The sequence below is a fragment of the Streptococcus sanguinis genome, from assembly GCF_900475275.1.
Lineage (GTDB): Bacteria > Bacillota > Bacilli > Lactobacillales > Streptococcaceae > Streptococcus > Streptococcus sanguinis_N.
The window spans coordinates 1,845,147-1,902,004 of the sequence record NZ_LS483364.1 but is presented as its reverse complement, the minus strand read 5'-3'; the positions used below and the strand labels follow the sequence as shown (position 1 = coordinate 1,902,004).

Annotated in this window: 58 protein-coding genes (2 of these 58 cut by a window edge); 53 read left to right on the top strand and 5 right to left on the bottom strand. The window is 47.0% G+C overall.

The annotated features are described in order from the left end of the window. Positions 1-47 carry the start of a urocanate hydratase gene (locus DQM55_RS09500; protein ID WP_111676438.1) on the bottom strand. 1,984 nt of this gene lie to the left of the window's left edge, so 47 of the gene's 2,031 nt are visible here — the first part of the coding sequence; the start codon lies at positions 45-47; the stop codon falls past the left edge of the window. A gap of 199 nt (positions 48-246) precedes the next feature. On the opposite strand from DQM55_RS09500, the gene hutI reads away from it, so the two are divergent. The 8 genes from hutI to DQM55_RS09460 all read left to right on the top strand — a co-directional run bounded on the left by hutI (position 247) and on the right by DQM55_RS09460 (position 6,073). After that, a complete protein-coding gene (hutI, locus tag DQM55_RS09495; protein ID WP_002896498.1) occupies positions 247-1,512 on the top strand; it encodes an imidazolonepropionase in 1,266 nt (421 codons plus the stop codon). Between the two features lie 178 nt (positions 1,513-1,690). Continuing rightward, complete coding sequence (gene rpsF, locus DQM55_RS09490) at positions 1,691-1,981, top strand: 30S ribosomal protein S6 (RefSeq protein ID WP_002896497.1); 291 nt, start codon at positions 1,691-1,693, stop codon at positions 1,979-1,981. Positions 1,982-1,992: 11 nt separating this feature from the next. After that, positions 1,993-2,487, top strand: a complete 495-nt coding sequence (locus tag DQM55_RS09485; protein ID WP_111676436.1) for a single-stranded DNA-binding protein — start codon at positions 1,993-1,995, stop codon at positions 2,485-2,487. 36 nt (positions 2,488-2,523) lie between these two features. After that, complete coding sequence (gene rpsR / locus DQM55_RS09480) at positions 2,524-2,763, top strand: 30S ribosomal protein S18 (protein ID WP_000068664.1); 240 nt, start codon at positions 2,524-2,526, stop codon at positions 2,761-2,763. 53 nt (positions 2,764-2,816) lie between these two features. Further along, positions 2,817-3,473 (top strand): TetR/AcrR family transcriptional regulator, encoded by a 657-nt coding sequence (locus DQM55_RS09475; protein WP_172454763.1) that lies wholly within the window; start codon positions 2,817-2,819, stop codon positions 3,471-3,473. A gap of 140 nt (positions 3,474-3,613) precedes the next feature. Continuing rightward, positions 3,614-4,327 carry an ABC transporter ATP-binding protein gene (locus DQM55_RS09470; protein WP_111676432.1) on the top strand — a complete coding sequence of 238 codons (714 nt, stop codon included), beginning with the start codon at positions 3,614-3,616 and terminating at the stop codon, positions 4,325-4,327. Beyond that, on the top strand, positions 4,254-5,864 hold the full coding sequence (locus DQM55_RS09465; protein WP_111676430.1) for an ABC transporter permease: 1,611 nt from the start codon (positions 4,254-4,256) through the stop codon (positions 5,862-5,864). Before DQM55_RS09470 ends, DQM55_RS09465 begins: the two co-directional genes overlap by 74 nt. Next, positions 5,864-6,073, top strand: coding sequence for a DUF1648 domain-containing protein (locus DQM55_RS09460; RefSeq protein ID WP_002898286.1), 210 nt, complete (start codon positions 5,864-5,866; stop codon positions 6,071-6,073). Before DQM55_RS09465 ends, DQM55_RS09460 begins: the two co-directional genes overlap by 1 nt. Before the next feature lie 17 nt (positions 6,074-6,090). Here the strand turns inward: DQM55_RS09460 and DQM55_RS09455 are convergent, their stop codons facing one another. After that, a complete protein-coding gene (locus DQM55_RS09455) occupies positions 6,091-6,765 on the bottom strand; it encodes a DUF1129 domain-containing protein (RefSeq protein WP_101771750.1) in 675 nt (224 codons plus the stop codon). Between the two features lie 18 nt (positions 6,766-6,783). Continuing rightward, positions 6,784-7,728 (bottom strand): magnesium transporter CorA family protein, encoded by a 945-nt coding sequence (locus DQM55_RS09450; RefSeq protein ID WP_032912532.1) that lies wholly within the window; start codon positions 7,726-7,728, stop codon positions 6,784-6,786. A gap of 127 nt (positions 7,729-7,855) precedes the next feature. On the opposite strand from DQM55_RS09450, the gene uvrA reads away from it, so the two are divergent. The 6 genes from uvrA (at position 7,856) to DQM55_RS09420 (ending at position 17,279) form a co-directional block, all read left to right on the top strand. Then, positions 7,856-10,687: an excinuclease ABC subunit UvrA gene (gene uvrA / locus DQM55_RS09445; protein WP_111676428.1), complete on the top strand. Its 2,832-nt coding sequence runs from the start codon at positions 7,856-7,858 to the stop codon at positions 10,685-10,687. 151 nt (positions 10,688-10,838) lie between these two features. Further along, the gene (locus tag DQM55_RS09440; protein ID WP_111676426.1) at positions 10,839-11,900 is read left to right on the top strand and encodes a M24 family metallopeptidase; all 1,062 of its coding nucleotides are present in this window, start codon (positions 10,839-10,841) and stop codon (positions 11,898-11,900) included. A gap of 61 nt (positions 11,901-11,961) precedes the next feature. Continuing rightward, on the top strand, positions 11,962-12,522 hold the full coding sequence (gene efp, locus DQM55_RS09435) for an elongation factor P (RefSeq protein WP_002910568.1): 561 nt from the start codon (positions 11,962-11,964) through the stop codon (positions 12,520-12,522). Positions 12,523-12,541: 19 nt separating this feature from the next. Continuing rightward, positions 12,542-12,931: an Asp23/Gls24 family envelope stress response protein gene (locus DQM55_RS09430; RefSeq protein ID WP_002896484.1), complete on the top strand. Its 390-nt coding sequence runs from the start codon at positions 12,542-12,544 to the stop codon at positions 12,929-12,931. Then, positions 12,924-13,355 carry a transcription antitermination factor NusB gene (nusB, locus tag DQM55_RS09425; RefSeq protein ID WP_172454762.1) on the top strand — a complete coding sequence of 144 codons (432 nt, stop codon included), beginning with the start codon at positions 12,924-12,926 and terminating at the stop codon, positions 13,353-13,355. The genes DQM55_RS09430 and nusB overlap by 8 nt, the downstream gene beginning before the upstream one ends. 225 nt (positions 13,356-13,580) lie before the next feature. Further along, positions 13,581-17,279, top strand: coding sequence for a pullulanase (locus DQM55_RS09420; protein ID WP_111676422.1), 3,699 nt, complete (start codon positions 13,581-13,583; stop codon positions 17,277-17,279). A gap of 94 nt (positions 17,280-17,373) precedes the next feature. Here the strand turns inward: DQM55_RS09420 and DQM55_RS09415 are convergent, their stop codons facing one another. Both DQM55_RS09415 and DQM55_RS09410 read right to left on the bottom strand, forming a co-directional pair. Beyond that, complete coding sequence (locus tag DQM55_RS09415; protein WP_111676420.1) at positions 17,374-18,339, bottom strand: LacI family DNA-binding transcriptional regulator; 966 nt, start codon at positions 18,337-18,339, stop codon at positions 17,374-17,376. Further along, positions 18,320-19,774, bottom strand: a complete 1,455-nt coding sequence (locus DQM55_RS09410) for a sucrose-6-phosphate hydrolase (RefSeq protein WP_111676418.1) — start codon at positions 19,772-19,774, stop codon at positions 18,320-18,322. The genes DQM55_RS09415 and DQM55_RS09410 overlap by 20 nt, the downstream gene beginning before the upstream one ends. A gap of 195 nt (positions 19,775-19,969) precedes the next feature. Between DQM55_RS09410 and DQM55_RS09400 the strand changes: the two genes are divergently transcribed. The 39 genes from DQM55_RS09400 to DQM55_RS09210 form a co-directional block, all read left to right on the top strand. Next, positions 19,970-21,934 carry a sucrose-specific PTS transporter subunit IIBC gene (locus DQM55_RS09400; protein ID WP_111676414.1) on the top strand — a complete coding sequence of 655 codons (1,965 nt, stop codon included), beginning with the start codon at positions 19,970-19,972 and terminating at the stop codon, positions 21,932-21,934. 159 nt (positions 21,935-22,093) lie between these two features. Next, positions 22,094-22,993 (top strand): fructokinase ScrK, encoded by a 900-nt coding sequence (gene scrK, locus DQM55_RS09395; protein WP_002925822.1) that lies wholly within the window; start codon positions 22,094-22,096, stop codon positions 22,991-22,993. A 46-nt stretch (positions 22,994-23,039) separates the two neighbouring features. Then, positions 23,040-23,450: a peptide deformylase gene (locus DQM55_RS09390; RefSeq protein ID WP_111676412.1), complete on the top strand. Its 411-nt coding sequence runs from the start codon at positions 23,040-23,042 to the stop codon at positions 23,448-23,450. A gap of 153 nt (positions 23,451-23,603) precedes the next feature. Beyond that, positions 23,604-24,062, top strand: a complete 459-nt coding sequence (locus tag DQM55_RS09385; protein WP_111676410.1) for a MarR family winged helix-turn-helix transcriptional regulator — start codon at positions 23,604-23,606, stop codon at positions 24,060-24,062. Then, on the top strand, positions 24,055-25,821 hold the full coding sequence (locus tag DQM55_RS09380; protein WP_032908920.1) for an ABC transporter ATP-binding protein: 1,767 nt from the start codon (positions 24,055-24,057) through the stop codon (positions 25,819-25,821). The genes DQM55_RS09385 and DQM55_RS09380 overlap by 8 nt, the downstream gene beginning before the upstream one ends. Beyond that, positions 25,811-27,568 (top strand): ABC transporter ATP-binding protein, encoded by a 1,758-nt coding sequence (locus tag DQM55_RS09375; RefSeq protein ID WP_111676408.1) that lies wholly within the window; start codon positions 25,811-25,813, stop codon positions 27,566-27,568. Before DQM55_RS09380 ends, DQM55_RS09375 begins: the two co-directional genes overlap by 11 nt. 298 nt (positions 27,569-27,866) lie before the next feature. Then, a complete protein-coding gene (locus DQM55_RS09370) occupies positions 27,867-29,225 on the top strand; it encodes a cobyrinate a,c-diamide synthase (protein ID WP_111676407.1) in 1,359 nt (452 codons plus the stop codon). A gap of 1 nt (position 29,226) precedes the next feature. Further along, positions 29,227-30,177, top strand: a complete 951-nt coding sequence (gene cbiB, locus DQM55_RS09365) for an adenosylcobinamide-phosphate synthase CbiB (protein ID WP_111676405.1) — start codon at positions 29,227-29,229, stop codon at positions 30,175-30,177. 9 nt (positions 30,178-30,186) lie between these two features. Continuing rightward, positions 30,187-30,885, top strand: a complete 699-nt coding sequence (locus DQM55_RS09360) for a cobalt-precorrin-8 methylmutase (RefSeq protein ID WP_002901147.1) — start codon at positions 30,187-30,189, stop codon at positions 30,883-30,885. Further along, entirely contained in the window at positions 30,886-31,590 is a 705-nt protein-coding gene (locus tag DQM55_RS09355) for a cobalt-precorrin-8 methylmutase (protein ID WP_111676403.1), read from the top strand. It begins immediately after the preceding gene. After that, positions 31,590-32,717, top strand: coding sequence for a cobalt-precorrin-5B (C(1))-methyltransferase CbiD (cbiD, locus tag DQM55_RS09350; protein WP_061595246.1), 1,128 nt, complete (start codon positions 31,590-31,592; stop codon positions 32,715-32,717). The genes DQM55_RS09355 and cbiD overlap by 1 nt, the downstream gene beginning before the upstream one ends. Then, positions 32,708-33,340, top strand: coding sequence for a cobalt-precorrin-7 (C(5))-methyltransferase (locus tag DQM55_RS09345; protein WP_002896465.1), 633 nt, complete (start codon positions 32,708-32,710; stop codon positions 33,338-33,340). Before cbiD ends, DQM55_RS09345 begins: the two co-directional genes overlap by 10 nt. Beyond that, positions 33,312-33,881: a decarboxylating cobalt-precorrin-6B (C(15))-methyltransferase gene (locus DQM55_RS09340; RefSeq protein ID WP_002896464.1), complete on the top strand. Its 570-nt coding sequence runs from the start codon at positions 33,312-33,314 to the stop codon at positions 33,879-33,881. The genes DQM55_RS09345 and DQM55_RS09340 overlap by 29 nt, the downstream gene beginning before the upstream one ends. Continuing rightward, positions 33,881-34,654: a cobalt-precorrin-4 methyltransferase gene (locus DQM55_RS09335; protein WP_002896463.1), complete on the top strand. Its 774-nt coding sequence runs from the start codon at positions 33,881-33,883 to the stop codon at positions 34,652-34,654. Before DQM55_RS09340 ends, DQM55_RS09335 begins: the two co-directional genes overlap by 1 nt. Continuing rightward, entirely contained in the window at positions 34,644-35,705 is a 1,062-nt protein-coding gene (cbiG, locus tag DQM55_RS09330; protein WP_172454761.1) for a cobalt-precorrin 5A hydrolase, read from the top strand. The genes DQM55_RS09335 and cbiG overlap by 11 nt, the downstream gene beginning before the upstream one ends. 79 nt (positions 35,706-35,784) lie before the next feature. Then, entirely contained in the window at positions 35,785-36,510 is a 726-nt protein-coding gene (gene cobJ / locus DQM55_RS09325) for a precorrin-3B C(17)-methyltransferase (protein ID WP_111676399.1), read from the top strand. After that, a complete protein-coding gene (gene cobK, locus DQM55_RS09320) occupies positions 36,507-37,256 on the top strand; it encodes a precorrin-6A reductase (protein WP_111676397.1) in 750 nt (249 codons plus the stop codon). Before cobJ ends, cobK begins: the two co-directional genes overlap by 4 nt. A gap of 18 nt (positions 37,257-37,274) precedes the next feature. Beyond that, positions 37,275-38,714 carry a uroporphyrinogen-III C-methyltransferase gene (gene cobA / locus DQM55_RS09315; RefSeq protein WP_111676395.1) on the top strand — a complete coding sequence of 480 codons (1,440 nt, stop codon included), beginning with the start codon at positions 37,275-37,277 and terminating at the stop codon, positions 38,712-38,714. Positions 38,715-38,727: 13 nt separating this feature from the next. Further along, the gene (locus tag DQM55_RS09310; protein ID WP_111676393.1) at positions 38,728-39,495 is read left to right on the top strand and encodes a sirohydrochlorin cobaltochelatase; all 768 of its coding nucleotides are present in this window, start codon (positions 38,728-38,730) and stop codon (positions 39,493-39,495) included. 9 nt (positions 39,496-39,504) lie between these two features. Then, entirely contained in the window at positions 39,505-40,206 is a 702-nt protein-coding gene (locus tag DQM55_RS09305; RefSeq protein WP_111676391.1) for a cobalt-factor II C(20)-methyltransferase, read from the top strand. Between the two features lie 69 nt (positions 40,207-40,275). Further along, on the top strand, positions 40,276-41,010 hold the full coding sequence (locus DQM55_RS09300) for an energy-coupling factor ABC transporter permease (protein ID WP_172454760.1): 735 nt from the start codon (positions 40,276-40,278) through the stop codon (positions 41,008-41,010). Then, a complete protein-coding gene (locus DQM55_RS09295; RefSeq protein ID WP_002896451.1) occupies positions 41,007-41,312 on the top strand; it encodes an energy-coupling factor ABC transporter substrate-binding protein in 306 nt (101 codons plus the stop codon). The genes DQM55_RS09300 and DQM55_RS09295 overlap by 4 nt, the downstream gene beginning before the upstream one ends. A 117-nt stretch (positions 41,313-41,429) precedes the next feature. Beyond that, positions 41,430-42,104: a CbiQ family ECF transporter T component gene (locus DQM55_RS09290; RefSeq protein ID WP_002932250.1), complete on the top strand. Its 675-nt coding sequence runs from the start codon at positions 41,430-41,432 to the stop codon at positions 42,102-42,104. A 62-nt stretch (positions 42,105-42,166) separates the two neighbouring features. Further along, positions 42,167-42,982: an energy-coupling factor ABC transporter ATP-binding protein gene (locus DQM55_RS09285; RefSeq protein WP_002896446.1), complete on the top strand. Its 816-nt coding sequence runs from the start codon at positions 42,167-42,169 to the stop codon at positions 42,980-42,982. Next, on the top strand, positions 42,967-44,466 hold the full coding sequence (locus DQM55_RS09280) for a cobyric acid synthase (RefSeq protein ID WP_111676387.1): 1,500 nt from the start codon (positions 42,967-42,969) through the stop codon (positions 44,464-44,466). The genes DQM55_RS09285 and DQM55_RS09280 overlap by 16 nt, the downstream gene beginning before the upstream one ends. After that, the gene (locus DQM55_RS09275; protein WP_111676385.1) at positions 44,463-45,038 is read left to right on the top strand and encodes a cob(I)yrinic acid a,c-diamide adenosyltransferase; all 576 of its coding nucleotides are present in this window, start codon (positions 44,463-44,465) and stop codon (positions 45,036-45,038) included. Before DQM55_RS09280 ends, DQM55_RS09275 begins: the two co-directional genes overlap by 4 nt. A gap of 11 nt (positions 45,039-45,049) precedes the next feature. Further along, the gene (locus DQM55_RS09270) at positions 45,050-45,481 is read left to right on the top strand and encodes a precorrin-2 dehydrogenase/sirohydrochlorin ferrochelatase family protein (protein WP_002896443.1); all 432 of its coding nucleotides are present in this window, start codon (positions 45,050-45,052) and stop codon (positions 45,479-45,481) included. A gap of 15 nt (positions 45,482-45,496) precedes the next feature. Further along, entirely contained in the window at positions 45,497-46,750 is a 1,254-nt protein-coding gene (hemA, locus tag DQM55_RS09265) for a glutamyl-tRNA reductase (protein ID WP_111676383.1), read from the top strand. Beyond that, complete coding sequence (hemC, locus tag DQM55_RS09260) at positions 46,737-47,657, top strand: hydroxymethylbilane synthase (protein ID WP_111676381.1); 921 nt, start codon at positions 46,737-46,739, stop codon at positions 47,655-47,657. The genes hemA and hemC overlap by 14 nt, the downstream gene beginning before the upstream one ends. Beyond that, the gene (locus DQM55_RS09255; RefSeq protein ID WP_111676379.1) at positions 47,642-48,367 is read left to right on the top strand and encodes a uroporphyrinogen-III synthase; all 726 of its coding nucleotides are present in this window, start codon (positions 47,642-47,644) and stop codon (positions 48,365-48,367) included. The genes hemC and DQM55_RS09255 overlap by 16 nt, the downstream gene beginning before the upstream one ends. Next, entirely contained in the window at positions 48,354-49,325 is a 972-nt protein-coding gene (hemB, locus tag DQM55_RS09250; protein ID WP_111676377.1) for a porphobilinogen synthase, read from the top strand. Before DQM55_RS09255 ends, hemB begins: the two co-directional genes overlap by 14 nt. 42 nt (positions 49,326-49,367) lie before the next feature. Beyond that, entirely contained in the window at positions 49,368-50,666 is a 1,299-nt protein-coding gene (gene hemL, locus DQM55_RS09245; protein ID WP_111676375.1) for a glutamate-1-semialdehyde 2,1-aminomutase, read from the top strand. Further along, positions 50,659-51,243, top strand: a complete 585-nt coding sequence (gene cobU / locus DQM55_RS09240; protein ID WP_111676373.1) for a bifunctional adenosylcobinamide kinase/adenosylcobinamide-phosphate guanylyltransferase — start codon at positions 50,659-50,661, stop codon at positions 51,241-51,243. The genes hemL and cobU overlap by 8 nt, the downstream gene beginning before the upstream one ends. Beyond that, entirely contained in the window at positions 51,240-51,968 is a 729-nt protein-coding gene (gene cobS / locus DQM55_RS09235) for an adenosylcobinamide-GDP ribazoletransferase (RefSeq protein ID WP_111676371.1), read from the top strand. Before cobU ends, cobS begins: the two co-directional genes overlap by 4 nt. Next, positions 51,965-52,537, top strand: a complete 573-nt coding sequence (locus tag DQM55_RS09230) for a histidine phosphatase family protein (RefSeq protein WP_111676369.1) — start codon at positions 51,965-51,967, stop codon at positions 52,535-52,537. Before cobS ends, DQM55_RS09230 begins: the two co-directional genes overlap by 4 nt. 55 nt (positions 52,538-52,592) lie before the next feature. Next, positions 52,593-53,696: an NADH-dependent flavin oxidoreductase gene (locus DQM55_RS09225; RefSeq protein WP_111676367.1), complete on the top strand. Its 1,104-nt coding sequence runs from the start codon at positions 52,593-52,595 to the stop codon at positions 53,694-53,696. Between the two features lie 175 nt (positions 53,697-53,871). Beyond that, positions 53,872-55,407 carry an ABC transporter substrate-binding protein gene (locus tag DQM55_RS09220; protein WP_111676365.1) on the top strand — a complete coding sequence of 512 codons (1,536 nt, stop codon included), beginning with the start codon at positions 53,872-53,874 and terminating at the stop codon, positions 55,405-55,407. 3 nt (positions 55,408-55,410) lie between these two features. Continuing rightward, the gene (locus DQM55_RS09215; protein ID WP_111676362.1) at positions 55,411-56,193 is read left to right on the top strand and encodes an ATP-binding cassette domain-containing protein; all 783 of its coding nucleotides are present in this window, start codon (positions 55,411-55,413) and stop codon (positions 56,191-56,193) included. Next, positions 56,190-56,858, top strand: the 5' portion of a protein-coding gene (locus tag DQM55_RS09210) for an ABC transporter ATP-binding protein (RefSeq protein WP_111676360.1). Its footprint extends 102 nt past the window's final position; only the first 669 of its 771 coding nucleotides appear in the window; it begins with the start codon at positions 56,190-56,192; its stop codon lies off the right edge, out of view. Before DQM55_RS09215 ends, DQM55_RS09210 begins: the two co-directional genes overlap by 4 nt.

Here is a 56,858-nt window from a genome sequence, read left to right as displayed (position 1 = left end):
TTGACGGTCATTGCTGCTGCAATTTCATTTTCACTAAAGTATGACATGAAAAATCCTCCTTTTAGTCAAGTGTAAAATATCTTTCTCCTACATTCTATAAGACTCCCGTCCATAAAGAGTCAAGAAAATGACAAAAACAGTAAAAAAAGTGGGGCTCCTATCTTTTACAAGCTTTTGACTATAATTTGACGATAGTGTATTATGATGAAAAGCAAATATGTCGGAAAATGAAATGGAGGAACAAGCATGACTGCTGATTTACTATTAACTCACTTTAATCAAGTCTTCTGTCCCAAGGACCTCGGACATCCCCTTTTTGGTGAGGAGATGAAGGAGGCTCAGGTCTTGGAGGACGGCTACATTGCAGTCAAAGACGGCAAAATCCTAGCAGTTGGCAGCGGAGAGCCGGATGCCAGTCTGGTTGGACCTGATACTAAGATTCAGTCTTATGAGGGCAAGATTGCTACACCTGGCTTGATCGACTGTCACACTCACTTGGTCTACGGCGGCAGCCGGGAGCATGAATTTGCTAAGAAATTAGCCGGTGTCCCTTATCTGGAAATTCTTGCCCAAGGCGGCGGTATTCTCAGTACGGTTCGGGCAACACGAGAAGCTTCTTTTGATACTCTCTACGATAAGTCTAAGAGACTGCTGGATTATATGCTGCTTCATGGGGTGACGACTGTCGAGGCCAAGAGTGGCTATGGTCTGGACTGGGAAACAGAGAAGCGCCAGCTGGATGTCGTTGGGGCTTTGGACCGTGACCACGAGATTGACCTCGTTTCTACCTTTATGGCTGCCCACGCCGTTCCACCAGAATACAAGGGACGTTCTCAGGAATATCTGGAGCTCATCGTCGAGGAAATGCTGCCTCGGGTAAAAGCAGAAAATCTAGCTGAATTCTGTGATATTTTCTGTGAAAAAGGCGTCTTTACAGCTGACGAGTCACGCTACTTACTTTCTAAGGCTAAAGAAATGGGCTTCAAGCTCCGTATCCATGCTGACGAAATCGAATCTATCGGTGGAGTAGATGTAGCAGCTGAACTGGGAGCAACTAGTGCAGAGCACTTGATGGTAGCGACCGATGAGGGCATTCGCAAGATGGCAGAAGCCAAGGTTATCGGCAATCTCCTGCCAGCGACTACCTTCAGTCTGATGGAAGATACCTATGCACCAGCCCGCAAGATGCTGGAAGCTGGCATGGCCATTACCCTGACCACCGACAGCAATCCAGGCTCTTGTCCAACAGCTAACCTGCAGTTCGTTATGCAACTAGGCTGCTTTATGATGCGTCTGACGCCAGTAGAAGTTCTCAACGCTGTAACCATTAATGCGGCCTACTCAGTTAACCGTCAAGATAAGATTGGCAGCTTTGATACTGGCAAGCAGGCTGACATTACCATCCTAGACGCTAAGAATATCGACTATCCACTTTATTTCTTTGCGACTAACCTGACCCATCAGGTTTACAAGGCTGGAAAGCTGGTCGTCGATCAAGGAAGAATCGTCTAGCCTCTCTAAAAACGAATCGTATTTTTCGGACTCTCTCTGGTGACAGGGAGAGTTTTCTTTATATCAAAACTTTCCCTTGCCATTCTGCTGGAAGTCTGCTATAATAGTTATTTGTGAGCAAACCTCACTTACCCCTTGCAAAGTCTTGGGGTCATTAGACCAAAAGGAGGAAAAATCAATGGCTAAATACGAAATTCTTTATATTATTCGTCCAAACATTGAAGAAGAAGCTAAAAACGCTTTGGTAGCACGCTTTGACTCTATCTTGACTGACAATGGTGCAACTGTTGTTGAATCAAAAGACTGGGAAAAACGTCGTCTTGCATACGAAATCCAAGATTTCCGTGAAGGACTTTACCACATCGTTAACGTTGAAGCAAACGACGATGCAGCTCTTAAAGAGTTTGACCGTCTTTCAAAAATCAACGCTGACATTCTTCGTCACATGATCGTCAAACTTGACGCTTAAGAAGGTAGACTATGATTAATAACGTTGTACTGGTGGGTCGTATGACCCGTGATGCCGAGCTTCGCTATACTCCGCAGAACCAAGCGGTCGCAACATTTACTCTGGCTGTCAATCGTAACTTTAAAAATCAAAATGGCGAGCGAGAAGCGGACTTTATTAATGTTGTCATCTGGCGCCAGCAGGCAGAAAATCTTGCAAACTGGGCTAAAAAAGGAGCCCTAATCGGAATTACAGGCCGTATTCAAACGCGTAACTACGAGAATCAGCAAGGCCAGCGTGTCTATGTCACAGAAGTTGTTGCGGACAATTTCCAACTCTTGGAAAGCCGCTCTAATCGTGATGGTCAGTCATCTGGCGGTTACGGTGGGAACAGCTTCGGCGGCAGCTCTGCTCCAAGTTATGGCAGTGCGGACTCGTCTAACCAAGTACCGAACTTTTCTCGTGATGAGAGCCCATTTGGCAATTCTAACCCAATGGATATCTCAGACGACGATTTACCTTTCTAAGGACCGAATCTAACTATAATATAAAGGAGAAAACACATGGCTCAACAACGTCGTGGCGGATTCAAACGCCGTAAAAAAGTTGATTACATCGCAGCGAACAAAATTGAATATGTTGATTACAAAGATACTGAGCTTCTTAGCCGTTTCGTTTCAGAACGTGGGAAAATCCTTCCTCGTCGTGTAACAGGAACTTCAGCTAAAAACCAACGTAAAGTAACAACAGCTATCAAACGTGCTCGCGTAATGGCTTTGATGCCTTTCGTAAATGAAGACTAATTAGATTAACAGCAGGCTCTGGCTTGCTGTTTTTTTATTTTATAATTGACAAAATGTCAGTGAAGTGCTATACTGACCACAAGGAGGCAGAAACCATGCGTGATGTCAAGGAAGTAGAGGTGCGGCGGGCAGAGATTATGTCTGCAGCCTTGCAGCTCTTTGCCCAAAAGGGCTATCTAAAGACAAGAACTCAAGACATTATTGATAAGCTTGGAATTTCTCGAGGCCTGCTTTACTATCATTTTAAGGATAAGGAAGACATTCTCTATTGTCTGATTGAAAAGAACTCTGAACCCTTGCTGAGAAAGCTAGAAAAGATTAGCTATCAGCCAAATGTCGGAGCCAAGGAAAAAATCAGAGCCTTTATTGAGGCAACCCTTATCCCAGAGGAAAGCAGAACACAGGAAAATCAAGTCTTGCAGGAAACAGTCAATTTAGAAACAAATCGCTATGTTTTAGATCGCTTTTATCATAGACTCTGTGAGCGGATGATTGTTTTCTTCACTCATATCTTGGAGGAAGGACAGAAATCCGGAGATTTTCATTTAATATATCCACATGAAACGGCTTCTTTTCTCATGACTGCCTACGTCTTTGTGTCAAATGATATTAAGATGAGTAATGAAAAACCAGAGACTTTGCAGGATTATCTCACCAGCTTCCAGGCAATCCTAGAAAGAAGCTTAGGATTAGAAGAATCTATTTTTTAGAAGAATCGGCAGTTTTCTGCCTTTTATTTAGAAATAGAACTGACAAAATGTCAGTTCAAGCCTTCAATCTCTTAATCTAAATTTTAATAAATTTTACGCTAAAACTGACAAAATGTCAGTTCAAATTAAAGGAGAAATTCATGTTAAAAATAGAACATTTAACAAAAGTATATAGCAATGGTAAAAAGGCTGTGGATGATCTTAGTCTGATGGTGGAGCCTGGAGATATTTATGGCTTCATCGGCGCTAATGGAGCAGGTAAGACATCCACCATTAAGTCCATTGTGGGGATTCATGATTTTGATAAAGGAGAGATTTATATCTGCGGGCACTCTATCAGGAAGGAGCCCTTGCTTTGTAAGAAAAAGATGGCGTTTCTGCCGGATAACCCAGACCTTTATAAAAATCTGACAGCAAGGCAGTTTTTGGATTTTGTAGCAGACATTTATAGGGTTTCTATGGAAAAGAGGCAAGCAGCTATAGAAAAGCATTCTAAAATGTTTGAGCTGGATACGTCTTTGGATCAGTTGATATCGGCTTATTCACATGGAATGAAGCAACGATTGGCACTAATAGCGGCCCTCTTGCATGAGCCAGAATTGTTGATTTTAGATGAACCTTTTGTCGGTTTAGATCCGAAAGGCGCATATTATTTTAAGCAGATCATGAGAGAGCTAGCAAGTCAAGGGCATGCGATTTTCTTTTCTACTCACGTTTTAGAGGTTGCGGAAGAACTCTGCAATAAGGTAGCAATTCTGCAAAAGGGACGTTTGGTGGCTAATGGAAGGACCTCTGAAGTTAAGGGGGCATTCAGTTTGGAACAAGTATTTATGGAGTTACAGGATGATGACTAATATTCTTTTGCTTTTAAAAGTACAATTATACAGCACATTTTCGCTTAATGATTTAAGGAAAGGACGAGGGTTGGGCAAGTATTTTAAGCTTGGCCTGCTCTTCTTGCTTGTTTTGCTATTTTCAGGCTATAACCTTTTGACGGCTTTGAGTTTGGTCAAGTTGGGGCAGGCAAATTTGATTCCAGCCTATATGATTGCCTTGGTTAGTTTTATTATTTTCTTTTTCAGTCTAATGCAGTCAAATGGCATCTTGTTTGACCAAGAGGAACTTGACAGGCTCATCGTATTACCGCTCAGTATTAGGGAAATCGTCTATGAGAAATATGCTTTTCTTTATCTTTTGAACAGTGTGTTTGCCATCCTTCTCATGCTCCCAGCAGGCCTCGTTTGGTTTAGATATGGTGCGTCCTTGTTGGAGTTGCTTTTTTATCTGATTTTAATGGGATTTGTTCCTCTTTTACCTCTCTGTTTAGCCTCTTTACTTGGCTTGTGCGTTGCTTACATAGCCTCAAAGGCCCCTCATAAAAATCTAGTTGCCTTCCTTTTTTCTCTCCTCTTGCTTTTGGGGCTGGCAACAGGCAGTATGTGGGCTATGAGAGCTGGACTGTCAGCGGAAAATGTTGGTCTCTTGCTTACCAAGCAGCTGACTTCCCTCTATCCTCCGGCAAGCTTGTTTTTTAACCCTCAGCATTTTTGGTGGGCAAGTCTTCTGTTGATGTTTATATCGTTTGCGCTGACAGGACTTTTTCTAAGGTATTTAAGTAGAAATTATTTAAAAATGAATCAGATGATAACAGGGGTGAAGTCAGAAAGCAAAGTCTATAGAAGCTGGCAGAAGTCTCCCTTTATGGCTCTTTATAGGAGAGAATTTGCGAATTTTGTGAGTTCCTATCTTTATATGCTCAATAGTGGACTGGGAACTATTTTAATCATCGTTTTAGCCATCTCACTTTGTTTTATGAGCCCTGATGTCCTCTTTTCTTCGATTGGACTCAGAGATAGCCGAGAATTTTTACCCCTATTACTGGCTGGCTGTCTCAGTATTTCCAATCCTGCAGCTGTCAGTATTTCCTTGGAGGGGGAAGAGATTTGGCTGCTTCAGACACTCCCGGTTTCTATGAGGCATATAATGATGGCAAAGCTAGCCTTGACGGTGTCCTTACACTGCACAGCCTTGCTGCTGGGCTTGCCTGTTCTGGTTTGGCGTTTCTCGCTAGGAGGCTTGCAAGTAGTGGATTTGGTCCTTGTTTCACTGGCTTATTCTCTATTTACAGCTCTTCAGGGACTTGTGGTCAATTTTCATTATCCTAAGTTCATCTGGGACAATGAAATGATTGTTATTAAGCAAAGTTTTTCGACTATCTTGTCTGGAGGAATTGGCATCTTGGTTCTTGTGTTCCCTCTTTGCTTATCCTTACTATTTGGTATGGACTTGGAGATTTCGCTGCGAATCTCAGCTCTTGAACTTTTGCTTTTGACAGTCGTCCTTTATAGGCATTTAATAAAACAAGGATATTTTAAGGAGGTCCATGGCTAATGAAAAAGAAAGATTTATTCGTTTTGTTTTTCTTAGCAGTAATCATATTTTTGATTATCTGCCTGCTGCCAGAGCAAGTGCCCATTCATTTTAACAGCGCAGGAAAGGCGGACATTGTTGTCAATCGCTTTTGCTTGATTCTCAGTTTGCCCATTCCCTACTCTCTTTATTGGAAATATTTCCGAAGCAAATCAAAAAGAGGTCACTGACCTCTTTTTGTGTGATATTAATATCTCGTCGGTCCCATAGTCGCGCTCTTGATGTTGAAGCGTTTTTTGAGATAGAAACGAAGGGCTAGGGTAATAGCACCGACAATAGCAACTACGATATTGGACAGGCGGGGGTTTAGGAATTCAGGTAGGAGACTAGTCAGGACGATGGACATGCTCCAGAGGAGAATAGCCGCTGCCATGGTAAGGATGGACTTGAGCAGCTTAGGGCGCTGACTGCGGTCCTTATCTGGTCCGTAGAAACGGTAGATAAAGTGGTAGAGAGCATAGAAAGAAAGGCCACCGACGATGCTTCCGAGTACGAGAGTCGTCAGTCCATAGACAGATGGCTGAGAGGAAGCTAGATTGACGATTGAGGTCAGGAGGGTAAAGAAACCAAAGATAAAGAGGACAGAGTCCAGCATCATCCATTTAGGATCGTCATTTTCCTTTGGATGCTCGGCATCATAGCGCTCTTTTGCGGTCATAGAAGCTGCCCAAGTAGTTGGGGCTCCGTAGAGGCCGCGGGCAGTGATTCCCTTGGTTTGATTTTCCAAGATTTCCGGCAGAATGCCTTCTAAGATAGTCTGGATTTCCTGATCGGATTTGCCGTCTTGTAAGAGCTGGTTAGTCGCGATATGGATAAATTCTTTGTTTTTTTTGCTGAGTTTGTCGAGGGATACTTGTGACATAGGCGTTCTTTCTAAAGGTTAAAATAGTTTTTTGTGCATGAGATAGGCCATGACCGAAGCACTCATGGCAAAGGCGATGAACATGATAATCCAGAAAGCATGTGGTTCGCCGTTGAGAGGCAGTTCGTTATTTTTGAAGTTCATCCCATAGGCCGAGAAAATCATGGTCGGGATAGACATAACAATGGTCACCAGAGCCAAGGCTTTCATGATATTGTTCTGGTTATTAGAAATGATAGAGGCGAAGGTCTCTGTCATACTGTGGAGGATGTTGCCGTAGATATCAGCCATCTCAATGGCCTGCTGGGTCTCAATCAAGGTGTCTTCCAGCAAGTCCTCGTCTTCCAGGTATTTCTTGATATTGCTGGTGGAGCTTGTCAGCTTCTTAATCACACGCTCATTTGTTTTGAGAGAGGCCTTGAAATAGACGATGGTCTTTTCCAACTCCATGAGCTCAATCAGTTCTTCATTTCGCGTGGACTTGTGCAGTTGACTTTCAATCTGCTCACTCTTGCGGTCAATGGAGCGCAGGGCTGTCAGATACAGCTCGGCATTGTGGTAGAGAATCTGAAAGATGAAACGTGACTTCATAAAAGTATAGAAGTTGCGCAGGCGCCTGTGAATGAAGATGTCCAGCAGAGGTAATTTTTCCAAACAAGTGGTAATAATAGCCTCTTCCGTGATGATAATGCCAAGGGGGATCGTGACATAGTAAGTCTGGTTATTCCGCTCCTCAGTGATGGGCACGTCAACGATGATCAGTGTATACTCATCCTCGATCGTAAGTCGGGACATTTCTTCTGCATCGAGCGGTGCTCGCAGGTCTGCGATGTCAATACCAAAGGCGTTGGCGATTTCGATTGATTCACTCTGGGAAGGGTTGACAAGATTGATCCAAGTGCCTGATTCGAGCGAATCAATCTCTTTGAATTCTGTCGTAGTTGATAAAAAGACTTGCTTCATAATCATTTTCCTTTCCAGAGTTTTTTTGCATACCGTACTATTATACTACAAATTCGGGTTTTTGGGGCAAAAGTTTGCAGAAAAATTTGTTATAATGGAGAAGGTTTATAAGTGAAACGAGGTCAAGATGCAAGATAAAATTGTGATTCATGGAGCGCGAGCTCATAATTTAAAAAATATTGATGTAGAAATTCCCAGAGACAAGCTGGTCGTGGTGACGGGGCTGTCCGGTTCGGGCAAGTCCAGTCTGGCTTTTGACACCCTTTATGCAGAAGGGCAGCGCCGCTATGTGGAGAGTCTGTCGGCCTATGCCCGGCAGTTTTTGGGCAATATGGAAAAGCCGGATGTGGACTCGATTGATGGTCTCAGCCCGGCTATTTCCATCGACCAGAAGACGACTAGCAAAAATCCCCGCTCAACAGTGGGAACAGCTACCGAAATCAATGACTACCTGCGTCTGCTCTATGCTCGTGTTGGGACGCCATACTGTATCAACGGTCATGGAGCTATTACGGCTTCGTCTGTCGAGCAGATTGTTGACAAGGTCTTGGAATTGCCAGAGCGTCAGCGGTTGCAGATTTTAGCGCCGGTCATTCGCAAGAAAAAGGGTCAGCATAAGACCGTTTTTGATAAGATTCAGAAGGACGGTTATGTCCGTGTGCGGGTGGATGGAGATATTTACGATGTGACGGAAGTGCCAGAGCTGTCAAAGAGCAAGCAACATGATATTGAGGTCGTAGTAGACAGAATTGTCATCAAGGAAGGGGTGCGTAGCCGTCTCTTTGACTCGGTCGAAGCTGCTCTGCGGATTGCTGAGGGCTATGTGGTGATTGACACTATGGATGGTCAAGAGCTACTCTTTTCTGAACACTATGCCTGCCCTGTTTGTGGCTTTACAGTGCCAGAGCTAGAGCCACGTCTCTTCTCTTTCAATGCGCCTTTTGGCTCCTGTCCGGACTGTGATGGTCTGGGGGTTAAGCTGGAGGTGGATCTAGATGTGGTTGTGCCAGAAGCTGGCAAGACCTTACGCGAAGGAGCACTAGCACCTTGGAATCCCATATCCTCCAACTACTATCCGCAGATGCTAGAGCAGGCCATGGCTGCCTTTGGCATTGATATGGACAAGCCTTTTGAGGAACTGACGGAGGAAGAAAAACAGCTGATTTTCTTTGGATCAGATGGGCGGGAGTTCCATTTCCACTATGAAAATGAATTTGGTGGTGTGCGCGATATTGACATTCCTTTTGAGGGGGTTGTCACCAATATCAACCGTCGCTACCATGAGACCAATAGTGATTTTACTCGGACACAGATGCGGGCTTATATGAATGAGCTGACTTGTGCGGCTTGTCATGGTTATCGACTCAGCCCTCAGGCCTTGTCTGTCAAGGTTGGCTGCGAAGACGGCTTGCATATCGGTGAGATTTCAGACTTGTCCATTGCAGATCATCTGGTCCAGTTGGACAAGCTTAGCTTGACTGACAATGAAGCTACTATTGCTCGGCCTATTCTCAAAGAAATTCATGACCGTTTGACCTTCCTTAATAATGTTGGTCTTAATTACCTGACTTTGTCTCGATCGGCTGGGACTCTATCAGGAGGCGAGAGCCAGCGGATTCGTCTGGCGACCCAGATTGGTTCTAACTTGAGTGGCGTCCTCTATATCCTGGACGAGCCCTCTATCGGCTTGCACCAGCGTGACAATGACCGCCTAATTGCCAGCCTCAAGAAGATGCGTGACCTGGGCAATACCCTCATCGTGGTTGAACACGACGAGGACACCATGCGGGAGGCTGACTGGCTGATTGATGTGGGACCAGGAGCCGGTGTTTTCGGTGGTGAAATCGTCGCAGCTGGTACTCCTGCGCAAGTAGCTAAGAGCAAGAAATCCATCACAGGCCAATACCTGTCAGGTAAGCGCGAAATCCCAGTACCATTGGAACGCCGTGTAGGCAATGGTCGCTTTATCGAAGTGACTGGTGCTCAGGAAAATAACTTGCAGAATATTACGGCTAGATTCCCCTTGGGCAAATTCATCGCTGTGACGGGAGTTTCTGGATCCGGTAAGTCAACGCTGGTCAATTCTATTCTCAAAAAAGCCATCGCCCAAAAACTCAACCGCAATTCTGCCAAGCCAGGTAAGTTTAAGAAAATCAGCGGTATTGAGCATGTGGACAGACTGATTGATATCGACCAAAGTCCGATTGGCCGGACACCGCGCTCTAATCCCGCTACCTATACTGGAGTTTTTGACGATATTCGCGATCTGTTTGCCAAGACCAATGAAGCCAAGATTCGCGGCTACAAGAAGGGCCGTTTCAGCTTTAACGTCAAGGGAGGCCGCTGTGAGGCCTGCTCGGGTGATGGGATTATCAAGATTGAGATGCACTTCCTGCCTGACGTCTATGTGGCCTGTGAGGTCTGCCACGGCACCCGTTATAATAGCGAGACTCTAGAGGTTCACTACAAGGAGAAGAATATCGCTCAGGTTCTGGACATGACGGTCAATGATGCGGTAGAGTTCTTCCAGCATATTCCCAAGATTGCCCGCAAACTTCAGACTATCAAGGATGTGGGACTAGGCTATGTGACTCTAGGGCAGCCAGCCACAACCTTGTCAGGTGGTGAAGCCCAGCGGATGAAGCTGGCCAGCGAACTTCATAAGCGCTCGACTGGTAAGTCCTTCTATATCTTGGATGAGCCGACCACGGGTCTGCATTCTGAAGACATTGCCAAGCTCCTTCAAGTGCTATCACGATTTGTGGACGATGGCAATACGGTACTCGTTATCGAGCACAATCTGGATGTTATCAAGACGGCTGACCATATTATCGACTTAGGACCAGAAGGCGGTGTTGGTGGCGGTACGATTATTGCGACGGGTACACCGGAAGAAGTCGCTGCTAATCCAGCTAGCTATACCGGCCAGTACTTGAAAGGCAAGCTGCATGTGAAATAATACATCAAATCCCTGTTTGATATTAAAAACAGGGATTTTTCGTGTCGGAGAATGCTCGTCAGATTTAAGTCTTAGGCAAGGCTTATTAAAAAATGTCCTATTTGACTGGTTTTTTGATATAATAAGCTTAGTTATTTCACGGAGGTGCCTCATGTTATCAAGAGTTGAGAAGTTTGAAGCAGCATTGGCTCAGACAGAATGCGATGCTGTTTTAGTAACCAATCTGAAAAATGTTTACTATCTGACTGGCTTCAGCGGGACAGAAGCGACAGTTTTTATCAGCAAGAATCGTCGGATTTTCCTGACGGATGCGCGCTATACACTGATTGCCAAGGGAGTAGTCCAAGGTTTTGATATTGTCGAAACCCGCGACGCGATTAGAGAGATTGTCAAGATTATTGCGGATGACAAGCTGCAAAAAATCGGTTTTGACGATGAAATTTCCTATGCCTACTTCAAAATGCTGGAAAGTGTCTTCTCTGCCTACGAGCTGGTTCCTATGACGGGCTTTATTGAAAATCTGCGCATGATTAAAGATGAGCAAGAAATCGCGACTATTCGCAAGGCCTGTCAGATTTCGGACCAAGCCTTCCTGGATGTACTGGATTTTATCAAGCCTGGTGAGACGACTGAGCTGGCTGTTATGAACTTTTTAGATGCCCGTATGCGCCAGCTAGGTGCTTCAGGTGCCTCTTTTGACTTCATCATCGCTTCGGGTTACCGCTCTGCTATGCCGCATGGTGTGGCTAGTGACAAGGTCATTCAAAAAGGGGAAACCCTGACCATGGACTTTGGCTGCTACTACAATCACTATGTCAGTGATATGACGCGGACTGTTCATGTGGGGCAGGTGACGGATGAGGAGCGGGAGATTTATGATATTGTCCTGCGCAGCAATCAAGCCCTGATAAAAGCAGCCAAGGCTGGGCTTAGCCGAATTGATTTTGACCGGATTCCGCGCCAGATTATTAACGATGCTGGTTACGGTCCTTACTTTAGCCATGGGATTGGCCACGGTATCGGTCTAGACATCCATGAGATTCCTTACTTTGGCAAGTCAGAAAAGCCGATTGAGGCGGGCATGGTCCTGACTGATGAGCCGGGTATTTATCTGGACGGCAAATACGGCGTCCGCATCGAAGACGATCTCCTCATCACAGAAACAGGCTGCGAAGTCCTAACTCTTGCGCCGAAAGAGTTGATTGTTATTTGAGAATTATCAGGCTTTATGATAGAATAAGTAGAAATATAATTTTAAAAAGAGGTAATATAGAATGATTGAAGCAAGTAAGCTGAAAGCTGGAATGACCTTCGAAACAGCTGATGGAAAACTCATCCGCGTTTTGGAAGCGAGCCACCACAAGCCAGGTAAGGGAAATACGATTATGCGGATGAAACTGCGCGATGTTCGTACTGGCTCTACCTTCGATACCAGCTACCGTCCAGAAGAAAAATTTGAACAAGCCATTATTGAAACTGTTCCAGCTCAATACTTGTACAAAATGGATGACACTGCTTATTTCATGAATACTGAGACTTACGATCAATATGAAATTCCAGTAGTCAATGTAGAAGAAGAATTGAAATTCATCCTTGAAAACTCTGATGTGAAAATCCAGTTCTACGGAACAGAAGTGATTGGTGTGACAGTACCAACAACAGTTGAATTGGTCGTGACAGATACTCAGCCTTCTATCAAGGGAGCTACTGTTACCGGATCTGGTAAGCCAGCGACACTAGAGACAGGTCTTGTTGTTAACGTACCAGACTTCATCGAAGTTGGACAAAAATTAATCATCAACACTGCAGAAGGAACTTACGTTTCTCGTGCATAATATAGAAGAGGTAATAACTATGGCAGCTGAACAATTAGGTGAAATCGTCATTGCGCCACGTGTTTTGGAAAAAATCATTGCCATTGCAACGGCAAAGGTAGAAGGTGTTTATTCCTTCGCAAATAAGAGTATGTCAGACAGTCTTTCTATGCGCTCACTCGGTCGTGGAGTATCGCTCCATACAGATGAGACAGGTGATGTGACTGTAGACATCTATCTGTATTTGGAATACGGTGTCAGCGTTCCGACTGTTGCAGTAGCAATCCAGAAGGCTGTAAAAAGCGCCGTTTTTGATATGGCTGAGGTAGAGCTGTCTGCGGTCAATATCCATGTGGCAGGCATTGTTCCAGAAAAAGCACCGAAGCCAGACTTGAAAGATCTATTTGATGAGGACTTCCTCAATGACTGATATACTGTTGGAATCCAGAAGAGGTCTGCGCCAGCGGGCTTTTCAGGCCCTGATGAGCCTAGAGTATGAAGGGGATCTTGTGGAGGCATGCAGATTTGCCTATTCGTATGATAAGGAGGAAGAGGCAGACAAAGCGGCGGAAGCTGATATTCCAGCCTTCTTGCTCAATCTGGTCTCTGGTGTGGTCCAGTCCAAGGACGACTTGGACAAGAAAATTGCCCAGCACCTCAAAAAGGGCTGGACTGTGGATCGTCTGACGTTAGTCGAAAAAAACATCCTGCGTCTGGGTATCTTTGAGATTACAGAGTTTGACACCCCACAGCTGGTAGCAGTCAACGAAGCCATTGAGCTTTCCAAGCAATTCTCTGACGAAAAGTCCAGTAAGTTCATTAATGGGATTTTGAGTCAATTTATCGTTGAATAATAATGAAGGTCAAGACAAGTGTCTTGGCTTTTTTGTTTGCCAATTGTTGTTTGAATCGCAAATAGTTTATCGAATCATCAAAATCCGCCCAGAGAGCATGAGGTATCTGAGTGAGAAAAACTCTTCTTGAAAGCCTTTACAACTTGAAAAAGAATCGGTATAATAAATACAGAAAACGTTTGCATAGATGTTCTCTATAAGAAAAAATAAAGGAGTTTTCTGTTTATGAAAAATAACTATCACCTACAGTCTCGGATGGGCGAAAAGCGTCATTATTTCGGCATCCGTCGCTTAAAAGTAGGAGTAGCCTCTGTTGTCATTGCCTCAGGATTCCTATTGGGAAACGCCCAATTAGTCCGAGCGGATGAGGCGAGCACAGCTACCAGCCCAGCAACAGAAGCAGTCTCTGATGCAAATGTGGCAGCCCTACCTAAGTCAGCAGATGAAGAAAAAACTGGAGAGGCAGATAGTTCAGGAGCGGGAGCTTCAGAGCAGGCTGCTCCAACTGGTGTGCTAGCCGATCAAGCTCCAGCTGGTGCAGGTTCAGAAGCAGCTGGTCAAGAAACTGCGAATCCAAGTGAAAAAGACAAGCAAGAACCAGTTAGTCAGCCGCAGGCTTCGGCGAAAGATGCTATCGAAGAAGGCAATATTCGCTTTCATTTCAAAACCTTGCCTTCACAAAATCTAGACAGTTTGGGCTTGTGGACTTGGGATGATGTTGAGACGCCTTCTAGCCAAAAGGGTGGTTGGCCGACTGGAGCGACTAGTTTTGCGACTGCTAAAGAAGATGACTACGGCTATTATCTTGATGTCAAGATGGCCGAAAAACGAAGCAAAATCAGCCTTTTAATCAATAATACAGCTGGGCAAAATATTACAGGTGATAAGACAGTTGAACTGCTCAGCCCGCAGATGAATGAGGTTTGGTTTGACACAGACTATCAACCTCATACTTATGAGCCTTTGAAAAAAGGGATGGTTCGAATCAACTACTATCGTACAGATGGCCAGTATGATAAGAAGTCACTCTGGCTCTGGGGAGATGTCCAAAATCCAAGCAAGAATTGGCCTGATGGAGTGGATTTTGAAAATACTGGGAAATATGGTCGCTATGTAGATGTTCCCTTGAAAGATGCTGCTAAGATGATTGGCTTTTTGCTTCTAGACGAAAGTAAATCAGGAGATGATGTGAAGATTCAAAATCAGGATTATAATTTCGCTAATTTGGAGAAAAACAGCCAAATTTTCTTGCGTGATGCGGATCCGACAGTTTATACCAACCCTTACTTTGTCAACGATATTCGTATGACAGGAGCCCAGCATGTAGGATTGACCGAGATTGAAGCCAGCTTTTCTACCTTAGAAAACGCTAAAAAAGAGGATATTTTAAAGAATTTAAAGATTACAGACAAAGATGGCAATGACGTCGTTGTTAAAGATGTAGTTCTGGATCCTAAGACTAAAAGCGCCAAATTCATCGGTGATTTTAACCAAGCTCAGTCACCTTACCTTATCAAATATGGCAATGATCAATTCAAAACCAGCATGAACTGGCAGCTGAAGGATAGTATCTACAAGTATGATGGTGATTTGGGAGCACGTGTTTCTCAAGCGGGCAAACAAGTGGACCTAACCTTCTGGTCACCAAGTGCGGACCAAGTTGATTTGGTGGTCTATGACAAAGAAGATCAGAACAAGGTTATTGGACGCTTGGCTATGCAGAAAGGGGAGTCTGGCACATGGACCAGCAGCTTAACGCCTGAGAGCGGCCTGGGGATTTCTGACTATCGTGGCTATTTCTATCATTATGAAATTACTCGCGGCGGCAAAAAGTTTCTTGTGCTGGATCCTTATGCCAAGTCTTTAGCAGCTTGGAACAGTGAAGATGCGGACAAGGGGGATGCCTACAAGATTGCTAAGGCAGCCTTTGTAGATCCAAGTGAATATGGACCGAAAGACCTGACCTATGCTACAATTCCGAACTTCAAGAAGCGGGAAGATGCCTTGATTTATGAGGCGCACGTTCGTGACTTTACCTCTGATCCAGCTATTTCAAAGGATTTGAAATCTCAATTTGGAACCTTCTCAGCTTTCATTGAGAAATTGGATTATTTGAAAGACTTAGGAGTGACCCACGTTCAGCTCTTGCCAGTTCTAAGTTATTACTTTGTAAATGAGCTGAAAAATGCTGAGCGCATGGACAAGTACGCTTCTAGCAACAGCAACTACAACTGGGGCTATGACCCGCAAAACTATTTTTCGCTGACAGGTATGTACTCCAGCGCGCCGACAGATCCAGCCAAGCGCATTGAGGAATTCAAAAACCTTGTCAACGAAATTCATAAGCGTGGCATGGGCGTTATCATGGATGTGGTCTATAATCATACGGCTAAGACCTCAATCTTTGAAGATTTGGAACCAAATTACTATCACTTTATGGATGCGGATGGCACACCGAGAACCAGCTTTGGTGGCGGCCGCTTGGGTACTACTCACTATATGAGCAGACGGGTCTTGGTGGATTCGATCAAGTACCTGACAGAACAGTACAAGGTAGATGGCTTCCGCTTTGATATGATGGGGGACCACGATGCTGAGTCCATCCAAAAAGCCTTTGAGGAAGCCAAGAAGCTCAACCCAAATCTCATTATGCTGGGTGAGGGCTGGAAGACCTATACAGGTGATGAAAATAAAGCTGTTCAGCCTGCTGACCAGTCTTGGATGAAGTCAACAGACACGGTAGCAGTCTTCTCAGATGATATTCGCAATACCTTGAAATCAGGTTATCCAAATGAGGGAACACCAGCCTTTATCACCGGTGGCAAACGCAGTGTAGAAAATGTCTTTAAAAACATCAAGGCGCAACCAACCAATTTTGAGGCGGATAGTCCAGGGGATGTGATTCAATACATCGCAGCCCATGATAATCTGACGCTCTTTGATATTATTGCCCAGTCAATCAAGAAAGATCCGGCAGTGGCAGCCAACTATCAGGAGATTCATCGCCGCCTACGTTTGGGAAATCTGATGATTCTGACTTCGCAAGGGACACCATTTATCCACTCTGGTCAAGAGTACGGCCGGACCAAGCAATTCCGCGATCCTGCCTATAAATATCCTGTCTCCGAAGACAAGGTTCCAAACAAAGCGCATTTGTTGACCAATGAAGACGGCACGCCGTTTGACTATCCGTACTTCATTCATGATTCTTATGATTCGAGCGACGCGGTCAATCATTTTGACTGGACCAAGGCGACTGATTCGGAAAAGTTCCCTGAAAATGCCAAGAGTCGTGCCTATATGAAAGGCTTGATTGCCTTGCGGAAATCAACGGATGCCTTTACCCGCAGCTCCAAAGATGAAGTGGAGCAAAATGTGACCCTCATCACCCAGCCTGGCAAGGATGGTATTGAGAAAGAGGACCTTGTTCTCGGCTACCAAGTGGTTGCGTCGAATGGCGATATTTATGCTATCTTTGTCAATGCAGACACCAAGGAACGACAATTCAACTTTGGTGAAGCCTACAAGCATCTGGCAGGTGCAGAAGTTGTGGCAGATGGCAATACCGCAGGAGTGACAGCCATTTCTGATCCAGCAGGTGTCACCAGAAACGGCAATGGTTTAGCCTTAGCTCCGCTGACAGCGACTATTTTGCGACTTCGAAAAGCAAACCCAGCTCAGGAAGAAAAATCCCAAGCTCCAGCAGCTCAAGAAGAGAAGTTGTCTGCCGCTTCTGTAGCCAAAGCTCAGCCTCAGGCTTTATCCTTGGATACGCAAAAACCTCAGGCTTCAGCAGTAAAAGAAGCGGCTAGCCAAACAGAAAAAGCCTTGCCAAAAACCGGAACAAGCACTTCCCTGCTGGCACTTTTAGGTGGCTTCCTTGCTTTTCTAGCCGGTCTGTTAAGCTTTAGAAAGAAAGAGTAGTAATTTGATTAATGCCCTGTGAGAAATTTTTAGACTATGGCTAATAAAGACGACTTCCAATAATGGAGGTCGTCTTTCCTTGTTTGTATAAGTTTTAAACACTCTTACCGGGCAAGAGGCTGACTGGCAGGAAATAGCCAGTTGTTTGGACTTCTTGGCCGGCAATTTTTTTGAGGAGTAGGTCTACAGAGAGACGGGCGATATCTTTCAGTGGCTGTTTGATCGTTGCTAGCTGTGGGTAGTAGTTCTCCACAAAGTAGGTGCCATCATAGCCGATGATTTTCAAATCTTCAGGGATCTGGATGTTCAGCTCCTGTGCGACTTTCATAATTAAAATGGCTGTCAGATCGTCTGATGTAAAAATGCCATCAGGTTTGGTCTGAGTCAGAATTTGCTTGATTTCCATTTCCTTTCGGACCGGTGAGAAATCACTGGAAACATTGATAATAGGTGCGTCTGGCAGGACGGAAGCGAAGCCAGCGTGGCGCAGGCCAGTTGGCGAGTTGGAATTGTCATTGCCAGTAATCATGATGATGTTTTGAGCTCCAGCCTTGACTAAGGTCTGGGCCGCCAGCACTCCGCCACCATAGTTGTCTGAGGAGACGACAGGGATATCCGGCGAAAGATTGCGGTCAAAGGCAATGATTGGAGCGGTCACGCGATTGTAGTCCTCGATGCCTAGATTGTGGCTGCCAGAAATGATGCCGTCCACCTGATTGGCTTCCAGCATCTCAAGGTATTCACGCTCCTTGTCTGAGTCATGCTCACTATTGCAGATGATAGTTTTATAGCCTTGTTTAAAGAGCTCATGCTCCAGCTTGTCAATCAATTCTGCGTAAAAGACATTGCTGATATTAGGGAAAATGAGTCCAATTAGCTTGGCCGATTTTCCTTGGAGGCTCCGCGCCAGATTGTTGGGCTTGTAGGACAATTCTCGCATGGCTGCCTCAACCTTAGAGATCGTTTTGTCGGATAAGTAGCCTTTTCTGTTGATGACGCGGGAAACAGTTGTGGGGCTGACTCCTGCTAGTTTTGCTACATCAGTTAGCTTTGCGACCATAATCTAATTCATAGTAAGTACCGGTTGGATTGCCCTTAGTAATAGCAATGCCTGTCTGGTCTTCTCTCGGGAAGACACGGCCGGAAAATACTTTCTCTCCTTTATTGATGAAAATTTCAAAAATTGATTTATCGATGAAGATAGTAGCACTTGTGGCTTCTTTGTCAATATCACAGCTTCGGCTGGTTCCAAAGTCCAGAGCGAATGGCTCACCCGCCTGACTGCGGTCAACGGTCACTTGACCTTCCTTGAGGTCAAAATTGATGCGTAACCCCTTGCCATCCTTGTCTGCAAAGAGGACGATTTCGTGTTCGGTGTTCGCAGCGAAATCTAGTTCTAGTTCGTAGCTGTTCTTGCTTTCTGCCAGAGCAGTGAAAGGCTGTTCCTCTGCTCGCAAATCCTTGATAGCAGGCACTGGGTATTGGTAGAGCTTGCCGTCTTTCAGACTTAATTCCTTGACGAGAGAGAAGGCCCCTTGATGGTCGAAGCGGTCAGATGGGTATTCCACATCAGGCAAGCCTAGCCAGCTGACAGCCAGTGCACGACCGTCAGGTGCGTTAAAAGCTTGGGTCGCGTAGCAGTCGAAACCGTAGTCCAGATTTTGGATAGGGCTAAGATTAATCATAGCAGCTTTGTTTGTGTCAAACGATCGACCTATTTTATACATGTTTGGATAAATGTTGCCATAGTCCTGTACATCCTTAGACAAACCTTGAGGACAATAGAGCAGGACTGGTTGGTCATTGATAAAGACTAGATTAGGACACTCCATCATATAGGCTGTCTTGTCATTGGCGAAGTCCAAATCACCGACGGATTCCCAGTTGGTATAGTCATTATCAACTGCCTTGTAAAGCTTGACATAGCCTTGCTTGTCTAGGTTTTGTCCACCGACAATAGCATAGAATTGCCCTTTGTAGTTGAAAATCTGCGGATCGCGGAAGTGGTCGGTCGCTTCAGCAGGTTGCTCAATCAAGACCTTGTCAATTTTTTCGAGCTTACCTGATTTATCTAACAAGGCACCGATCTGATAGGGGTGACGCACCCAATTCTCATCACGAACATTGCCAGTATAGAAGAGAAAGAGCTTGTCGTCAAACTGCATGGCAGAGCCTGAGTAGGCACCGTGGCTGTCCAGAGCAGTATCTGGCAGCACTCGAAGACCAGTTTCCGTGAAGTGAACTAGGTCGTCACTTTCCATCTGGACCCAGCACTTGAGACCGTGAGCTGCTCCGAAAGGAAAGTTTTGGTAGAAAACCACCCACTTGCCGTCAAAATAAGAAAAGCCATTGGGATCATTGAGCAGACCCGTCTGAGGCTCCACATGGTAGTTAGCCCGCCAAGGAGATTTAGCGATGTTTTCTTTGATCTGTTGTAGCTCTTCCTGAGTCCAGTCTTCATAGCGTTTGTAGCGTTTTTCAGTAGTCCAAGCCAATCTTTTGTCCTCCGAATCATATTATTTCTTATTACTATAGTAAACGTTTTCCGACGAAAAATCAACATTTAACAGTAAAAAAATATTTTTTCTGCAAAACGCTTGACATATTTTTGAATCATGGTAAAATAATATTCGTAAAGGCGATAAAATCGCTTTCAAAAGTTAAAAATATTTATAAGGAGATTTTTGCAAATGAATAATACTGAAATTGCAAAAAAAGTCATCGAAGCCCTTGGCGGACGCGAGAATGTCAACAGTGTGGCTCACTGTGCGACTCGCTTGCGCGTGATGGTTAAAGATGAAAGTAAAATCGACAAAAATACTGTCGAAAATCTGGAAAAAGTGCAGGGTGCCTTCTTTAACTCCGGCCAGTACCAGATTATCTTTGGTACCGGTACGGTTAATAAAATCTATGACGAAGTTGTAGCCTTAGGATTGCCAACTTCATCAAAAGATGACATGAAAGCAGAAGCTGCTAAGCAAGGGAATTGGTTCCAACGCGCCATCCGTACATTTGGTGACGTATTTGTACCAATCATTCCAGTTATCGTAGCAACAGGTCTCTTCATGGGTGTGCGTGGACTCTTGAACGCTCTTGGGATGACACTTCCAGATGATGTGAAGACCTATACAGAAATCCTTACGGATACAGCCTTCATTATCTTGCCAGGTTTGGTTGTTTGGTCAACCTTCCGTGTATTTGGTGGAAATCCAGCTGTTGGTATCGTCCTTGGTATGATGCTGGTGTCTGGCTCGCTTCCAAATGCTTGGGCAGTAGCATCAGGTGGCGAAGTGACTGCCATGAAATTCTTTGGCTTCATCCCAGTTGTTGGTTTGCAAGGTTCTGTTCTTCCAGCCTTCATTATCGGGGTTGTTGGAGCTAAGTTTGAAAAAGCTCTCCGCAAGGTTGTGCCAGATGTCTTGGATCTATTGGTGACACCATTCGTTACACTTTTGGTAATGTCTATCCTTGGACTTTTCGTCATCGGACCAGTATTCCACGTTGTTGAAAACTACATTTTGTTTGGAACAAAAGCAATCCTTGCTTTACCGTTTGGTTTAGGTGGTTTGGTGATTGGTGGAGTTCACCAATTGATTGTCGTATCAGGTGTTCACCATATCTTCAACTTGCTTGAAATTCAGTTACTCGCTACTGATAAGGTGAATCCATTTAATGCGATTATCACTGCTGCTATGACAGCCCAAGGTGCAGCGACTGTAGCTGTTGCGTTCAAAACGAAAAATCCTAAGTTAAAAGCCCTTGCTTTCCCAGCTGCTCTTTCTGCCTTCCTTGGTATTACAGAGCCAGCTATCTTCGGGGTTAACTTGCGTTACCGCAAACCCTTCTTCCTTTCATTGATTGCTGGTGCAATTGGTGGTGGCTTGGCATCTCTCCTTGGACTTGCTGGTACTGGTAATGGTATCACTATCATTCCAGGTACAATGCTTTATATCGGTAATGGACAACTCTTCCAATATCTCTTCATGGTAGCTGTATCATTTGCTCTTGGATTTGCATTGACTTATATGTTTGGTTTTGAAGATGAGAAAGATGAGTGGCAAGATAAAATGACAGATGTTTTATCAAAAGCTTCAATCCCTAGCGTTGCTTTGAGAGTTGCTCTTGATAAAAAAGATGAAAAAGCTGAAACTGAAACACAGGTCGAAGAAGAAACAACTGGTAATGTGCCAGCTGCCCTCCAAGACGAAACAATTATTTCTCCAATTGTTGGTCAGGCAGTAGCTTTGAGCGATGTTGATGATCCTGTTTTCTCTAGCGGAGCGATGGGACGAGGAATTGCTATCAAACCTAGCGAAGGTGTGGTTTATGCTCCGGCTGATGCAGAAGTTACGATTGCATTCGCGACTGGCCATGCTTATGGTTTGAAGACAGCCAATGGTGCTGAAATTCTGATTCACGTCGGAATCGACACAGTATCTATGGGCGGCGAAGGCTTTGACCAAAAGGTTGCTCAAGGTGACAAGGTCAAAGCTGGCGATGTTCTGGGAACATTTGAAGCTGAGAAAATTGCAGCCGCTGGTCTGGATGATACGACTATGGTCATCGTTACAAACACAGCTGACTACGCTTCTGTGACTCCAGTAGCAGAAGGAGCTCTTGCTAAAGGCGACGCAGTTATCGAAGTGAAAGCCTAATGGAATTTAGAAAACGAACAAATCAGCTTTTGTTCGTTTTTTATGTCATAAGTACAGTCTTGTTGAAAAAGATTTAAAAAGACTATTTTTGGCAAGAAGTCTGCAAGAGATATGCTATAATGAATAGAGTAAAAATCAAATGTTAAAAGAGGATTTATAATGACAAAATTGTATGGAAGTTTGGAAGCGGGCGGCACTAAGTTTGTCTGTGCTGTAGGCGATGAACGGTTTGAAGTTGTTGAAAAGACACAGTTTCCAACGACCACGCCTATTGAAACGCTAGACAAGACGATTGAGTTCTTTTCTCGTTTTGACAATCTAGCTGGTCTAGCTGTTGGATCTTTCGGGCCGATTGATATTGATCCCAACTCAAAGACTTACGGCTTTATTACGACTACTCCTAAGCCGCACTGGGCTAATGTGGACATTGTTGGCGCTCTGCGCCGTGCTCTCAATGTGCCTATTTACTTTACGACGGATGTCAATAGCTCAGCTTACGGTGAAGTGGTAGCCCGCAACAATGCTGGCGGTCGTATTGAAAATCTGGTTTATTATACGATTGGGACAGGAATCGGTGCTGGTGCTATCCAGCGAGGTGAGTTTGTCGGCGGAACAGGTCATCCGGAAATGGGGCATTATTATGTAGCTAAGCACCCTATGGATGCGGAAAAAGAGTTCAATGGTGTTTGTCCTTTCCACAATGGCTGTTTGGAAGGATTGGCGGCTGGACCAAGCTTAGAGGCGCGGACCGGAGTTCGTGGGGAAAATATTAAACTCAATAGTTCTGTCTGGGATATTCAAGCTTACTATATCGCTCAGGCGGCTATTCAGGCGACAGTGACTTTCCGTCCAGATGTCATCGTCTTTGGTGGCGGTGTTATGGCTCAGCAGCACATGCTGGATCGGGTTCGTGAGAAATTCACAGTTCTCCTGAATGGCTATTTGCCAGTTCCCGATGTTCGTGACTATATCGTGACACCAGCTGTGGCTGGAAATGGCTCCGCAACGCTGGGCAACTTTGTACTGGCTAAAGAAGTTAGTGAGCGCCACGCAAAATAAGTTTATAGGGTCTGATTTATCAGGCCCTTCTCTATGAGGAAAAGTAATGGAAAAAGCAATTGTCAAAGATATTTTCTTCCTACAGCAGCCATCAGAGCAGGCTAGCAGAGAAGACCTTTATCTGGCTCAAGACTTGCAGGATACGCTGCAGGCAAATCAAGAAAACTGTATAGGACTCGCAGCCAATATGATTGGCGTCCGTAAGCGAGTCATTATCTTTCTATATGGTTTGGTGCCGGTAGTCATGTTTAATCCGGTGCTGCGCTCTAAGTCAGGCCCTTATCAGACAGAAGAGAGCTGCCTGTCCTTGGTTGGAAGCCGTCCTACCCAACGTTATCAGGAAATCACAATTGATTATCTGGATAAACATTGGCAGCAGCAGACCATGACCTTGAAAGGCCTACCTGCCCAAATCTGCCAGCATGAATTGGATCATTTGGAAGGAATCTTGATTTAAGGAAGTAATTCAGCCTGGGAAAGGCTGAATTTTTTTATCGAAAAAATAGTTCTCATAGAAACTTTTTTCTTGACATCTTTCTTCTATGTGGTAAAATGGTTCTCATGAAAACTAATTAGTTCTCACGAGAACCAATCTAGGAAGGAAGTTTTGATGGAAAAGCCTTTATTAGAAATGAAGCGTTTTGGACGAAAGATTCACCTCATAGTGGAAAAGCTTGCTAAGGAGCACGGGATTGAGTCCATGGCTGGGCCACAGGGGCAAGTCTTGCATATTGTCGCCTGTCGTACGGAAGAGGGGAAGGATACTCTTATCAAGGATATTGAGCAGAAGTTGGATATTTCCAAATCTGTGGCTTCTAACTTAATGAAAAGGATGGAGAAGAATGGCTTTATCCAGCTGGAAACGAGCAAGACAGACAAGCGGGCTAAATATATCCGACTCACTCCGCAGTCGCAGGAAAGAATGAAGAAAATCCGTGACTTTTTTGATGAAATGAACCGTTCTATTTTGAATGGTGTTTCTGAGCAGGAACTGCTGATTTTTTCTCAAGTCATGGCCAAGTTTTATCAGAATATCGAAAGTTTAGAAAATGGAGGAAAAGATGTTTAAGTTATTTAAACGGCTGACGGCAAGGGAAGTGAGCATGATTGTTCTCAGTGTGCTCTTCACCTTCCTGACGGTATATTTGGAATTAGAAGTTCCGACCTATATTTCGACGATTACAGAGCTATTGCAAACGCCGGGGACTGGTTTGGCGGATCTGTGGGAGCCCGGTCTGAAAATGATCGGCCTGTCTTTTGCTAGCTTGTTGTCAGCTATTGTGGTTGGCTTTTTTGCAGCTCGTATAGCAGCTAGCTTTACCCAGAGTTTGCGGAGCGATATTTTCAACCGTGTGCTAGACTATTCGCAGACGGAGATTAAGAAATTTTCAATTCCTAGTTTGCTAACTCGGACAACGAATGACATTACCCAGGTACAGACCTTAATTACCATGGGACTGCAGGTAGTGACCAGGGGACCGATTATGGCGATTTGGGCCATGACTAAGATTATCGGTAAGTCTGAGAACTGGCTGACAGCTGTTCTCATTGCCGTTCTTGTTAATATCCTGCTGACAGTAGTTTTGGTTACACTGGCCTTTCCCAAGCAGTCAGTGGCGCAGCGCTTGGTCGATAAGCTAAACAGTGTCACTAGAGAGAGTCTGACTGGGATTCGCGTGGTCCGGGCTTATAATGCTGAGGATTATCAGGATGAGAAATTTGCGGCAGCTAATGATGAAGTAACTCGACTCAATCTTTTCATCGGTCGTCTGATGGCCATGATGAACCCAGTTATGATGGGGATTTCCAGCGGTTTGACACTGGCTATTTACTGGATTGGTGCTTATTTGATTCAGGAGGCTGGACTGCAGGAGCGTCTCCCACTCTTCAGTGATATGGTCGTCTTTATGTCCTATGCTATGCAGATTGTGATTGGATTCTTGCTCATGGGGGCACTCTTCATCGTCCTTCCTCGGACCATTGTATCGGCTGGCCGGATTAATGAAGTACTGGATCTGCATTCTTCTATCACCAGTCCAGAACATCCTAAGGCAGCAGCAGATAGTAAGGGCGAGGTGGTCTTTCGAGATGTGTCCTTCCGCTATTCCAAGAATTCAGAAGCAGTCATTGAGCATGTCAGCTTTACAACTCAGGCTGGTGATACCGTGGCCTTTATCGGTTCAACCGGTTCAGGGAAATCCACTCTTGTCAATCTCATCCCTCGTTTCTACGATGTGACTGAAGGAGAGATTCTGGTAGATGGTGTCAATGTTCAAGATTACCAGTTGGAAGACTTGCATAATAAGGTCGGCTACATCCCGCAAAAGGCTGTGCTTTTCTCTGGTGATATTGAGAGCAATCTGGACTTCGGTCAAAGCAAAGAAAGCCCGCTGGATGAGCAGAAAATGTGGGAGGCTCTTGACCTAGCACAGGCTAAGCCCTTTGTCCAAGAGAAGGAAAAGGGGCTGAAAGCTGAAGTGGCTCAAAGCGGAACCAACTTCTCTGGTGGCCAGCGTCAGCGTTTGGCCATTGCCAGAGCCTTGGCTCGTAAGCCAGAAATCCTCATCTTTGATGATTCCTTCTCAGCCCTAGACTATAAGACAGACCGCATTTTGCGCAAGGAACTGGCTGAGCGGACGCAGGATATGACCAAGCTGATCGTAGCACAGCGGATTTCTACCATCATGGATGCGGATCAAATCTTGGTCTTGGATGCTGGTAAGGTAGTCGGTCAAGGTACTCACCGAGAACTTTTGGCCAGCAACGAAGTCTATCAAGAAATTGCTTACTCACAACTATCCAAGGAGGAATTAGAAAATGGAAAATAAGAAGCCTTCATTATTTAGCCAGATAAGGCCTTATCTCAAAGGCTTCCAGCTTCCTCTTGCTTTGGCATTTGTGGGAGCTGTCTTGTCAAACATTATTACGGTCTATGGGCCAAATAAATTAAAAGAAATTACCAACCTCATCTCTGATGGTCTGGCTACTAGCATTGATTTAAAAGCTGTGTCTGAGATTGCCCTTCTGCTGACCGTGCTCTATGCAGTCGGAGCCCTGCTCAACTATGGTCAGTCCTTTATCATCAGTACGGTTATCCAGTATTTCTCCAAGCGGCTGCGGACGGCCATTGCAGAGAAGATAAACAAGCTGCCGTTGGGCTATTTTGACGGTCATTCTCAGGGGGATACTCTGTCGCGCGTGACCAATGACGTGGATACGGTCGGCCAATCCCTCAACCAGAGTCTGGGGAATGTTATCTCTGCCAGCTTGCTCTTGGTGGCTGTGGTCTTGACCATGTTCTTCATGAACTGGATCTTGGCCTTGGTAACCATCTTGGCTACTGTAGTCGGCTTTGTCTTTGTCGGCCTCATCATGGGCAAGTCTCAGGGCTATTTCACCGCCCAGCAAAACGATCTGGCGGCTGTCAACGGTTATGTAGAGGAAATGTACTCCGGTCATAATGTCGTTACCAGCTATAATGCTATTGAGCAGTCTAAGGAGCGCTTTGCAGTTCTCAATCACAATCTCTATAACAGTATTTGGAAGTCTCAATTTATCTCTGGCATGATGATGCCGCTCATGTTCTTTACGGGGAATTTTGCTTATGTGCTGGTTATTTTGGTCGGTGCTGCTCTGGCGATTAACGGCTCTATTAGCATCGGAATTATCGTCGCCTTTATGGTTTATGTGCGGACCTTCTCTCAGCCATTGTCACAGATTGCCCAAGGTATCACTGTCTTGCAGCAGGCTGGTGCAGCACTGGTTCGTGTCCTTGAATTTCTGGCTGAGCCTGAGATGGAAGACGACCAGCATAAAGAGCAGCAGCTTGCTGCTGTCAAGGGAGATGTCGCCTTTGAAGATGTCTTCTTTGGCTACAAGCCAGACCAGACGATTATTCATGATTTCTCAGCCCAGGCCAAAGCCGGACAGAAGATTGCCATTGTCGGCCCAACGGGTGCTGGTAAGACGACCATCGTTAATCTCCTTATGAAGTTCTATGAAATTGACAAGGGGCGTATCAGCATTGATGGTATAGATATTAAGGATATGAAGCGCTCTGAGGTTCACGATGCCTTTTCAATGGTCTTGCAGGAGACCTGGCTCTTTGAGGGGACGATTCGGGAGAATTTGATTTATAATCAGGAGCATGTGACAGATGAAGCAGTTGTTGCTGCAGCGAAGGCGGTCGGTGTTCATCACTTTATCATGACTCTGCCGCAGGGCTATGATACAGTGTTGGATGATACGGTTAACTTATCGGTCGGTCAGAAGCAGCTATTGACAATCGCTCGTGCTCTGCTGAAAGATGCACCGCTCTTGATCTTGGATGAGGCAACTTCGTCAGTCGATACGCGGACGGAGGAGCTGATTCAAAAGGCTATGGACAAACTCATGGAGGGCCGGACTTCCTTTGTCATTGCCCACCGCTTATCTACTATCCGTAATGCGGATCTTATCTTGGTCATGCGCGATGGAAATATCATCGAGCAGGGCAACCATGATGAACTCATGGAGCAGAATGGCTTCTATGCGGACCTCTATAATAGTCAGTTTGTAGAGGAAGATGCAGGTTGACGCTCAAATAAAACATCAGGAATGTTCCTTTTCCTGATGTTTTTTTAAATTTAACAGAATTGTAAAAAATGCTCAATTTTCAGTGGAGACGCTCTAGAATCTTGACTTTTTTCGCAGATGCTCTATTAAAAACTTGACAGCTTTTACGCTTTATATTAAAATAAATTTAATATAAGAACTGGAAGCGAACACAACGGGGTGTTTGCTCTATATATAAGTGAGCAACGGTGCTACAAAAAAATAAAAATTCCTTATTTTTTTGTAGTACTTTTTTTATCAGCGAATCTGGAGTAAAGCGATGAAGCAATTTATGCTAGCTGGTGTTTCCAGCGGTGTCGGAAAGACCACAGTTACCCTAGGGATTTTGAAAGCTCTGGCAGACAGAGGTTATCAGGTCCAGCCTTATAAGGTAGGACCTGATTATATTGATACAGCTTATCATAGTCGGATTACCAAGCGGCCTTCACGGAATGTGGATAGCTTTATGATACCGGACGATCAGAGTCTGGCTTGGTCCTACTACAAATGGCATGGAGACGCAGATGTGGCAGTAGTCGAAGGGGTCATGGGGCTCTTTGATGGCCTGGGAACGGACAAGGACTGTGCGTCTTCTGCTTCTGTTGCTAAGAAGTTGAGCATTCCGGTTGTCTTGATTATTGATGGGAAGGCGACATCCACCTCAGCGGCTGCTATGGTTCATGGTTTTGCGACTTTTGATCCGGATTTGAACATTGCTGGGGTCATTATCAACCGGGTGGCTTCACAGACTCACTTTGAACTTATCAAGGGCGCCATTGAGCGTTACACGGATGTAGAAGTGTTAGGCTATCTGCCTAAGAATGCGACAGCAGAGCTGCCATCGCGCCATCTGGGTCTAATCCCTGATGTAGAAATGGATGATTTGGACCGTCGATTTGAGGAATTGGGAGCGGCAGTAGCCAAGCATATAAATCTAGACAGGCTGCTGGAAAAGGCAGAAATGCCCGATAAGCAGATGGCCAATCCTTTTCATGTCCACAATGACCAGCCCTTGACTTTGGCTTATGCTTTGGATGATGCTTTCCACTTTTACTACGAAGATAATCTAGACTTTTTAAGAGATCTCAATGTCCAGCTGGTGCCTTTCAGCCCTCTGAAAGATAAGGAACTGCCAGCAGCAGATGCATATTATTTTGGTGGCGGTTTTCCAGAAGTCTACGCTCAGGAGCTGATGGCAAATACTGATTTCCGAACTTCGGTTAAGAAAGCTCACGAACAGGGGCGGCCAATCTACGCAGAATGCGGTGGCCTCATGTATCTGGGAGAGCTGCTGGAAGTAGAGGGTCAGGTCTATGAAATGGTCGGTATTTTCAAGGGCAAGAGCCTGATGACCCCCGGCCTGAAAAGCTTTGGCTACTGCCAAGCAGAAACGCAGGTAGACAGTCTTTTTGGTCCTAAAGGTACAGCGGTCAGGGGACATGAGTTTCATCATTCGGTCTTTGAGACGGAGGAAGATACGGTCCTCAAGCTAGAGAAGGTCAGAGACGGTCAGGTCGTAGCTGCCTGGACAGGCGGTTATCAAAAGGGCCGGACCTTTGCCAGCTACCTGCATGTTCATTTTTATCAGGATGAGCAGCTGCTAGCCAACTGGCTGGACTATATCAAAGAGGCGAACTGATATGACACTCATTGCAATTTTTTTGGCCGTCTTACTGGACTGGCTCATTGGCGACCCCTATAGCTGGCCTCATCCAGTCAAGTGGATGGGTTCCTATATTTATTTATGTATGCGTTTGCAGGAGAAAAGGCAGTTTTCGCCCTATCTGTTTGGCTTTTTCCTCTGGCTGACAACAGTTGGACTGGGGCTGGGAGTGAGCTACGGGTTGCTCTGGTTGGCTGGTCTGGTTCATCCCGTCCTCTACTGGCTCGTCTGGATCTATCTGGCCTATGCTAGTCTAGCGGCTAAGAGTCTAGCTTTTGAGGCCCAAAAGGTTTACCATAGGCTCAAGTTTGGTAGTTTGGAAGAAGCTAGAAAGCAAGTTGGTATGATTGTTGGCCGTGAAACTTCTCAGCTGACACCAGAGGAAATCAGCAAGGCGACGATTGAGACGGTGGCTGAAAATACCAGTGACGGGGTTATTGGACCACTGCTCTGCCTCTTTCTAGGCGGACCTATCTTAGCCATGACGTATAAGGCCATCAACACCTTAGACTCCATGGTAGGCTATAAGACGGAGAAATACCGCAAAATCGGCTTGATATCTGCCAAGATGGATGATCTGGCCAATCTGATTCCTGCGCGTTTGACTTGGCTTTTCTTGATTCTCAGCAGTCAGATTTTACTGCTGGATTTCAAGGGGGCGTTGCGAATCGGCTGGCGGGATCGCTACCAGCATGCCAGTCCCAACAGTGCTTTTTCGGAGGCAGTTGTGGCTGGAGCTCTGGGGATTCAGCTGGGCGGACCGCACATCTATCACGGAGAGCTGATTGAGAAACCGACCATTGGAGAGGATTCCAGACCGGTTGAGGCGGATGATATTCAGACGGCTATCTCTCTGCTTTATACAAGCACCATGACAGGTTTAATCTTGTTTACTCTATTTTATTTAGTAAAGCAAGCATATTTCTAGGAGTATACTATGACATATATCCAAAATCCTTCCTCTATTGAGGAAAAGAGCTTTCAAATTATTCAGTCTATGATTACTGAAAAAGATCCTGATTATGTCTTCCATTCGGAAATGGAAGAATCCATTATCAAGAGGGCTATTCATACGACAGGAGATTTCGATTATCTCTATACCATGCGCTTTGAGCACGATGTCCTTAAAAAAATTGAAGAGGTAATCAGAGCTAAGGGGACCATTCTGCTGGACTCCAATATCTCTCTCAATGGGATTAATAAGCGCGTGCTTGACCAGCTGGGTGTGAGCTACCGCTGTTTGATTAGCGATGAAGAAGTAGTTGCGCTGGCCAAGGAAAAGCAAATTACCAGAGCTATGGCGGCTGTTGAGATAGCAGCTAAGATTGAAGGGCCTAAAGTATTTGCCTTCGGTGGTGCTCCTACGGCTCTGTCTTACCTGATTGAGCTGGCAGAGCAGGGACTGGTAGAAGCGGATGCAGTGATTGGGGTTCCAGTCGGCTTTATCAATGTCGAAGAATCCAAAGAAGAACTGCTTCAGTCAGGTCTTCCTGCCCTTGTCAATCTCGGCAGAAAAGGCGGCAGTACGATTGTAGTAGCCATTATCAATGCTATTATCTACCAGCTGAGAGAAGTGGTGACGGATGACTATGTCCGCTACTCTACACCATCCAGTAAAGAAGGAGGAAAGAACTAGATGTCCTATCTAAAAGCAGCGCACAAGATTGAAGAAGCTAGTTTCAGCAAGATTCAGGAAATTATTGACCAAGAGCATCCAGATATACATTTTTCGGATCCTTTTGAAGAGGCAGTGCTCAAGCGGGTTGTCTTTACTAGTGCAGACTTTGACTACCTCTACAATATCAAGTTTTCCAATCAGGTTATTGAAAAAATCCTCTACGTCCTCCGAAACAAGGGCACTATTTTTACAGATACGACCATGGTCTTGGGTGGTTTTAATAAGAAATTGCTGGATGACCTAGGTGTTTCCTACCGTTGTCTGGTCAATGAGCCAGCAGTCTTTCAGGAAGCTAAGGAAAAGGGAATTACTCGCTCCATGGCTGCTGTAGAATATGCAGCTAAAGTGGACGGTCCAAAACTTTTTGTCTTTGGGAATGCTCCAACGTCTATCTTCAAGGTTTTGGATATGGTCGAAGAAGGAAGCTTACAGCCGGATGCGGTTGTCGGAGTTCCGGTCGGCTTTGTCGGAGCGGCAGAATCCAAGCTCAAACTGCATGAAAGTTCGGTGCCTTCTATCGCGGCACTGGGTCAAAAGGGCGGCAGTACCATTGCGGCAGCTGTGGTCAATGCCATTCTCTACCAGCTCAAGCTAGGCACTACAGACTATGAGCGTTACAGTGTTTCAGATAAAAAGCAGGCTCCGGAGAAAGGGGAGGGCTGATGATGGATGAATACGCTTATGTCAATGGAAAGAAATTAAGAAAAGGTTTTACAACTGGTACTTGTGCAACGGCAGCGACTGTTGCAGCCTTGAGCATGATTTTAAATCAGGAAAGGGAAGAAAAGGTCACTGTGCATACGGCTTCAGGCGTGGAAGTGACCATGGATGTTCACAATCCTTCCTTCGGACCAGAAGAAGCGACCGCGGCCATTGAAAAAGATGGCGGCGATGATGCGGATGCGACGCATGGCCTCTTGATTTATTCGACCGTGACTCTCCTGCCAGATCAGAAGGAAATCGAGATTGACGGTGGTCAGGGCGTCGGGCGCGTGACCGAGAAGGGACTGGCCTGCGATGTCGGCATGGCAGCCATCAATCCGACTCCTAGACGGATGATTGAGCAACATGTCCGTGAGATTATCGGTCCCAACTGTGGGGCGCGGGTTATCATTTCCGTTCCCGGAGGAGAAGAAACGGCCAAGCTGACCTACAATTCTAGACTAGGTATTGTCGGCGGTATTTCAATTTTGGGAACGACAGGGATTGTCAATCCTATGTCCGAGGATAGCTGGAAGGCATCCATCACGATCGAGTTAACCATGCTCTATAATCAAGGACATCGCTCAGTCGTCTTGGTACCGGGAAATTACGGTGAAGATTTTGCTACTAATACTGTGGGGATTCCAGCTGGGCGCATCGTCAATATGAGTAACTTTGTCGGCCATGTCCTCAAAGAAGTCCAGCGCATCGGCTTTACCAAGGTTTTGATGATCGGTCACATGGGCAAGTTTGTCAAAGTGGCGGCTGGGATTTTCTCTACCCACAGTAAGGACTCGGATGCCCGTATGGAAACACTGGTGGCTAATCTAGCCCTGATGGGGGCGCCTATTGAGCTGTTGGAAAAGGTTGATAAGTGTTTGACGACCGAGGCAGCTGGAACAGCCATTAAAGAATTTTCTTATGAGGGTGTCTATCAGGTCTTGGCGGATAAGATCAAGGCTAGAAGTGAGCGTCTGCTCCGCTATCGTAAGCCAGAAGTCAGCATTGAAGTGGTCGTCTTTGGGACTGAGGAAGGCTATCTGGCATCAACTCAGCCTTTAGAGCAGATAAAGGAGGAATGGACATGATTTATGTTATCGGAATTGGTCCGGGAGATCCGAGCTATGGTCTTCTGGGACAGGAAGCCTATTTTGAGAAGGCTGACCGCATTTTGGGCAGCGAGCGGCATCTGGAAATTTTACCGCCAGCTTATAGGGACAAAGGCTTGGTCCCTCCCAAAAAATTAGCTGCGCTGGCAGAATTGCTGGAAAGCTTTGGTGAGGATGAAGAAATTCTATATCTGGCCTCAGGCGACCCGCTGATTTACGGCTTGGGCAAATGGCTGTCAGAGAAGTTCAAGGGGCGCGTGGTGATCTCACCGGGTATCAGCGCCATGCAGTATTTGGCCAGCAGAATTGCCCTGCCTATGAACGATGCTTATCTGACGAGCAGTCATGCTAAGGTGCCTAACTTTGACTTGATTATGAGTCTGTCAAAAGTCTTTATGGTGACCGATCAGAAAGTTGGCCCCTACGAGATTGCTCAAGAGGCTGTTAAAAGAGGCTTAGATAAGGTGTTGGTCATCGGTGAGCAGCTGAGTTATGAAGACGAGCGTATTACCATTCTGCCTGCGAGTGAGGTAGAAGACAGAGAATATGAAATGAATGTAGTGGTGGTGTTAGATGAGGGATTCGGAATTTATCAGGGCTAAAGTCCCTATGACTAAGGAAGAAGTCAGAGCCATCAGTTTGGATAAGTTGGAGCTGCATCGAGCCAAGCGTATGCTGGATGTCGGTTCTGGCACTGGCAGTGTCACGATTCAGGCAGCCCGAACCTATCCAGAACTGGAAGTGGTGGCGGTGGAGCGCAATGAAGACGCGGTGGCCTTGACGCAGGAGAATATCCAGCACTTTGGCTGCCACAATGTCCGTCTCCATCAAGGACTGGCTCCGATTGAGCTGGAAGGCAGCTTTGATGCCATTTTTGTCGGAGGGACAGGGGGCAACATGCAGGAGATTTTCGACTGGTGTGCCCAGCTCATGGAGCCGGGCGGTCGGTTGGTCTTGAACTTTATCCTGCTGGAGAATGCTCTAGAAGCAGCTCAAATAGCGGAGCAGATGGACTGGGAGGATCTAGAGATTGTCTCGGTTCAGGCTAGCCGCTGGACAGCTATAGGCAAGGGGCACTACTTCAAGCCTCAGAATCCTACTATTATCGTTTCCTGCAAGAAAAAAGAAAGAGAGGCTAATTGATGTCCAAAGTACATTTTGTTGGAGCAGGCCCAGGTGATGTGGAGCTGATTACGCTAAAAGGTTACAAGCAGCTGTCTGAGGCTGATGTGGTCATTTACGCAGGCTCCTTGGTCAATCCAGACCTGCTGAACTACTGTAAAGAAGGAGCTGAGATTCACGACAGTGCCAGCATGCACTTGATGGAAATCATCGATGTCATGGAGGCTGGAGTCAAGGCTGGTAAAGATGTGGTCCGCCTGCAGACGGGAGATTTCTCCATTTATGGCTCCATTCGAGAGCAGATCGAAGAGATGAAGAAGCGCGACATAGAGTTTGACTGTACTCCGGGCGTCAGTTCTTTTCTGGGAGCTGCTTCCAGTATCGGGGCAGAGTATACCGTGCCAGAGGTTTCTCAAAGCCTCATCATCACTCGGATGGCCGGCCGGACGCCTGTGCCAGATCGGGAATCCCTGAAAAGCTATGCTCAGCACCGGACTTCTATGGCTATCTTCTTGTCGGTTCAAGGCATCGAAAAGGTTGTCAGTGAGCTGATCGAGGGTGGCTATCCTCCAGAAACGCCTGTGGCTGTTATTTACAAGGCTACTTGGCCGGATGAAAAGAAGGTCTTTGGCGATTTGACAAACATTGCTGAGAAGGTCAAGGAAGCTAAGATTAGAAAAACAGCTTTGATTTTGGTCGGTGACTTTTTAGGTCAGGAATTCTACTATTCCAAGCTCTACCATGCGGATTTTCAGCATGAGTTTAGACGGGGGAAGAGCAGCCATGCCAAGTAATTCTCAACCTCGCTACGCAATCGCAACAGTGACAGCGGTCGGCAAGGACTTGGCTCTGACTCTGCGAGAAAAGCTGGGCAAGGAAATCCCTATCTATACGACACCTCGATTGGCAGATGACAGGGTCATTGCCATCGAAGGACGTGTGATTGAGGCACTTGGTCAGCTCTTTCAGGAAGTGGATGTTCTCATTTGTATCATGGCTATCGGTGCAGTTGTGCGAGCTATTGCTCCGGTCTTGAAAGACAAGGCGACTGACCCAGCTGTGGTAGTCATGGATGAGAAAGCGACCAATGTCATCAGCCTGCTGAGCGGACATCTAGGCGGAGCCAATCAAGTGACGCTAGACATCGCAGAATTGCTCGGTTCCAATCCTGTTATCACGACAGCGACAGATGTGCAGAATGTAACAGCTCTGGACAATCTGGCCCAATCAGTCAATGGCTGGCGACCGGAATTGAGAGAGTTCATCAAACCTTTCAACAGCTATCTAGGCAGCGGCCGAACAGTCTATTTCTATCAGGAAAAGGATTGGGTTACCGATCTTCGCGGTCTGACTCTGGTGGATGAGGAAGAACTTGCGGCTGTTCTCAAGGGAACAGACCCGCTGATTCTGCTGACTACAGAAAAAAAGGACATTCAAAGAGACAATCTGGCTCTCATCTATCCTCAACCCTATATCTTAGGAGTTGGTGCTAGGAAAGATGTGGCTCCTGCTGTCTTCCGAGAAGGCTTTGAGGAATTTTGTCAGCAGCAGGGGATTTTTGCCAGCGAGATTTCTAAAATTGTCAGTATTGATGTCAAGAAGGATGAAGCAGCCATTTTGGCCTTGGCCGAGGAATTGGGCTGTCCCTTTGAGACCTTTAGCAAGGAGGAACTGTCTGTTGTTGCAGACCGCTATCCTCAGTCAGAATTTGTCAAAAAGACAGTCGGAGTCGGCAGTGTCGCCTTGGCCAGCGCAGATCTGGCCAGTCAGGGTCAAGTCCTGACAGAGCGCTTTGCCAAGAACGGCTGTACCTATGCGCTTGCAAAAGCAATAACCAAAAAGTAAATCAAAAGAAAAAGCAGACGGTCTTATGAACCAACTGCCCTTATAAAATTTTATCATACCCATAAAGGAGAAAAAATATATGTTATACGTTATCGGATTAGGCCCAGGTAAAAAAGAATTGATGTCACAAGAAGCATTGGCTGCTATAGCCGATTGTGAAATTATCGTCGGCTACTCGACTTATATGCGATTGATTCTTGATTTGGTCAAGGACAAGGAGCTCGTAGCGAATGGTATGCGCCAGGAAATCGACCGTTGCCAAAAGGCCATTGATTTGGCTATAGAGACTGGCAAAAATGTCGGCGTTGTTTCCAGTGGAGATGCTGGAGTCTATGGAATGGCTGGCTTGATTTTAGAATTGCTGGGAGATGCCAGTGATGTAGAAGTTAAAGTGGTTCCAGGTATCACAGCTAGTCTGGGTGCTGCTGCAGTTATGGGTGCTCCTCTTATGAATGACTTCTGTCATATCAGTCTGAGTGACTTGATGACGCCTTGGGAAATGATTGAGAAGCGTCTACATGCCGCAGCTCAAGGTGACTTTGTTGTCTGTCTCTATAACCCTCGGAGTAAGGGACGTCCAGACCATTTGGCAAAAGCACTTTCTATCATGTCTGAGTACAAGTCAGAGGATACTATTGTCGGTATCGGTAAGGACATTGGCCGTAAGGATGAGGAAATCATCTTGACGACTATCAAAGACTTAGATGAAACTTTGGTAGATATGACGACAATCGTTATCGTTGGAAACAAAGAAACTTATGTTAAAAACGGACGCATGATTACACCTCGAGGATATACTTTATGATGAAATTACTGCTGGGAGGGACATCCGACAGCACCGCTATTTTAGAAGTGCTTGACCGCATGAAGATTGATGTAACAAGCTCTGTTGTCACAGACTATGGTCGGCACTTGGCTTCCAAATTCGGCCAGCCGGTCATTCAAGGCCGGCTGACAGCCGAGGATATGGTTGCCTTTATCAAAGAGAATGATGTGGATGAAATCATTGATGCAACTCATCCTTTTGCGGATATTGTTTCCAAGGAAGCCATTCGGGCGGCAGAGATGGCTGGTGTATCTTACCTGCGCTTTGAGCGTCAGGCTACCTTGGATTTGAGCGGAGCCATCGTGGTGCATTCGACCCAAGAAGCGATTGATGAGATTGCCAAGCGCGGCTACAAGACAGTCTATCTGGGAACAGGCAGCAAGACCCTGCCGCTCTTTGTCAAGGGTCTGCCAGAGCAGCGGATTGTCGTTCGCGTTCTGCCGACTTCAGAGGTGCTTCTGGCTTGTGAGCAGCTAGGACTGGTAGCGGATCAGATTGATGCGATTAAGGCTCCATTTTCCAAAGAGTGCAATAAAGAGCTCTTGCTGCGCTCTGGAGCAGATGTCTTTGTTTCCAAGGAGAGCGGTACGGTCGGTGGTATTCGTGAAAAGATTGATGGCTGTCAAGAGCTGGGGATGGACTGCATTATCATCTCTCGGCCAATTGTGGCCTATCCGCAGATGGTTTCTAGCTTAGAAGAGCTAGAGGCTTATCTGACAAAATAGCTAATAAAAGGAGAAAAAATGTCCGGTTTAGTAACATTACTGGGAGCAGGTCCAGGCGATGCGGAGTTGTTGACCCTCAAAGGCAAGAGACGGCTTCAAGAAGCAGATGTCTTGGTCTTTGACCGCTTGGTCAATCAAGAGCTCTTTCAGCATCTAAAGTCTGACTGCGAAAAGATAGATGTCGGCAAAAAGCCTGGCCAGCCCTGCATCCGACAGGAAGAGATTGAAAAGATTCTTATCGAAAAAGCCCGTCAAGGTAAACGAGTAGTCCGCCTCAAGAGCGGTGATCCCTATATCTTTGGCCGAGGCGGAGAAGAAGGAGTCAAGCTGGTGGAAGCCGGTGTGGACTTTGAAGTGGTGCCAGGCATCACCTCTGCTGTGGCTGGTCTGACCTATGCAGGGATTCCTATGACTTATCGGGATGTAGCGACTAGCTTCCATGTCTTTACTGCCCATCTCAAGGATGAGACAGAAATGCTCAACTGGGGAGCCATTTCTGAGCTCAAAGGAACCTTGGTCTTCCTCATGGGCATGAAAAATCTGCCTTCCATCGTCCAAGAGCTAACGGCTAGAGGCTATGGCAAGGACAAGCCAGCCGCCATCGTTGAATGGGGAACCCATCCTCAGCAGCGCTCAGTTGACGGAACCTTGGGCAATATAGTAGAACTAGCAGAAGCTGAGGACTTTAAGGCACCGAGTGTCATCGTGGTAGGTGATGTCGTGACCTATAGACAGCTGCTGAATTTCCATGAGAATCTGCCGCTTTTCGGCCGTAAAATCTTCATCCAGCAGTCAGAGACTGGCAGACTTCCTCGCTTGCTCAAGGATGCTGGGGCTGCGCTGACTACTTTCCCTGCTCGAGATTTGGTTGAAGAGCTAGAATTGCAGCTGCCGGACTTGGAGCAAGTAGACGGTCTCCTCTTTGCAGACATGCAGAGCTGGCCTCTCTTCTTGAAAGCCCTCCGCAAGGCAGGCAAAGACTTGCGCAGTCTGCCGCACATCCGCTTTGCAGCTATTGGTCATCATACGGCTAAGTCTATCGAAGCGAGCGGTATTGTGCTGGATCGGATGACGCCACAGCAGTCGGATGCGGATTTTGCAGCTGCTCTTGAAAAAGAAGGCGGCAACTGGTATATTCTGACTGCTGAACATAAGAAAGCCAGTCTGGCAGAACTCTATTCGTTGCCGATTATTGCTAGCCACAGGCTGGCCTTTGACAGTCAGATTAGCAGTGACAATTGGTCCGAGATTGAAGTTGTTTGTCTTCCGAACTCTGCTGCGGCCATGAACTTTGTGGCAGCCAGTCAAGAAGCTGGATATGACTGGAAGGATGTTCCAATCGTTGTCATGGGTGCCAGCACGCGGGCTGTTTTAGAGGAAGCAGGCTTTAGCAAGATTGTTGAGACAGATGAAGCGACTATCGCTTCCATCATCGATAAATGTCGGGAAATTCTCTGAAAGGATACGGGTCATGAGTAAAGCTATAGTAGTAGTCAGTTTCGGAACGACCTATCCCGAGACCAGACGCAAAACAATTGAGGCTTGTGAGCAGGCTATTCAGGAACATTTTCCAGCCTATCCGGTCCACCGAGCTTTTACATCCAATGTCGTTAGACGGCGGATTAAGAAGCAAGAAGGGCTGGATATCCCTACGGTCAAAGAGGTTTTGGAGCAGCTCTTGAAAGCGGGAACTGAAGAGGTCTATATCCAGCCTCTCCATGTCATTTTGGGCAGCGAGTATGAAAAGATTCTCACCCAAGTCAAAGAGTTTGAATCAGCTTTTAAAAAACTGGTCGTTGCCAAGCCTCTACTCAACAGTCAAGAAGACTATGAGGCTGTCAAGGATATTCTGCTGGAACGGTATGGCCATGAGGGTCAGGATGCAGCAACAGTTCTGATGGGCCACGGCAGCCAGCATTATGCTTTTACAGCTTATGCGGCCTTGGATCATATGCTGAAGGGAAGCTCAGTCTATGTCGGCTGTGTAGAGAGCTATCCTCCAGTTGAGCTGATTGAGCAGGAACTGAAGAAAGAGGGCGTCCGAGAAGTGCATCTGGCACCTTTCATGCTGGTAGCGGGTGACCATGCGACCAATGATATGAGCTCAGATGAGGAAGGTTCTTGGTATCACTTCTTCAAGGAGCGGGGATATGAGGTCAAGGCCCATCTAGTTGGTCTGGGTGAATACCCTGAGGTTCAGCAGCTCTACATCCAGCATTTAGAAGAAATCATCGAATAGGAGGAAGGAATGGCGAAATTTTACGGAATTGGTGTGGGACCAGGTGATAGCGAGCTAGTCACTATCAAGGCCAGTCGGCTTTTGGAAGACTTAGATATTCTCTATACACCAGAGGCTAAGAAGGGGAGCAAGAGCTTTGCATTAGGCATTGCAGAACCCTATCTGAAAGAGCATCTGGAAATCAAGCAGCGGCATTTCCCTATGGTCCGTTCCAATTCGACCAAAGAAGTCCAGTGGCAGGCCATCTCTGCTGAAATCGCAGAGGATGTCAAGTCTGGCAAGAATGTAGGCTTTATCACACTGGGAGATCCCATGGTCTACAGCACTTACAGCTATCTGCTAGCCCTGCTGGAAAAGGAAATCGACTGTCAGACCATCCCTGGGATCACCTCTTTCTGCAGCATGGCTTCTGAGTTAGGTCAGCCCTTGACTATGGATGAGGAGTCTCTGGCGGTCATGCCAGCTACGGCTTCAGCTGAGAAGATTGAGGCGGCACTTGAGTTGCATGACTCGATTGTGCTGATGAAGGTGGCCAATCACCTAGATACTGTCCTGCCTCTGCTCGAAAAGCTCGGTCTCTTGCAGCAGACTTTCATGGTTAGCAATTCTTCGACAGATAAGCAGCAGACTCTGCTGGGTCTCGATGGAATCACACCAGAAACCAAGCTGCCTTATTTTACTACCTTCCTCGTGAAAAAGAAGATTTTTTAAAATCAGAGTCTATGTTCAAGGATGAAGATTCATTCTTGTGAGCTCAGGCTCTTAGAAAAGGAAAAAAACATGAAACTATTAAAAAATAAAAAAGTAACTTTTGTTGCCTTGCTGGCTATTTTGGCGGTACTGAGTACCCAGTCTGTGTCAGCTATGCATATCATGGAAGGCTATCTTCCACTCTTTTGGTGTATCTTCTGGTTCGCCGTATTCCTGCCTTTCTTTATAGTAGGATTGATGCGCATCAAGAAAATCGTTGCAGAGGATCCAAATTCCAAGACTATGTTGGCCTTGTCCGGTGCCTTTATCTTCATCCTGTCTTCTTTGAAGATTCCGTCTGTTACAGGATCTAGTTCGCATCCGACTGGGGTTGGTCTGGGGACAGCTATGTTTGGCCCGTCCGTTATCAGCGTTTTGGGAACCATCTGCTTGCTCTTCCAAGCCCTTCTCTTGGCTCACGGCGGCTTGACAACTTTGGGTGCCAATGCATTCTCAATGGCAGTGGTTGGTCCATTTGTTGGTTATTTCGTCTACAAGTTTGCTAAATCTATCAAGCTTTCTACACCGGTTTCAATCTTTATCTGTGCTGTGATTGCGGACTTGGCGACTTATGCGACAACTTCTATCCAGCTCGGTTTGGTCTTCCCTGATGCTAACAGTGGCTTTGTTGGTTCTGCACTGAAATTCATGGGTGTCTTCTTGACTACTCAAATCCCAATCGCTATCGTAGAAGGATTGCTGACAGTTGTCCTCTATAACTTAATCTCAGAAAATGTCAAAGAAAGAGCAGGTCTGTTCAAATGAAAAAATACAAGAATATCATTTTAATCTTGGCTGCAGTAGCAGTCACTCTAGCTGCCTTTATCTTTGCACCTAAGGGTGTGGAATACAGTGGAACAGATGACGCTGCTGAAAAAACCATTAGCTCTATCCAAAAGGACTATGAGCCTTGGTTTTCACCAATCTTTGAGCCAGCAGGTCCGGAAGTAGAAAGTCTGCTCTTCACCCTGCAAGGCAGTATCGGAGCGGGTATCATCTTCTATGTCATTGGCTACCACAAAGGGAAAAAGCAAGGCCAACAAAAGGAAAACTCTGAACATAAATAAAAGCCTTCAACAGTATGAGAGAGCTCTGGTTCTTGATAGCGATTCAGCTTGTTTGGGACCGGAGCTGCTCTGTACTGGGGGCATGGTAAAAACAAAGCTAGAAAGGAGTACCTCCACTTGTTTGCGATTGATAAATATGCCTATCAAAATCGGCTGAAAAATCTGCCGGTTGCTTATAAATTTGTCATCTATCTGCTCTTGTTAGCTGCCAGCTTTTCTGGTGTCAGGAGTCTGCAGCTAGGACTTATCGTCTTGGTGGCGCCTCTGACTTGCTATGTGGCTCGGCTTCCGTGGCTGCGCTATCTGAAGTGGTATCTGCATGCCAGTATCTTTATCCTGATTAGTCTCTTGACCTTTGTCTTGACCTATCAGAACAGTCAGGAGCAGCTCTTGCTGGCCTTGCCTTTAGGTCAGGGCTATCTGGGCATCAGCCAATCTTCTGTTCAGCAGACCATTTTTATCCTCTTGCGCATCTATTCATCTTTGGTTTCGACTTATTTCTTTGTCCTGACGGTGCCTTTTGCTCAGATGCTGCGGCTTTTTAAAGCCATGCATGTGCCACGGGTACTGCTAGACTTGATTGTCCTCATGTATCGCTTTATTTTCCTGGTCTTCTATGAGTTTGTGACCATTCGGGATACCTTGGACTTGAAATTCTCCTTTTACAATAAAAGGAAGCAACACCAAGCTTGGGGCAGATTAGCCAATACTCTTTTTGTTAAATTGCTAGATGATAATCAGCATTTAAATGAAGTACTGACGCTAAGATTTGATGCAGAGCACAGTGAATAATGAAAGCGCATTTACAATAAGACTGCTTTTATACTATAATGGAAAGTAGATAGGAAACATAGATGTTACAAGTAAAGAATATTTCTTTTTCGTATGACGAAAATCCAACGCTGCACGATATTTCTATGGACTTCGAAGAGGGCCGGATTACTGGCATTCTGGGAGTCAACGGTTCAGGTAAGTCTACCATCATGAAAATCATCACCCGACTGCTCCAACCGCAGAAGGGCAGTGTTTTATATGATGGTCAGCCTGTAGGCGACTCTAAGAAGGCCTTGTTCCAGTATCGGCAGCATGTCAATATGGTCTTTCAGAATCCAGAGCAGCAGCTCTTTTATACCATTGTGAAGGACGATATTGGCATGGCCTTGGAAAACTTAGGCTATGAAGAAGACGAGATAACCAGCAGAGTGGCGACGGCTTTAGAGATGATGGACATTTCTCATCTGCAGGACAGACCGCTGCAGTATCTGAGCTATGGCCAGAAAAAGCGGGTGGCTATTGCTGGCATGCTGGCCCTGCAGCCCAAGTATCTGCTGCTTGATGAGCCTACGGCAGGATTGGATCCCAAAGGGCGGGACCAGATGGCAGCGACCATGAAAAAGCTGGTCCAGGCTGGGACCAACATCATCGTATCCAGCCATGACATGGATCTGATGTATGACTGCTGTGACTATGCCTACCTGCTGCAGAAGGGGCATTTGATTGCGGAGGGCAGCAAGTTTGATTTCTTCCAGCAGGGAAATCTGCTAGTAGAGGCAGGCTTGGCTGTGCCTTGGATTGTCAAGCTTCATCAGACTATCCAGACGCCACTGGCAGAAAATGAAGCTGCTTTCTTTGAGCAGCTAGGAGGAAATGTAAAATGGTCAAATCATTGATGGTACAGGGAACTGCCTCAGATGCTGGGAAGAGCATTATTGCGGCAGGGCTCTGCCGGATTTTCAAGCAGGATGGCCTAGAAGTGGTGCCTTTTAAGTCGCAGAATATGGCGCTTAATTCCTTTATCACCAAAAAAGGAGATGAAATGGGCCGGGCTCAGGTCGTTCAGGCTGAGGCAGCTGGCAAAGAGCCGGATGTCCGCATGAATCCAGTCCTGCTCAAGCCCACCTCTGACCGCAAGTCCCAGGTTGTTTTTCTAGGCCGGGTACTGCGGGATATGGATGCTGTCGAATACCATGAATACAAGCAGCAGCTCCTGCCTAAGATTAAGGAAGTCTATGAGGAGCTAGGCGCTGAGAATGATATCATCGTCATTGAGGGTGCGGGCAGTCCAGCTGAAATCAATCTCAATGACCGAGACATTGTCAATATGGGCATGGCCAAGTTAGTTGATGCGCCAGTGATTTTAGTGGCGGATATTGATAAGGGCGGCGTCTTTGCCTCTATCTATGGAACGATTGAGCTCATGCCGCCTGAGGACCGCAAGCGGATCAAGGGTGTTATTATCAATAAATTCCGTGGCGATGTGGCCCTGCTGCAGTCCGGTATTGATATGATTGAGGAGCTGACCCAGGTGCCGGTTATCGGAGTCGTGCCTTATGCCCAGCTGGATATTGACAGCGAAGACAGTGTGGCATTGGTACAGAAAAGTCGGCGCTTTGATAGCAGAAAGAGTCTGGATATCGCAGTTGTCAGCCTCAAGCGCCTGTCCAACTTTACGGATTTTCACAGTCTGGAAATCCAGCCGGATGTTTCTGTCCGCTATGTCCAGCCTGGTGATGCGATTGGTCGACCGGACCTCTTGATTCTGCCGGGCAGCAAAAACACCATCGAAGACATGAACTATCTGAGAGAGTCTGGTCTTGAAGCTGAGATTCTCGAGTGTCTAGAGCAGGGCGTGCGAATCTTTGGTATCTGTGGCGGCTATCAGCTGCTGGGACAGAAGATTAGCGATCCGCTGCACCTAGAGTCTGACTTAGAAGAGATTAGCGGGCTGGGTATTTTAGAGACCGAGACGGTGCTTCAGCCGGTCAAGCGGACGACTCAGGTCAGAGCCCTGCATGAGGGACAAGAACTAGAGGGCTACGAGATTCACATGGGGGAAACCCAGCTGGCGGATCGTCTGGAGCCATTTTCCATCATCAAGGAGCAAAATGGTGAGGCAACCGAGCGTCCAGATGGAGCTGTGGCTTATGGCGGGCAGGTGCAAGGAACTTACCTTCATGGGGTCTTTGACAATCTAGAATGGACTCGTCAGTACCTGAATGAACTTCGTCTGGCTAAGGGCTTAGAACCGCTAGAGGACCAGCTTGTCAGTATCAAAGACTTTAAAGACAGAGAGTATGATAAGTTAGCAGACGTCCTGCGCCAGTCTTTGGACATGGAGCAGATTTATCAAATCATAAACAGAGAAGAAAAATGAGAATTTATACGAAATACGGAGACAAAGGGTTTACTCGGCTCTACGGTGGGGATCGAGTATCCAAGACCCATATTCGAGTCGAAGCTTATGGAACGATGGATGAGCTATGCTCTCATCTAGGCTATGTCGTATCTGAGATGCGCGACTATCCTATCTTGGATGACCTACGTCTGGAATGCGAGGAAATCCAGCAGCATCTATTTGACTGCGGCAGCGACTTGGCTACGCCGCGGGAGTTACGCCCCTACAAGCAAGAACCAGCCAATGTCAGCTGGCTGGAGGAGCGGATGGATGAGTATATGCATATCCCTCCGAAAATCGACCGCTTTATCATTCCGGGCGGCCATCGGATTGCCAGTCTCCTGCATGTGGCCCGCACCATGACCAGACGTCTGGAGCGGCGTATGGTAGCTGTTATAGAGGCAGATGAAGCGGTCAATGAGATCGGCTTGATCTATATCAACCGTCTGTCGGATTACTTTTTTGTACTGGCTCGATTGGTCAATGACCGGCTCGAGGAGCCAGATACGGTCTACAAACGCAGCGCAAAAATCTTTCGGGAAAAGAAATAGGAGAAGCTAGCATGTATCCAGTCATGATTAATATCAGAGAGAAGAAAGTCGTGGTAGTGGGAGGCGGCAAGGTCGCAGCGCGGAAGATTAAGACCCTGCTGGCTGAGCAAGCTGCTGTGACAGTAGTCAGTCCGACTCTGCATGCTGATATTCCACAGGCGGAGATCCAGTGGCTAGCTAGACCCTACCAGACAGGCGATTTGGAAGGCGCAAAGCTAGTCTTTGCCTGTACAGATCAGGCGGAAGTTAACCGTCAGATTATGGAGGATGCTGCACCCAGTCAGCTGGTAAACAATACGGGCGACAAGACCTTTTCTGACTTCTACAATGTAGCCATTGCGCGAAAGAAGGATGTGTCTGTCATGATCTCGACCAACGGTCTCTCGCCTAGTCGCTCCAAGGAGATTCGCAAGAAGATAGAAGCAATTTTAGACCAACTTTAAAAGAAGGAAAGAAGCATGCACCTATTATATGTGGGTTTGACCCATCGGGAAACGCCGCTGCCAATTTTGGAAAAAGCGCATTTCTCAGATCAGGAGGGGCTGAAAGCCCTAAAGCTCCTGAAAAGAGAAAAAAGTATCTTGGAAAATATCATCCTGTCCACCTGCAATCGGACCGAGCTCTATCTGGTGGTGGACCAGCTGCATACTGGCCGCTACTATTCCAAGCATTTTTTGGCGGACTGGTTTCAGATTCCTGTCAAGGAGCTGGAAGAGTATTTAGTCTTTCGTGAAGGGGATGAGGCCTTGCGGCATCTGCTGCGGGTCTCTATCGGATTGGAATCCAAGATTGTTGGTGAAAGTCAGGTCTTGGGCCAGCTCAAGCAGGCTTTCCTGACAGCGCAAGATGCTGGTACGACTGGAATTGTCCTCAATCAGGCTTTCAAGCAGGCGCTGACCTTTGCTAAGTGCATGCATGATACTTATCGGATCAATGACCGGCCTATTTCTATCGGCCTGACGGCTATCCAAGAATTGGACCGACTGGGGCTGGATTACAGCACTAAAAAGGTAGCTGTTATCGGTTTGGGAGAGATTGGTCAGCTGGTGACTAAGTATGCTCTACAGCGGCCTTTCAAGTCAGTTATGCTGCTCAATCGGACAGTCAGCAAGGCCCAGCCTTTTCTGACAGAGGACAGGGTATCTGCCCATGGCTGGGATGAGTTGGAGGCAGTGCTGGCGGATGCGGATGTGGTTTTTTCGGCAGTTAAAACGGAAGAATACATTATCTTTCCCTCTATGCTTAAGGTGGATGCGGTCGTGTTTGACCTCTGTCTGCCGCGTTCCTGCCATCCGAGCTCATCTCTGAAGCTCTATAATATCGAAAATCTGACCAATCAACTGGAGCAATATAAGGCAGAGCGGCAGGAGATTGCCGGTCGGATTGCCTTGGAGATTGATGAGGAGCTGGTCAAGTTTGCTGATTGGCGTCAGCAGCTGGGCATTATTCCTCTGATTCAGGAAATCAGGGATAAGGCTTTGGAAGCTCAAGCTTCGGCCATGGAAAGCCTTAATCGTAAGATTCCAGATTTGACAGAGCGGGAGCAAAAGCAGATTTCCAAGCACATGAAGAGTATTATCAACCAAGTCTTGAAGGAGCCAATCTTGCAGCTCAAAGAGCTGTCAGTCGGAGAGCATTCAGACTATGACATTGCCTTGATTGCCAAGATATTTGGCTTGCATAGAGAAAGGGGAAAAGATGAAGGTCATTAAGGTAGGAACCCGCAAGAGTAAGCTGGCCATGACCCAGACCCAACAGTTAGTGGACCAGCTCAAGAAGCTCCATCCAGAGCGGGACTTTGTCCTCGTTCCCTATACGACAAAAGGAGATCGTCTAACACATGTCAGCCTCCAGGAAATTGGTGGCAAGGGAGTCTTTGTCAAGGAAATCGAGCGAGCCCTCTTGGCTGGTGAGATTGATATGGCAGTCCATAGTCTCAAGGACATGCCGGCCAAGCTAGCTGAGGGCTGTGCGCTCGGTGCGATTAGTCGGCGAGAAGATGTTCGGGACTGCTTGATTTTCCGTCAAGCTGGCCAGACGCTGGCGGACCTGCCTAAGGGCGCTCTTATAGGAACCAGCAGCATTCGCCGGCAGGTTCAGTTGCAGGCTCAGAGACCGGATTTGGCATTCAAGCCACTGCGGGGCAACATTGATACACGTATCAAGAAGCTGGAAGAAGGCGAGTACGACGCAATTGTCTTGGCTATGGCTGGACTTAAACGTTTGGGCTGGCTGGACCAAAGCCGTCTTTACATTCAGCCTTTAGAGACCAGTCTTTGTCTGCCGGCTATTTCTCAGGGCGCTTTGGCAGTGGAATGCCGGGAAGAGGATGAGGAACTGCGGAGTCTCTTGGCAACTGTTCAGGATGAGAAGACAGCTGCTGAAGTAGCAGTTGAGCGGGCAGTTTTGGCTCAGATGAATGCAGACTGTACCTTCCCTATCGCTGCTTTTGTCCAGAAAAACGGTCAGGACTACCAATTAGAGGCCATGTTGGCCAAGGAGGACGGCCAATGTGTCTTTGTCAGCCTTCAAGGGCAGGATGGCCAGCAATTGGCAGAGCAGGCTGTGCGTCAGTTAGCCGATAAGGGAGCAGTGGGAATGCCATGGTTAAAAAAATAATCTTTACCAGAGAGCAGGCGCCGGACTCTGCCTGGCTAGAAAAGATCAGACAGGCAGGATTTGAGACGCACCATGTCCCTCTCATCCGCTGTCAGTCTCTGCCCTTGCCAGAAGCTATCCAAGCAGTTCTACCAGAAGCCGACTGGGTCTTTTTTACCAGTGCTGTCGCAGTAGAGGCTTTCAGTCCCTATCTGAAAGCGGACTACCAGATTGCGACCATTGGGCCGCAGACCAGTCAGGCGCTGGACAAGCTAGGCCGAGACTGTGATTTTCAGGCCAGTAGCCACTATGGTCTTGACTTTATTCAGGAGTGGCTGGATTTGGCTCTGCCGACGCAGAAGATTTTGCTGCCCCAGAGCAGCTTGTCCAATCCCAGTCTGGCTGAGAAGTTAAAAGAAGCAGGTCATGATGTCTGGGCTTGGCCTATGTACGAAACGACCTCAAATCCAGCTGGTCAGGACCAGCTCGAGACCTATCTGTCTCAGGAGGATGTGATTTGGACCTTTGCCAGTCCATCGGCTTGGCAGAGTTTTTGTGCTATTAAGCCCCATCTAGCGTCCAGCCATCAGATTGCAGTGATTGGCCAGACAACGGCTCAGGCGGTTGAGGAGTCCGGCTATAGGGTAGATTACCAGCCCCAGAGTCCTTCTGTTGAGGAAATGGTCAAGGAAATAATCAAGAAAGAAGAGAAGAAGCATGGAATTTTATAGACATCGCAGGCTGAGAAGAAGCAGCGGTCTGCGGCAGCTGGTTAGAGAAACCAAGCTGTCTGTGGATGATTTTATCCAACCCTTGTTTGTCAAGGAAGGCTTGACTGAAAAGCAAGAAGTTGCCTCCATGCCGGGAGTTTATCAGTTCTCCCTCGAGGATTTGCTGCCAGAAGTTCAGGAATGTGTGAACTTGGGCATTCGGGCTTTTATCGTCTTTGGCATTCCGTCAGAAAAGGACGAAATAGGCAGCCAAGCTTCAGCTGAAAATGGCATTGTGCAGGAAGCTATCCGTTTGATCAAGAAGCATTTCCCTGAGACGGTCGTCATTGCAGACACCTGTCTCTGTGAGTTTACCAGTCACGGCCATTGCGGTATTTTGCGAGGGGAGGAAGTGGACAATGATCTGTCTCTGACTAGACTGACAGAAGTTGCTGTCAGCCAAGCCAGGGCTGGAGCAGATGTCATTGCGCCTTCCAATGCCATGGACGGTTTTGTGGCGGCTATCCGTCAGGGGCTTGATGCGGCGGGCTTTGAAGACATTCCCATCATGTCCTATGCGATTAAGTTTGCCTCTAGTTTTTATGGACCTTTCCGAGATGCTGGCGAGAGTGCTCCGGCCTTTGGCAACCGCAAGACCTATCAGATGGATCCGGCCAATCGCTTGGAAGCTCTTAGAGAAGCTAAGAGTGATGAGGAGCAGGGAGCAGACTTTCTTATGGTTAAGCCGGCTCTGGCCTTTCTGGATATCCTCAGAGAGCTACGCCAGGAAACCCGGCTGCCTCTGGTGACCTATAATGTCAGTGGAGAATACGCCATGGTCAAGGCAGCAGCTCAGCAGGGCTGGATCAATGAAAAAGCCATTGTCATGGAAACTTTGACCAGTATGAAGCGGGCTGGTGCAGACTTGATTATCACTTATTTTGCCAAAGATGCGGCTGGCTATCTGAAAGAAGGATAGAGACTGCGGAAAACAGCAGTTTTCTAAATAAGGAGGACGAACTTGAAGAGAGAACATTCCAACCAATATTTCACAGAGGCTCAAAAGCTCTTTCCAGGCGGGGTCAACAGTCCTGTTAGGGCTTTTAAGGCTGTGGGCGGCCATCCGCTTTTTATCGAAAAAGCCAGCGGAGCCTATCTGCATGATGTCGATGGCAACCGCTATATTGACTACGTCCTGTCTTGGGGACCTATGATTTTGGGGCATGCTCCTAAGGATGTGTTGCCAGCAGTTGAGGAAGCTATTTGGGAGGGGACCAGTTTTGGTGCTCCGAGTCCGAGAGAGATTGCTCTCGGCCAGCTGGTGCAGGAGCGTCTGCCTTTCATGGAAAGAATGCGGATGGTCAATTCAGGAACGGAAGCGACCATGAGCGCCATTCGGGTAGCGCGTGGGGTGACCAAGCGCTCTAAAATTGTCAAATTTATCGGCTGCTATCACGGTCACAGCGATTCCTTTTTGGTTCAGGCTGGTTCAGGCTTGGCCAGCTTTGGGATTGCTGATTCTGCCGGAGTCATTGCTCAGGTAGCTGGGGAAACTCTGGCCTTACCTTACAATGATACAGATGCTCTCAAGACTTGCTTCGAAAAGCACGGTGACGATATCGCCTGTGTCATTTTAGAAGCAGTTGCTGGCAATATGGGCTTGATTCCAGCGGATGCGGACTTTATCAGTACTATTCGCTCCCTCACTCAGGAATACGGCTCTCTCTTCATCGTGGATGAGGTTATGAGTGGTTTCCGAGCTCATTATCAGGGGGCAGTTGGCCTCTATCAGACAGAGCCGGATCTGGTCTGCTTGGGCAAGGTTATCGGTGGCGGCTTCCCAGTCGCAGCCTTTGGCGGCAAGGCCATCTATATGGATCAGGTAGCGCCTCTAGGCAGTATCTATCAGGCTGGTACCTTGTCGGGCAATCCAGTCGCCATGACGGCTGGTTATGAAACCCTGAAACAGCTGACACCGGAGCTCTTTGCTGAGATTGAAGAGAAAACAAGCTACCTCTGTGATGGCTTGCGAAATCTAGCAGACAAGTACAGTATTGATTTGCAAGTCGTGTCAAAAGGTACCATGTTTGGCTTCTTCTTCAGTCAGAAGCCAGTCCGCAATTTTGAGGATTCTAAGGCGGCTGACCATGCTCAGTTTGCAAGACTGCACGGTCTCTTGCTGGAAGAGGGCATTTATCTGGCGCCATCTCAGTATGAAACCAATTTTATGTCCAGTGCCCATACTAGAGAGGACCTAGACCAGACCTTGGCGGCCTTTGAGCAGGCATTTCAACCAATGAAAGAAGAAGCAAATGGCTAAGATTGTGTTAGTGACAGGCGGTGCCAGAAGCGGTAAGTCGGCATTTGCGGAGGAGCGACTAGCGGACCGAGAGCGAGTTTGCTATATTGCGACTGGCCTGCCCCGAGGAGAAGATCCAGAATGGCAGGAGCGGATTCGGCTGCACCAAGAACGGCGGCCTGCTTCCTGGACAACTCAGGAGCAGTATGCAGGGCTGGCGGACTGGCTGCGAGAGCAGTCACATCCAGTTTATCTGCTGGATTGTGCCACCCTTCTGACCAGCAATCGCCTCTTTGATTTGATTGCCCAGCATTTTCCAGACAAGCTGGAGCTGACGGAAGAAAATTTTCTCAGCCGTCAGGAGCAGTCTTTCCTGCTGCAGCTCTTGGAAGAAGAATGGCAAGAGCTCTTGTCTACAATCCGTCAGACTGATGCTGAGTGCTGGATTGTAACGGACGAGGTTGGACTGGGCATTGTTCCAGAGACCAGATTAGGACGCTTCTTTCGTGATGTGCAGGGCAAGATCAACCAACTGATTGCAAAGGAGGCGAGTGAGGCTTATCTAGTCATCTGCGGCCTCGCTCAGCAGTTGAAATGATAAAGGCATTGATTATCTATACTCAATTTTTTAGCCGGATTGTGATTCCAAAGGCAGTGGATATTTCCTATCTGCGACGGGGGCTTCCTTTTCTGACCCTCTTTGGTCTCTTGCTGGGTTTGATTTCAGGAGGATTTTATTTTCTGACGAGCCTAGTTCTGCCAGGAATGATTGCTTGGGTTCTGACCCTTGCTTTCGATGTTCTGCTGACAGGTGGTTTTCACTTAGACGCTCTGGCGGATACGGCAGACGGTCTCTTCTCCTCTCGTAAGAAGGAGCGGATGATGGAGATTATGAAGGACAGCCGGATTGGCAGCAATGGCGTACTGGCACTCATTCTCTACTATGCTCTGATGCTGGTTCTCTACCCTTATCTGCCAGAGCCTCGCTGGTTTATCGTGGCCAGTCTGACCATGATTGGCAAGGCCGGTCTCAGCTTACAGCTCTACCGGATGACCTATGCCAGAGAAGGCGGCGGCTCGGGGAATTTCTTCAGTGGCAGCAAGACTAGTCATATCCTGCTTTCCCAGCTTTTGCCTTTGCTCCTGTCTCTGCTGGTTTTCAGCTGGAGAGGTCTTCTGGCTTACGGCTTGGTATTTCTGGGAGCAATCGGCTATCGTCGTTTCGTTTATAATAAAATTGACGGTCACACAGGCGATACGATAGGGGCCTATGTCGAAATTGCCCAGCTTCTCTATCTCTTAGGATTGGTGGTACTAGGATGAAAAGATGGTATCTGATGCGGCATGGTCAGACAGACTACAACCGCAGGCGCTGTTTCTACGGCAGCCATGACGTCTCTATCAACGGGCAAGGCCAAGCGGACGCCAAGCAGCTGGCGCTACTGATGCAGGAGTACCCAGTTGATGTGATTTACACCAGTGGTCTCAGGCGGACGCAGGAAACAGCCCAGCTGGCTTTTCCAGAAAGGAAAGTCCAGCCCATAGCCGACTTTGACGAGCGGGGCTTTGGACAATGGGAGGGCTTGACAGCTGATGAGATTCCGGCAGCCTTTCCAGAAGTCTGGCAGGCTTGGTTGGAGGCTCCCTTTGAGGTCACGCCTCCTGAGGCAGAAGTTTTTGCTGACTTTAAGACTAGAGTCTGGGCAGCAACAGACCGCTTGCTGGATAGCAGGGAGGAGTCAATGGCTCTAGTCGCTCATTTGGGAGTCCTTCGCTTGATTTACCAACATTTGGTTGACCCAGAGGCTGTTTTTTGGAACATTGATGTCCCCCAAGGACGAGTGCTGCTCTTGGAAGAGCGCGACCAGACTTGGCAGGCGACCTTACTCTAAGGATTTATTATTTAAAAACAAACAACAGGATTTATCTTGGGAAAGAGGTGACCAGATGAATACACAGATTCAGGATAAATTTACTTTTAAAAATGGCCAGACCATGCGCAATCGCGTTGTCTTGGCGCCTATGACCATCTGCGCTAGTGAGCCCGGTGGCTATGTATCTCAGGCAGATATCGACTTTTTTGCCCGCCGGTCTAGGTCGGTTGGTATGGTCATCACTGGCAGTACCTATGTCCATCCTCTAGGCAAGTCCTTTGCGGAGAGCTTCAGCGGCGCCGAGGACGATAAGGTAGAGGGGCTTAGCCGTCTGGCCAAGGCCATCAAGGACCAAGGGGCTCTGGCTATTGTCCAGCTCTATCATGGTGGTCGTATGGTTCTGCCTGATTTGATTGACGGTCAGCCAGTAGCACCCAGCGCTGTCAAGGCTCCGCGCGATTATTTGGCAGAGCCAAGGGCGCTCAAGAACGCTGAGGTGGAGCAGGTGATAGAGGACTTTCTGTCAGCTATCAGACGGGCGATTCGGGCTGGCTTTGATGGAGTAGAGCTTCATGGAGCCAATACCTACCTGATTCAGCAGTTTGTCTCTCCTCATTCAAATGTCCGTCAGGACAAGTGGGGCGGCAGTCTTAACAACCGCCTACGCTTTCCAAAGACCTTGCTGAAAAGAGCCAAGCAACTAGTTAAAGAAGAGGCTGACCGCCCATTCCTGATTGGCTACCGCTTTTCTCCAGAAGAGATTGAAGAGCCAGGTATCCAGCTTTATGATACCCTGCAGTTGCTGGAGCAGCTTATCTATCATCAGGTGGACTATCTACATATTTCGACCTCTGATGTCTGGCGCTCGTCCATCAGAGATTCTCAGGACTCGGAGCCAGTGATTCAGAAAATTATCAGAAAAATTAATGGTAGAGTACCCCTGATTGGTGTCGGTCAGATAAAGACCAAGCAGGATGCCCAGCGAGTATTGGATGCGGGGATTCCGCTCTTTGCCCTCGGCAAGGCCCTGCTCCTAGACCCAGACTGGGCTGAAAAGGTTGTCTCCGGCCGAGAGGCAGAAGTAATCCGAGCTTATCGCGATGAGCTGCAGGCTGACTTGGCTTTGCCAACTGCCTTTGTCGAAGATGCTCGAAGCTATCTGGAAGGAAAAGATTAAGACAAGCACATCCCCAAGGAGGAAAGAGGATGAGCAATCATTTGTTTTTCACTCGTCTGCTCTCTCATCTTCAGGATATAGAACCACCTTAGACAGAGAGCGAAGCGTATTTAGATTTGACTAGGACAGACCGTCTTAAAGTAGTTTACAAAATAGAAAAGGAATTTGAATATTTATGAAACATTTTAAAAAAATAATGGTTTTAGCCTTGGCAGGCCTAGCCCTAGCCTCCTGTGTAAACCCTAGCAAAACCAGCGAACCTGCTGGCGATAGTGGCAGTAAGACTGTAACCATTGGCTACACCCAGTTTCCAGCAAATGTGGATCCAGCAGCGGAATACAATGGCTGGTTCACGGTCCGTTACGGAGTGGGAGAAACCCTCTTTAAGATGGACGACAAACTTGAGGTAAAACCTTGGCTGGCTGAGAAAATCGAAGCAGTCTCAGACCTAGAGTGGAAAATTACCCTCAAGGATAAGGTGACTTTCCAAAATGGCGAAAAAATGACCGGTGAAAAGGTCAAAGCTTCTCTGGAACGCTTGATTAAGACAAGCGAGCGGGCAGCATCAGATATGGGCATTGACAGCATTTCTGCGGAAGGTCAAACTGTGACCATCAAGACAAAGGCTGTGCAACCGATCATGGCGAATCTCTTGGCAGAGCCCTACTCCGCTATTGTGGATACGACTGGCAAGAGCGCATCTGACAAGGCTCCAGTCGGAACTGGACCTTACATGGTGACCAAGTACACTCCTGAGAGCGGAGCAGAGCTCAAGGCTTATGACGACTACTGGGATGGTAAGCCAAAAGTTGCTAATCTGAAGATTAAATACTTCTCTGATCCGACAGCTATTTCTGCAGCCCTCAAGTCTAAGGAAGTCGATGCCGTCTATGGCCTGCCTTATGCAAATCTAAGTACCTATGCTTCCGATAAGAACTACAAAATTTCTGAAGTAGAGGGTTCTCGCTACCTAGCATACTACTATAACTTTGAAAATCCTTACGTAGCAGATGACAAATTCCGTCAGGCTTTAGATACCTTGGTTGACAAGAAGACCTACTCTGAATCCCTCTTTAAAGGCTCAGCTGTGCCAGCTGTTGGCCCTTTCCCTAAAGGATTTGCCTTTGCCCTGCAAAAGAGCGTCCATGAATTTGACGTAGAAAAAGCTAAAAAACTCTTGGATGAAGCTGGCTACAAGGATACTGACGGCGATGGCTACCGTGAAAAAGACGGTCAAAAAGTCAGCATTGAGCTGCTGTCCTTTACTCGTCTGCCTGAAATGCCGCTGGCTGTAGAAGCAAGCCAGCAACAGCTCAAGGAAGTCGGAATCGAAGCGACTATTAAGAAAGTTGAAGTCAGTGCCGTTGCCAGTGAAAAGGACTATGCCTTCACACCTTACGCGGTGGTAGCAGCTCCTATCGGTGATCCATATGCCTTCTTCAACAGTGCCGTTAAGACCAATGGTACAGCCAATATCGGTCACTACAGCAATCCAGAAGCGGACAAGAAAATCGAAGAGTTAGCGACTGAAACTGATCCAGCTAAGCGCAATCAGCTCAGCAAGGAAATCCAAGAAATCATGGATAAGGACTACGGCTTTACCATCATCGGCTTCTTCAAGGTCGCTCTGGTGATGGACAAGTCCGTCTCTGGTTTGGAATCCCATCCGACAGATTACTATCACGTCAGCAACAAACTATCAAAGGAATAAAACATGCTGGAAATGAAAGATCTGCTGGTGCAGTCAGCAGATAAAGTCATTCTCGATCGGGTCTCCCTCTCTCTTGCTGAGGGGGAGTCCCTTTCGATTGTGGGCGAGAGTGGCAGTGGCAAGTCTACCCTGCTCAAGATGCTGCTGGGCCTCCCTCTTAGGGGGCTGACAGTGACAGAGGGCAGTATTACCTTTGAGGGGCAGGAAATTCATCCCCAGGACCATCGCATTTATCTGCCTTTTGTGGGCCGAGAAGTGGCCTGGATTAGTCAGCATGCCAGTCTCAGCTTCAATAACCGCCGTAAGATCAAAAAGCATTATCAGGACTTGGTGAAAAATCAGGGCCAGCAAGCAGCAAATCTCCGTCCCTTGGAAGAATGCCTAGAGATGGTGGGACTGCTGCCTGAAAAAGTCGTCAATAAGTATCCTTTCGAGCTCAGCGGTGGTATGATGCAGCTAGTCGGTGTAGCGCTGGCTTTAGCCAGCAAGCCCAAACTGCTGCTGGCTGATGAGCCGACTAGCGCTCTGGATGTCCTGTCGAAAATGAAGCTGCTTGATCTCTTGAGCAAGCTTCATCAGGAGGAAAAAATGGCCATTCTCTTTGTTACACATGATATCAGTGTGGCTGAGCATCTAGCGCAAAAAGTAGTCGTCATGAAAGAAGGGCAGATTGTCGAAAGTGGTCCAGCCCATCAAGTTCTTCGCCATCCTGAGCAGGCCTACACCCAGAAATTGCTGAAGGCCGTGCCTAAGCTAGCAGCATTTAGAGAAGGGGGGCAGCTATGAATCAAGTATTGGTTGGTCGCCAACTGACCTACGAGTACAGTCAGATAGGTGAGCGGAGAATCGGTGTATTTGATATTGACATTAGCTTGGAAAAGGGACAGGCTTTAGGGCTGGTCGGAGAGTCAGGCTCTGGTAAGAGTACCATTGCCAAACTCATCTGCCGCTTTTTAAAGCCGGACCAAGGGAAGCTGACCCTACTGGGCAAACCAGTCTATGACTACAAGGATAGGGAATACTATGCTCGGGTCCAGTATATTGCCCAGCAGCCCCAGTCGACTTTTCATCCCAAGCGCAGCATTCAGCAGAGCCTAGAAGAGGTCTGTCGAAACTTCTCTCTCTATCAGCAGCAGTCAGATAGGAAGCAAGCTATCTGTGACTTGTTGACCTCGGTCGGTCTGACACCTGAGCTTGCCCAGAGGCTGCCGCATCAGCTGAGCGGAGGAGAATGCCAGCGGGCGGCCATCGCCCGTGCCCTGCTGATTAATCCTGATGTGCTCATCTGCGATGAAATCACCAGTGCTCTGGATGTGACCGTTCAGTATGAAGTCATGCAGCTGCTGGCAAATATCAAGGAACGCTCGCAGACCTCCTTTCTCTTCATCTCACATGACATCGCACTGGTCAGCAATTTTGCGGAAGATTTGGTCGTCCTCAAGGACGGAATC

What these genes read in the sequence shown, in the direction of transcription:
- hutI (WP_002896498.1), top strand. Translation starts at nt 247, where the DNA reads ATGACTGCTGATTTACTATTAACTCACTTTAATCAAGTCTTCTGTCCC.
- rpsF (WP_002896497.1), top strand. Translation starts at nt 1,691, where the DNA reads ATGGCTAAATACGAAATTCTTTATATTATTCGTCCAAACATTGAAGAA.
- DQM55_RS09485 (WP_111676436.1), top strand. Translation starts at nt 1,993, where the DNA reads ATGATTAATAACGTTGTACTGGTGGGTCGTATGACCCGTGATGCCGAG.
- rpsR (WP_000068664.1), top strand. Translation starts at nt 2,524, where the DNA reads ATGGCTCAACAACGTCGTGGCGGATTCAAACGCCGTAAAAAAGTTGAT.
- DQM55_RS09475 (WP_172454763.1), top strand. Translation starts at nt 2,817, where the DNA reads ATGTCAGTGAAGTGCTATACTGACCACAAGGAGGCAGAAACCATGCGT.
- DQM55_RS09470 (WP_111676432.1), top strand. Translation starts at nt 3,614, where the DNA reads ATGTTAAAAATAGAACATTTAACAAAAGTATATAGCAATGGTAAAAAG.
- DQM55_RS09465 (WP_111676430.1), top strand. Translation starts at nt 4,254, where the DNA reads ATGGAAGGACCTCTGAAGTTAAGGGGGCATTCAGTTTGGAACAAGTAT.
- DQM55_RS09460 (WP_002898286.1), top strand. Translation starts at nt 5,864, where the DNA reads ATGAAAAAGAAAGATTTATTCGTTTTGTTTTTCTTAGCAGTAATCATA.
- DQM55_RS09455 (WP_101771750.1), bottom strand. Translation starts at nt 6,765, where the DNA reads ATGTCACAAGTATCCCTCGACAAACTCAGCAAAAAAAACAAAGAATTT.
- DQM55_RS09450 (WP_032912532.1), bottom strand. Translation starts at nt 7,728, where the DNA reads ATGAAGCAAGTCTTTTTATCAACTACGACAGAATTCAAAGAGATTGAT.
- uvrA (WP_111676428.1), top strand. Translation starts at nt 7,856, where the DNA reads ATGCAAGATAAAATTGTGATTCATGGAGCGCGAGCTCATAATTTAAAA.
- DQM55_RS09440 (WP_111676426.1), top strand. Translation starts at nt 10,839, where the DNA reads ATGTTATCAAGAGTTGAGAAGTTTGAAGCAGCATTGGCTCAGACAGAA.
- efp (WP_002910568.1), top strand. Translation starts at nt 11,962, where the DNA reads ATGATTGAAGCAAGTAAGCTGAAAGCTGGAATGACCTTCGAAACAGCT.
- DQM55_RS09430 (WP_002896484.1), top strand. Translation starts at nt 12,542, where the DNA reads ATGGCAGCTGAACAATTAGGTGAAATCGTCATTGCGCCACGTGTTTTG.
- nusB (WP_172454762.1), top strand. Translation starts at nt 12,924, where the DNA reads ATGACTGATATACTGTTGGAATCCAGAAGAGGTCTGCGCCAGCGGGCT.
- DQM55_RS09420 (WP_111676422.1), top strand. Translation starts at nt 13,581, where the DNA reads ATGAAAAATAACTATCACCTACAGTCTCGGATGGGCGAAAAGCGTCAT.
- DQM55_RS09415 (WP_111676420.1), bottom strand. Translation starts at nt 18,339, where the DNA reads ATGGTCGCAAAGCTAACTGATGTAGCAAAACTAGCAGGAGTCAGCCCC.
- DQM55_RS09400 (WP_111676414.1), top strand. Translation starts at nt 19,970, where the DNA reads ATGAATAATACTGAAATTGCAAAAAAAGTCATCGAAGCCCTTGGCGGA.
- scrK (WP_002925822.1), top strand. Translation starts at nt 22,094, where the DNA reads ATGACAAAATTGTATGGAAGTTTGGAAGCGGGCGGCACTAAGTTTGTC.
- DQM55_RS09390 (WP_111676412.1), top strand. Translation starts at nt 23,040, where the DNA reads ATGGAAAAAGCAATTGTCAAAGATATTTTCTTCCTACAGCAGCCATCA.
- DQM55_RS09385 (WP_111676410.1), top strand. Translation starts at nt 23,604, where the DNA reads ATGGAAAAGCCTTTATTAGAAATGAAGCGTTTTGGACGAAAGATTCAC.
- DQM55_RS09380 (WP_032908920.1), top strand. Translation starts at nt 24,055, where the DNA reads ATGTTTAAGTTATTTAAACGGCTGACGGCAAGGGAAGTGAGCATGATT.
- DQM55_RS09375 (WP_111676408.1), top strand. Translation starts at nt 25,811, where the DNA reads ATGGAAAATAAGAAGCCTTCATTATTTAGCCAGATAAGGCCTTATCTC.
- DQM55_RS09370 (WP_111676407.1), top strand. Translation starts at nt 27,867, where the DNA reads ATGAAGCAATTTATGCTAGCTGGTGTTTCCAGCGGTGTCGGAAAGACC.
- cbiB (WP_111676405.1), top strand. Translation starts at nt 29,227, where the DNA reads ATGACACTCATTGCAATTTTTTTGGCCGTCTTACTGGACTGGCTCATT.
- DQM55_RS09360 (WP_002901147.1), top strand. Translation starts at nt 30,187, where the DNA reads ATGACATATATCCAAAATCCTTCCTCTATTGAGGAAAAGAGCTTTCAA.
- DQM55_RS09355 (WP_111676403.1), top strand. Translation starts at nt 30,886, where the DNA reads ATGTCCTATCTAAAAGCAGCGCACAAGATTGAAGAAGCTAGTTTCAGC.
- cbiD (WP_061595246.1), top strand. Translation starts at nt 31,590, where the DNA reads ATGATGGATGAATACGCTTATGTCAATGGAAAGAAATTAAGAAAAGGT.
- DQM55_RS09345 (WP_002896465.1), top strand. Translation starts at nt 32,708, where the DNA reads ATGGACATGATTTATGTTATCGGAATTGGTCCGGGAGATCCGAGCTAT.
- DQM55_RS09340 (WP_002896464.1), top strand. Translation starts at nt 33,312, where the DNA reads ATGAGGGATTCGGAATTTATCAGGGCTAAAGTCCCTATGACTAAGGAA.
- DQM55_RS09335 (WP_002896463.1), top strand. Translation starts at nt 33,881, where the DNA reads ATGTCCAAAGTACATTTTGTTGGAGCAGGCCCAGGTGATGTGGAGCTG.
- cbiG (WP_172454761.1), top strand. Translation starts at nt 34,644, where the DNA reads ATGCCAAGTAATTCTCAACCTCGCTACGCAATCGCAACAGTGACAGCG.
- cobJ (WP_111676399.1), top strand. Translation starts at nt 35,785, where the DNA reads ATGTTATACGTTATCGGATTAGGCCCAGGTAAAAAAGAATTGATGTCA.
- cobK (WP_111676397.1), top strand. Translation starts at nt 36,507, where the DNA reads ATGATGAAATTACTGCTGGGAGGGACATCCGACAGCACCGCTATTTTA.
- cobA (WP_111676395.1), top strand. Translation starts at nt 37,275, where the DNA reads ATGTCCGGTTTAGTAACATTACTGGGAGCAGGTCCAGGCGATGCGGAG.
- DQM55_RS09310 (WP_111676393.1), top strand. Translation starts at nt 38,728, where the DNA reads ATGAGTAAAGCTATAGTAGTAGTCAGTTTCGGAACGACCTATCCCGAG.
- DQM55_RS09305 (WP_111676391.1), top strand. Translation starts at nt 39,505, where the DNA reads ATGGCGAAATTTTACGGAATTGGTGTGGGACCAGGTGATAGCGAGCTA.
- DQM55_RS09300 (WP_172454760.1), top strand. Translation starts at nt 40,276, where the DNA reads ATGAAACTATTAAAAAATAAAAAAGTAACTTTTGTTGCCTTGCTGGCT.
- DQM55_RS09295 (WP_002896451.1), top strand. Translation starts at nt 41,007, where the DNA reads ATGAAAAAATACAAGAATATCATTTTAATCTTGGCTGCAGTAGCAGTC.
- DQM55_RS09285 (WP_002896446.1), top strand. Translation starts at nt 42,167, where the DNA reads ATGTTACAAGTAAAGAATATTTCTTTTTCGTATGACGAAAATCCAACG.
- DQM55_RS09280 (WP_111676387.1), top strand. Translation starts at nt 42,967, where the DNA reads ATGGTCAAATCATTGATGGTACAGGGAACTGCCTCAGATGCTGGGAAG.
- DQM55_RS09275 (WP_111676385.1), top strand. Translation starts at nt 44,463, where the DNA reads ATGAGAATTTATACGAAATACGGAGACAAAGGGTTTACTCGGCTCTAC.
- DQM55_RS09270 (WP_002896443.1), top strand. Translation starts at nt 45,050, where the DNA reads ATGTATCCAGTCATGATTAATATCAGAGAGAAGAAAGTCGTGGTAGTG.
- hemA (WP_111676383.1), top strand. Translation starts at nt 45,497, where the DNA reads ATGCACCTATTATATGTGGGTTTGACCCATCGGGAAACGCCGCTGCCA.
- hemC (WP_111676381.1), top strand. Translation starts at nt 46,737, where the DNA reads ATGAAGGTCATTAAGGTAGGAACCCGCAAGAGTAAGCTGGCCATGACC.
- DQM55_RS09255 (WP_111676379.1), top strand. Translation starts at nt 47,642, where the DNA reads ATGGTTAAAAAAATAATCTTTACCAGAGAGCAGGCGCCGGACTCTGCC.
- hemB (WP_111676377.1), top strand. Translation starts at nt 48,354, where the DNA reads ATGGAATTTTATAGACATCGCAGGCTGAGAAGAAGCAGCGGTCTGCGG.
- cobU (WP_111676373.1), top strand. Translation starts at nt 50,659, where the DNA reads ATGGCTAAGATTGTGTTAGTGACAGGCGGTGCCAGAAGCGGTAAGTCG.
- cobS (WP_111676371.1), top strand. Translation starts at nt 51,240, where the DNA reads ATGATAAAGGCATTGATTATCTATACTCAATTTTTTAGCCGGATTGTG.
- DQM55_RS09230 (WP_111676369.1), top strand. Translation starts at nt 51,965, where the DNA reads ATGAAAAGATGGTATCTGATGCGGCATGGTCAGACAGACTACAACCGC.
- DQM55_RS09225 (WP_111676367.1), top strand. Translation starts at nt 52,593, where the DNA reads ATGAATACACAGATTCAGGATAAATTTACTTTTAAAAATGGCCAGACC.
- DQM55_RS09220 (WP_111676365.1), top strand. Translation starts at nt 53,872, where the DNA reads ATGAAACATTTTAAAAAAATAATGGTTTTAGCCTTGGCAGGCCTAGCC.
- DQM55_RS09215 (WP_111676362.1), top strand. Translation starts at nt 55,411, where the DNA reads ATGCTGGAAATGAAAGATCTGCTGGTGCAGTCAGCAGATAAAGTCATT.